The following is a 57671-nucleotide window of genomic DNA, read 5'->3' as shown; positions in this document are numbered from 1 at the left end:
TATACTTTTTGGCGAATGAAAGCCAGTCCTTGTTTCGAATCGATCGCAGCAGAATACTATCAGCCTCAATAAATTGAACAAATGCTTTTAGCTGATTTTTCTCAGATTGACTTAAGGCCAGGACGAATTCCTCCGGACTCGCATAACCAGCAGCTGCATAGTTTGATGCAAGAATCTGGAATTTACCCCAGGATGCTGATTTTAAGGCTGCTTTTTTATTGAGTGTATACGCCTTGACTAACTTTCTATATTGTATTGATGTTTCTCCATATCCACCCGCAACCGCGTTTGATATATCTTCATATTGGTCGTATTTCCCACCCGTATATTTATGAAAATGATGTCTTTCAAATAATATTGCAGGTACATAATCATCATTTTCTTGGAATTTAAAATAGGAGCCATATGAGCCAGTTTCAGTTTTAGCTACAGCCTTAATTGCTGCAACTTCACAATTTAGCTTTTTTGCTGCCTCTTCATAATCAGACTCTTCAATTTTGTCTCCATTATAAAAATTAATAAACTCAATAGAAGTTAACTCTCCATTGATTGGAGTTTTAGGAAAGTCTGCATTTTTTAAGATTTCCAGAAACTCTAGCGGATGAAAATGCCATACTGATGGCTGACTGGCAAATAGCGGCACTTTATCCATCCAGTGCGTAGCGTCCAGAAATCCCCCGTTGACCATCTTAACAATTGGACTTTCTTCGCTGTCCTTGAAGACCGATGACCAGCGTGCATCATCGCGAGTACTGTGCCAATAGCTGGCGTGCTTCACTATCAGACGCCGCGCATATTCCGGAATGTTCATCTGGTTGGTATGCAATGCGCCAAACAGCTGCGCATCCTGTAAATTATCCGTATAACTTCCACTCGAACCCCGATTTTCAGCACTGCGGATCAGGCTGTCATAAAACATTTTCGCTTGTGAGCTCTGCGGCCCTTTTTCCCCATCAAAGTGAGAGTTGATGCTTTTCAAAGCCTCGATTAACCAGCTTTCGTCCAGAGTGCGGATAAAATCGGTTGTGGGCTCCGCTTCAATACAATGAAAGTTTAAGGCCGCTAAATCATGCTGACTAAGTTGCTCCACATCGTCCTGATGCATCCAGCTGTACGGGCGGATTCGAAAATATGTTACCCCGGTTTTATCCGTAAACGGATATGTGGCATCGCGTGCGATGATTCTTCCGGCATCAACACGAGTAATGGCGCTCATCTGTTCAAAGGTGCTGTCTTCACCCTCACCATTTCGCAGGTACAGCGGCCGTTTCAGCTTCAACTTAATGTACTGTTTGCCCGTTTTGATGCCTTTCACGTTGGCCACGAAATCAGGGATATGCTCATCAAGACTCAGTAACTCGATATGAGTTTTGTATTCCGTGGTAATAACTTGCGGGTAATTATCTTCATCTGCCAGATCCTCAGCAGCGAGAAATCCGACCGGTTCGCCTGCCTTCACCGTCACTTTCAGCGGAACAGGCGGCACCACCACATCATCAAACACACCGTGATTCAGGGCATTGTGCATCCAGTCAGGCAGACATATGTAACATTCCCCGTCAGGCTCCAGATATTCCGGGCGCATCGAGACCCAGAAAAGTGTTCCCGAAGGTTTTCCAGCTTCAAAGCGCTGCACCAGTGCAAACGGCTCAGGCTGACGTTCCAGCAGAAACGATTTTTGCTGCAGTACCGCCAGTATTTCACCCTGCTTCAGTGTTCTGGCATAACCCTGTTTATTTGCTAGTACGTCCGGGACAATCTCGCGACTATGATCATGGCGAGAATGGCGACGAATCCGCACACCGTGTCCTTTCTGCGTGACCCGGTATAACGGGCGTTGCGGGTATTCTGAAAGGGGGGCCATATGCATGTACAGCTGGTACAGTGTCAGCCAGGAGGATTCATCCTGCTCATCTGGCTTGTAAACTGACCTGACCAGCACAAAGGTCCCGGACTCGCGCAACGGTCTTTCCTGACGACAGTCAATCTTCATGTAATCTCGGTTAAGCCGCCACGCCACCACCTCGCCGTCCATCATAAACTGGAGCGGCACTGAATTTTCCGGCACATCCTGACTCAGCACCGACGCTGGAGAAGATGACGCTCCAATGTGAAGCCACCATGCCAGTAGCGATTTACGCCAAGTAACCACCAACCGTGGGCGTTTTTTCGAATGTCAATTAACAACTCGTCATAGTTCTTATACTCCCGACCATCGGCTTTCCGTACCGGATAACGTATGTTCATCGTCTTCCCTTAAGTCAAATAACAAAACCATGATAATTACAGGGAATTAAGAGGATAGGGAGTAAGATTTATGCAAATTTTTTAATGAGATATTTACTAACGTAGATTGTTCTACGAAGAGTGCCGCTAAGATCTCGCTGTTAATATTAGTTATTTTTCGCTCTCCCGGTGCCCTCCCATCAGGCACTGATAACCCGCACATCCTGCGCCGCAAAGGCCGCGATCGCCTCGGGATCCAGGCTCGCCTCTACCACCAGCACGTCGATAGCGCTGCTTTTTGCTACCACAAAGCGCGCCACGCCGGGGATTTTATCGGTGGTGAGCGCCACTACGGTCTGGCTACTCTGGGCGATCACCGCTTTCTTGAACTCGCAGTCGGCAAAGTCGAACCCGGTCAGCCCCATCGCGGGATCCATCGCGCAGCCGCCGATAAACGCCTGATCGAAAATAATCCCCTGGATCTGACTCGCCGCCGTGGCCCCCACCGCGCCGCCGGAGCTGCGCTGGAGCTGGCCGCCGGTGATGATCACCTCGCACAGGGGATGGCGCAGCAGTTCCGCGGCGATGGCCGGAGAGTTGGTCACCACGGTGATCGCCAGATCCGGCGACAGGGCCTTCGCCAGGGCGAGGTTGGTGGTGCCGGTATCGATAAAAATGCAGCTCCCCGGTTTGATCAGGGTTGCCGCTTTCTGCGCGATTGTGACTTTTTTTGCGTGATTTTTTTGCTCGCGGCTGTAGAAGTTTCCGGCATCCGCCAGCTGCAGCACCGCCCCACCGTAAACCTTTTTACAGAACCCCTCTTTGCTAAGCTCATGTAAATCCCGGCGAATGGTGTGTTCCGACACCTGCATCCGGGTCGCCAGTTCGGCGCAGACCACCCTGCCATTTTCCTGCAGGATCTGGCGGATCAGATCTTGTCGTTGTTCCGGGAAAGCTGCATAATCGAGCATAAATTCTCTTCTCTGGATTTGAATCGAGCAACAATGCGCATAATGTTGCATAGCGGCGCGCTCTGTCAATCCACCAGGACCGAAACCGGAGCGTCACGATGAAAGACTACAATAATTACCGCCAGCAGGTGCCTCCCACTAACCCCGATGACGGCTTCCTGTTTGCGCCTGTGACGCCAGATTCGCGCCCCGGGGAGAAGGCGCAGCACAAAACCCCGGCCTCTCCCTCCCTGAAACCTTATAAGGATGTGAAATGACCCCTCAGACCACCGGAGCCGTCCAACGGCTTGCCACCCGGATCGTCTTTTTTATTGCCGGCTACGTCACCGCCACCTGGGCAGTGCTGGTCCCCTACGCCAAAGCCAATACCGGCGTTAACGAGGCCACGCTGGGCTCGCTGCTGCTCTGCCTGGGGATGGGCGCGCTGATTGCGATGCCGCTCACCGGGATGCTGACCAGCCGCTACGGCTGTCGTCGGGTGATTGTCACCGCGATGGCGATCGTGCTGCTCACCACCCCGCTGCTGGCGATCATTCCGGATCCGCGCCTGCTGGCCGCCGCCCTGCTGCTGTTCGGCGTCGGCGTGGGGGTGACGGACTGCGCCATGAACATTCAGGCGATCATCGTCGAGCGCGACTCGCCCACCCCGGTGATGTCCGGCTTTCACGGCATGTACAGCGTCGGCGGGATTGCAGGTGCCGGGGCGATGACCCTGCTGCTGACCCTCGGAGCCAGCGCCTTTGTCGCCTGCCTGATCGTTGTTCTGAGCGTGATCCTGATGCTGGCCTTCAGCCTGAAAGGGCTGCTGCCCTGGGCTAACCCGGCCTCCGGCCCGGCCTTTGCCGTGCCGCGCGGCGTGGTGCTGCTGATTGGCACCATCTGCTTCGCGGTGTTTCTCGCCGAAGGGACGGTGCTGGACTGGAGCGCGGTGTTCCTCACCGAGGTGCGCGGCGTGCCGGAGTCGCTGGGCGGACTGGGCTTTACCTGCTTTGCGGTGGCGATGACGATTTTCCGCTTAACCGGCGACAAGCTGATCGCCCGCACCGGGGCCCTGCGCGCGGTGGTGGGTGGCGCGCTCTTCGCCGCCGTCGGCTTTGCGCTGGTGACCTTTATGCCGCTGTGGCAGCTGTCGCTGCTGGGCTACGTGCTAGTGGGTGCCGGCTGCGCCAATATCGTGCCGGTGATGTTCTCTGCTGTTGGTCGTCAGACCCGCATGCCGCAGGCGGTCGCCGTGCCCGCCATCACTACTCTGGGCTACCTCGGCGTACTCGCCGGGCCCGCGATTATCGGCTATGTGGCGCATGCCACCTCCTTAACCCAGGCGTTTATGGTCATTATGCTGCTGATGCTGGTCGTCGCCGCGCTGTCCGTAACCGTCACCGCTAACCAACCTGCCCGCAGCGAGGGATGATATGAACATTGCACATGTCGCACTCTGGACACACAACCTGGATGCCCAGGTCCACTTCTGGGAGACGGTGTTTGACGCACGTCGCAACGAACGCTACCTGAGTAAAAACCGCCCGGGGTTTGCGTCGCACTTTATGACCCTCAGCGACGGGCCCACCATCGAGCTTATGACGGTCCCGGATCTGCCCGAGGCCCCGCCGCACGCGGAGTTTGTCGGCTGGGCGCATATCGCCCTGAACGTCGGTAGCAAAGCGGATGTGGATCGCATGGCGGAGCAGGCGCGGTTAAACAATACGCTTTTAAGCGCCCCCCGGATGACCGGCGACGGCTATTATGAAGCCGTGATTGCGGATCCGGATGGGAACCGTATTGAGCTGGTGGGGGAGTGATCCCCCTCACCTTAACTCTCTCCCCAAAGGCTGAGGCATCCCAGTAATTTTATTGCCTTTAAAGTCATGAAATAATCACATGATAATAAAAGGCTTACAGCGGCTCCCTGGTCCGGCTGAAAATCGCCGAAGCGTTTCCGGAAGGCCGGGGCGAGGCGCAGGGACGCGCCGAGAGGGCATAGCCTGCAGGGATGCAGGCTGGTGCCCGACCCGAAAGCCTGGAGGAATAAGCTGAGGGCACCGCGAAGCGGCGATTTTCTTGCCGGTAGCCCGGGTAGCCAGGGTGGTGGCGATTGAGCCACCTTGGCACGTTCACCGGTTCAGGCGTATCAGAGAAGCAAGGAACGTGAGGTGAACGGAACCACCTCCTGAATCACATGTTTCCCTCACCCTCTCCCCAAAGGGGAGAGGGGATCGTCCGTACAACGATTAAATAATGGCTGCAACCCTCACCTTAACTGACGACAATTTAACCAAACTTGGCCTACGCTTACCCAATGTGAAAAGCGGTTTTGAATACTCATCCCTCGCTTTCATACAGTTATCATATTGTTAAATGATAATGATAATTAATGTGTTAGAGTATTTATGTTCGAAAGCTGCCGCCATAACCGCTTGAACAGTAGGGAGGTAGTTTTCACGCTGGGCGAAATCCTCTCATCTCTGTCAGGCTGAATCATTGGGGCTATTAATGGAACACATTGTTTACGTCGTTGATGATGATCACGCTGTCAGGCGGTCCGTGGTGGGGCTGCTGGAATCCGCGGGGCTGAACGCCCTCGACTTCTCCTCGGCAGAATCTTTTCTGCAACACCGCTTTGAAGATGTGCCCTCCTGCGTGATCCTCGATATGCAGATGCCCACCATCAGCGGGTTTGAGGTGGCGGATACCCTGAAGGCCAGCGGGCGCGAGATCCCGATAATTTACCTCACCGGGCACGGCACTATTCCCATGTCGGTGAAGGCGATGAAGGGCGGCGCGTACGAGTTTCTCACCAAGCCGGTGGCGTCAAACGATCTGATCGACTCCATTGGCGCGGCGCTGAAGCTGGCGGAAGAGAATGCCTCCCATCTGCGCGAGCAGTACTCTCTTAAGCAGCGCCATCTCTCCCTCACCCCGCGCGAGCAGCAGGTGTTGCAGCTGGCGATCAGCGGGATGCTGAACAAGCAGATCGCCGCCGAGCTGGGAGTGAGTGAAATCACGGTCAAAGTCCACCGCCGTCGGGTGATGGACAAAATGCAGGCCCGCTCGCTGGCGGATCTGGTCAGGGCCGCCGAGCGCCTGACCTGAAGCCTGCCCTCAGAGTGGTTCCATGCTCGCAGCCAGCGGCAGGGTAAAGGCAAAGATACAGCCGTGCGGCTCGCGGTTGCGGGCCGTCAGCTTGCCCCGGTGGCGCTCGATAATACTGTAGCTGATGGTCAGCCCCACCCCCATCCCCTGGGCTTTGGTGGAGTAGAACGAGTCAAAGATGCGCTCGCTCAACCCCGGCCCGATGCCGGTGCCGCTGTCGGCAATTTCAAAACTGATCCCCCCGCCCTCCAGGTTCGAGGTGGAGAGTTCCAGCGTGCCGGGCCGCTCTTTCACCTCGGCCATCGCCTCTATCGCATTCATCACCAGGTTCAGCAATACCTGCTGGATCTGCACGCTATCCCCCACGATAAAGCTGTCCGTCGCCGCCAGGGCATAGCTGACGCTGATGCGCCGCTGCTCCAGCTCGCTGCGCGACAGGGTGATGATGTGCCGCACCAGATGGTGCAGATCGATGCGGGCGAAAGCCGGATCCTGCCTGCGGGTCAGCGACTGCAGGCTGCGGATGATCTCCCCTGCCCGCTCGCCCTCGGAGACGATCTCCTCCAGCCCGATGCGGGCCTTATCCAGCCGGGCCGGATCGCGGTTGAGCCAGCGCAGGCTGGCCCCGGCGTTGGCGACAATCGACATCAGCGGCTGGTTGATTTCGTGGGCGATGGACGAGGTAAGCTGCCCGACGGTAGTCGCGCGCGCGACGCGGGCCAGCTCCGCCTGGGCGACGCGCATGGCGTCTTCCGCCGTGCGCTGGGTGGTGATGTCGGTGATGATGCCGTAATACTCGTTTACTTCGCTGCCCACCCCCACCGGATCGCCAATCCCCAGAATGGTGCGGGTGGCGCCGTCGGCGCGGATAATGCGGAACTCGGCACGCATGGTCAGGCCGTCGCGCACGCTCTCGGTCACCAGGGTGCTGATACGCGGATAGTCATCCGGATGGACGAAGGTCAGAAACTCGGCCATCGAGATCATCTTCTGCTGCTCCGGCAGGCCGAGAATGCGGGCATACTCTTCCGACATAAACATCAGATCCTGCTGTAACTCCCAGCGCCAGCTGCCGGTGTGGCTGATCTGCTCGCCCAGCATCAGCGAGGTCTGACTGGCCCGCAGCTCTTTCTCAACCCGACGGCGCTGGAGGTTCTCTTCCAGCAGCTCGGCGTACAGCCGGGCGGTCTCCAGCGAGATGGCGGCGTGGGCCCCCAGCAGGCTCACCACCCGGGAGTGCTCCACGGTAAAGACCTCCGGCATCAGGCGGTTCTCCAGATAGAGCACCCCCACCAGCCGCGCCTGCTTGAACATCGGCACGCACATCACCGCCGCGCCGGAGGTCACCAGATAGGGATCCTGGCTGAAGGGGTGGAACTCCTCCGGTTTGCCGGTGTGGATCTCCTGCCCGGTGCGGATCACCGCCGCCAGCACCGTCAGCGGCATATCGGTGGCCATCGGCACCTCTTTGCGGATATGCACCCGCACCCCGTCGGTGGTGGTGCTGGCGCTGGCTTCGATCTCCGGGATGTTGTTGTCATTCACCCGAATCAAAAAGCCGCGCTGGGCCCCGGCCCGCTCCAGCAGGATGGTCATCAGGGTTTCGATCAGCCGCTCGAGGTTGATCTCCTCCGACAGGGCGCGGGAGGCCTTGATCACGCTCTGCAGATCGCGGATCTCCTCGTTGCGGGCAAAGGCCACCGTGTCCCAGGCGTTGGCTTGGCCAGGGGCCAGCAGGTAGGGGAAATCCCGCTCCAGCTGGCGAATTTTGGACTGCGCCCCGGCCCGTCCCCAGCCCGTCATCGCCCCGCGGAAGTGGGCATCGGCGGCGGTGGTGTAGCCGCAGGCGTGGGCGAAGCGCCCGGCCAACTCGTGAGCCAGGGCATTGAACGGGTTGAAACCGCTGTCGCGGGAGAGACGCACCGCCTTCTCGTACTGCTCAAGGGCGATGCTGTTCATGCCGTCGAGGCGCACGATCTCGGCGTAGATCAGCGCCTCTTTATCGGCAAAAGTGCCCGGGTTGATCCGCGCCCAGAGGGCGATTTTGTCGTAGTGCACATGGATCTGGCGGCGCAGATCGGCGGAAAAGGTCTCCGGGGTCAGCTGCTGGGAGAGCGCCAGGGCGCTGTAAAGATGGTAATCCAGCAGATGAATATGGCCCGGGGCGGACCAGGCGAACCGCCCGGCCTGGGCGAGGTTCTCTGCCGCCTGCGGGAACTCGCCGCAGGCGAAGTGGGCCATCCCGCGATAGAGCCAGAACCAGAACAGCATGGTGGAGGTCTGCTCCGTGGCCTGTCCGCCGGCGGGCAGCAGGGAGTGCGGCAGCACCTCGCTGGCGGTCCAGTGGCCGCTCACCGGGGTGCGCAGGTGCTCCACGTAGTGGCGCTGCATCAGCAGGATCGCCTCCACGTCCTGATAATGGGTTTTACGCACGAAGGCCAGCCCGCGTTCGATGCTGGTCAGCACCCCGTCGAGGTGATCGCCCCGGGTGAGGAAGTTAATCACCTGGTGGCAGGCGGCGAAGCAGGCCACCGTCATGTCGCCGTGGGTGACGGCGGAGGTGAAGCAGGCCCTGGCGCACTCGATGGTGTAGCCCAGCGGCTGGGTCCAGACGCTGAGCTGATCCAGCGGCAGCAGGGTTTTAGCCTCAAAGGCGTCGTAGCCGTGGCGGTTCACCAGCTCCCGGGCCAGGGTGCCGTACTGGAAGCCAAGGCGATACTCGGCGTAGCGGTGACCAATCAACACCCCGAACCACGCCATCGCCGGGGCGGACGCGCCGGTAATACCGTGATCCAGAGTCAGGTGCATCATCCGGCACAGCAGAACAAAATGCAGGCGCGAGCGGGTAAAGCTGGCAAACACGCAGGCGCTGTTGAGCAGGTTCATCACCGCTTCGGTATCGCCGTCGTCCATCAGCGGCAGCCTGGTAAAATGGCCCTGCGGGTTATCGCCGACCCGGTTGCACAGGCTGTGCCAGGCCTCGTCGCACTCGGCGGTTTCCGGGTAGGGGCTGACATGAATGCCAAACACCGCCAGCCAGCTCAGGGCCGCCTCCAGCGCCAGCCGGTTGTCGGACTGCCGCATATAGACTTCCGCCAGCAGGTTGGCTGCCAGCGCTTTTTCCGCCAGCCCGCATGGGGAGTTGAGAATGCGGTCGCACAGTCGGCGGGTGGCGTCGAGATTGCCCAGCGCGAACTGGCACCCGGCCTCCTCGCTGTCCAGGGTGAAGTCGCTGGCGCTCTCCGGTGGCGCACCGGCGTTGCCCAGCGCCCGGGCGGTCTGGATATAGCTCAGGGCCGAGAGATAATCCCCCGAGCGGCGGGCGCGGCGGGCCGCCAGCAGGCTCAGCTCGCGGAACATCTGGCGCTGGGGCGCAGGCTGAATGCAGTCCAGCGCCGCCGTGACGTGATGCACGGCGCGGAACAGGATCTCGTTGCCCGCCGCCTGACGGGCCGACTCCGCCAGCAGGCTGGCGGTGGTGAGGTGCAGGCGGCTGCGCTCGGCGTTATCCAGCAGGGCGAAGGCCGCCTCCTGGACCCGATCGTGGGTAAAGGCGTAGCTGGCGTCGCTGAGGACGATCAGCTGCGCCGTCACCGCCGGATGTAGGGCATAGCGGATCTCCGCGACCGACATCGACACTATCCTGGAGACCATCTCCAGCTCGCCGCTGCCGCCGAGGCAGGCGATGCTGCCCAGCAGCCGACGGGTCTCTTCCGGCATCTCCTCCAGCTGCTGCAACACCAGGGTGACCACGTTTTCGGTGTAGTGTCGGGTGCGGATGGCGTGCAGATCGTAGTGCCATTTGTCCTGATATTTGTTGTGCGTCACCAGCCCGTCATCGACGATGCGGCGGAAAAACTCATGGACAAACAGCGGGTTGCCGCCGGTTTTTTCGTGGATCAGCCCAGCCAGATCGAGGGTGCTGGCCGCGCGGGTGTGGAAAATATCCGCCAGCCAGCGCGACACCGCCTTCACCGACAGCGGCTCCGGGCGCAGCTCGGTGGTATTGCGCGAGGCCTGGTGCAGGCTCGCCAGCTGATGATGCAGGGTGTTATCCGGCAGCGAGCAGGCGTCCCGGTGCGCCACCACCATCAGCAGCGGCACGGTGCTGGCGTGGATCAGCAGGTACTCGAGAATTTGCAGGCTGGCGGGGTCGATCCAGTGGATATCGTCCAGCAGCAGCACCAGCGGGCAGCCCGCGCTGGCGAAGGCTTTTACCAGCGCCAGCACCATGTGGCTGAAGCGCGCCCGGGCGTCGATGGAGAAGGTATCGCTGGAGAAACGCGGCTTGTTATCCAGCAGCAGCCGCAGCTCCGGTACCAGGCTGACGGCCAGAGCTTCATAACCCTCCAGCTCGCGGGAGAGGCGGATCTTCCACTGGGCCACCTCCTCCGCCGACAGCCCAAGCAGATGCAGCGCCAGATTACGAAAGGCCGAGGTCAGCGCCGCGTAGGGCAGCGTGGGAGAAAACTGATCCACCTTGCCCACCGCCAGCAGCACATTACGGTGCTGCAACGCTTTCAACGCCGAGGCAATGAGTGACGATTTGCCGATCCCCGACGGGCCGCCGATCGCCACAAATCCGGCAACGGCATCGCGATTGACCCGCTCAAAGGCCTGGAGCAGATCCGCCGTCTGGGGATGGGCGGTGTAGAGGGTGTCGGTAAGATGAAACGCCGGGGAGCGATCCTGTAAACCCGGAGTAAAGGCGGCGATCTCCCCGTCGTCGCTCAGGGTCGCCTGGCAGCGGCGCAGGTCGGCAATCAGGCCATCCACGGTCTGATAGCGGTTCTCCGGTTTTTTTGCCAGCAGCTTGAGGACGATGGTCGAGAGCATGGCGGGCACGCCGGAGCAGACCGCGCCGGGGGGACGCGGCTCGGAGGCGATATGGTAGTGCGCCCATTTGCCCTGATCCTCGCCGCCCAGCTCAAACGGCAGGCTGCCGGTGAGCAGTTCGTAGAAAACGACTCCCAGGCTGTAGAGATCGCTGCGGCTGTCCACCGCGCGATGGGTGCGGGTGGTGTGCTCCGGCGACATGTAGGCGGGGGTGCCGCCGATGGCCGTCAACCGCGCCTGATGCAGCTCTTCTGAGGTGCCGGACGACAGGCCAAAGCCCCCCAGCCGACAGCTGTTGTCATCGTGAATAAAGATATTGCCGGGCTTGATATCTCCGTGCACCAGATTGCGCAGATGCATCAGGCGCAGCGGCAGACTGATGCGGATCGCCAGATCCAGGAAGCTCTGAATGCACGCCATCGGCGCGCCGACGATCCGGGTTAACAGCACAAAGGAAAAGGGGGCATAAACCAGTGCAAAGCGCCCGTGGTACTGCGTGCTGGCGACCGGGCGGATGGCCCAGTCGTCGCTCAGGTACTCGCGCAGGGCAAACTCGTTGCGCAGCAGGCGCGTTGCGCTGGCCTCTTCTTCATCGCTCACCCCGGTGGCGATGATAAACGACCCGCCGGAGCTGGGCAGGCGGGCATTGAGCCAGCAGAGGCTCCCCTCCTGCCCTAACGGGGTGAAAATGACGTCTTCTTTAAGCACAAAAGCCCGCCCTTCGGATAAATTTCCGGGGGCGGGCCAGCGAGCAGGCAGCGATGTGTTGTTCAACCACGTTTCCTTATTGTTCTTCATTAATGGTTCTCGTGGGGAGTTTGCAGGTATTGTCAGGCAGTGAGCGCGCGCTGAATGTGCGCCAGCAGCACATCGACATTAATCGGCTTGCGCAAAAAAGCAACAGCGCCACGATCAACAGCGTAGCGTTGGATGTTGTCATCCGCATGACCGGAGATAAAAATAAGCGGCGGTGGCGAGGGGGCGATAAGGTGCAGCTTGTCGAACATCTCGAGGCCGGTCATTCCCCGCAGGCGGATATCGACAATCACCAGCGCCGCGTCTGCCAGCGCGGTGGGATGGCTGAGAAACCCCTCCGCCGAATCGAAGGCTTCCGTTACGTACCCCTCCGACTGCAGCAGGTTGCTTAACCCGCTGCGAACAGACCGTTCATCATCAATGATGGCTATGCGCTGCGGCATGCTCTCTTTCCTCAAACGAAACGTGATTAACCCTCGCGTCCGTCACCGGGACGGGGTGGAGGCGCGGTGCCGCTGATTTTGGGGACGCATTCATGGCGAAACCACGCCATCGTCAGCTGACGGCTGAACAGGCGACGGCCAATCGGGATCAGCTGTTCGCCCACCAGCATGCCAAACAGCCCCAGCAGGGCAACTACCGGCGGCGCGGGCGAGTGTACATCAATTGCGGCATAAATAACCCCTGCCAGAATTCCACAGCTCAGCGAAACGACCCAGGCTTTCATGACGAGGCTCCTGTGGAGAGGGTGACGGGTGCCTTTTGCGCGCTGTCGTCAGCATGCAGAAAATGGCGGGTGGCCTGCTCGCCAGCCAGCATCCCCAGCAGGCCAATCAAGGCCAGCGCGGGCGGGGCGGGAGAACGGACTTTCAGCAGCGCGTACAGCAGGCCGATTAACACGCCTGCCGCGAGGGAAATTAACCCAGTACTCATGGTGAACTCCAGAAAGGTCAGCAGCAGGCCGGATGAGGGCCCAGCCTGCCGCTGCAAACTTAGCGAACCGGGGCCGGTACCGGCGCCAGGGTTTCGTGCTCGCTCTTCTGGCGAGATGGGGCTTTGTGCACCATGGTGTAGGCGTAATCCACGCCCATACCGTAGGCACCGGAGTGCTCACGCACGATATCCATCACCGCGTTGTAGGTCTCTTTGTGGGCCCAGTCACGCTGCCACTCCAGCAGCACCTGCTGCCAGGTGACCGGGATCACGCCAGCCTGGATCATGCGCTGCATGGCGAAGTCGTGCGCTTCTTTCGAGGTGCCGCCGGAGGCGTCCGCCACCATGTAGATCTCGTAGTCACCTTCCAGCATGGCGCACAGGGCGAAGGTGTTGTTGCACACTTCGGTCCACAGGCCGGACACTACCACTTTCTTCTTGCCGTTGGCTTTCAGGGCGTCACGCACTTTCTGGTCATCCCAGGAGTTCATGGAGGTACGCTCAAGAATGTCTTTGCCCGGGAAGACGTCCAGCAGTTCCGGGAAGGTGTTGCCGGAGAAGCTCTGGGTTTCCACGGTGGTGATGATGGTCGGGATGTTGAACACGCTGGCCGCTTTCGCCAGGCCCACCACGTTGTTTTTCAGCACCTGACGATCGATAGACTGCACGCCAAACGCCATCTGCGGCTGCTGGTCGATGAAGATCATCTGGCAGTTATCCGGGGTTAACACTTCGAGTTTTGAGTTAGACATAATGGTATCCAGTGAGGTTAACAGGTGAAATCAACTGGCATCCTATGTTCCCCGCAGGTCTGGCGTAATTATCTCTTCGTATAGTTAACCTTAGGTATAGTTATACGTTGGTATAGTTATACTTTGGTATAGCTATCCTATTGTATAACTGGATCTTTCATGTAAGCGGTTCCAATAATCCTGACATTTCCCCTCTCAGTCAGGAGCAGTTATGACTTCCTCTGCCAAAGCAGATTTGATTCTGGTAAATGGCCAGTTTCATACCGTCGATCGTGAAAATCCCCTCGCCGAAGCGGTGGCCGTGCGTGACGGCAAATTCCTTGCAGTGGGCACCGTTGCCGAGGTGATGCAGTACCACGACGACGCCACCAAAGTGGTGGATCTCAAAGGCCATACCGCCATCCCGGGCCTCAACGACTCGCACCTGCACCTGATCCGCGGCGGGCTGAACTACAACCTTGAACTGCGCTGGGAAGGGGTGCCCTCGCTGGCCGACGCCCTGCGGATGCTGAAAGAGCAGGCCCTGCGCACCCCGTCACCCCAGTGGGTGCGCGTGGTGGGCGGCTGGAGCGAGTTCCAGTTTGCCGAGCGCCGGATGCCAACCCTGGACGAGATCAACGAGGCCGCGCCGGAGACCCCGGTGTTTATCCTGCACCTGTATGACCGCGCCCTGCTCAACCGCGCCGCGCTGAAGGTGGTGGGCTACACCAAAGACACGCCGAACCCGCCGGGGGGTGAGATCCAGCGCGACGCCAACGGCAACCCGACCGGGATGCTGATCGCCCGTCCGAACGCCATGATCCTCTACGCCACCCTCGCCAAGGGACCAAAACTGCCGCTGGAGCAGCAGGTCAACTCCACCCGCCAGTTTATGCGCGAGCTGAACCGTCTGGGCTTAACCAGCGCCATCGACGCGGGCGGCGGTTTCCAGAACTACCCGGAAGACTACGAGGTGATCGCCGAGCTGCACGAGAAAAAACAGATGACGATCCGCATCGCCTACAACCTGTTTACCCAGCGTCCGGGCCACGAGCTGGAAGATTTCGAGAAGTGGACCGACATGCTCAAGCCGGGCCAGGGCACCGACTTCTTCCGCCATAACGGCGCGGGCGAGATGCTGGTCTTCTCCGCCGCCGACTTCGAGGATTTCCTCGAGCCGCGCCCGGATCTGGCCCCCGGCATGGAGGACGAGCTGGAGCGCGTGGTGCGCCATCTGGTAGAGCACCGCTGGCCGTTCCGCCTGCATGCCACCTACGACGAGTCCATCAGCCGGATGCTGGACGTCTTCGAGAAGGTCAACCGCGATATTCCGTTCAACGGCCTGCACTGGTTCTTTGACCACGCCGAGACCGTCACCCAGCGCAACATCGACCGCATCAAGGCCCTGGGCGGCGGCATCGCCGTACAGCACCGCATGGCCTTCCAGGGCGAATACTTCGCCGAGCGCTACGGCATGGAGGCGGTGCGCCACACCCCGCCAGTGACCCGTATGCTGGAGACCGGCGTGCCGGTAGGTCTGGGCACCGATGCCACCCGCGTGGCGAGCTACAACCCGTGGACCGCGCTCTACTGGCTGGTCTCTGGCCGTACCGTCGGCGGAATGCAGATGTACGATCACAGCGCCCGTCTGGATCGCGACTCCGCCCTGATGCTCTGGACCCAGGGCAGCGCGTGGTTCTCCAACGAACAGAACCACAAGGGGCAGATCAAGAAAGGCCAGCTCGCGGATCTGGCGGTGCTGAGCAAAGATTTCTTCCGCGTGCCGGAAGAGGAGATCAAGGGCATCGAGTCGGTGCTGACGGTGGTGGACGGCAACATCGTCTACGCCGCGGGCAGCTTCGGCCCGCTGGCTCCGCCTGCCATCCCGGTATTGCCGGAGTGGTCCCCGGTGGTCAAGGTGCCAGGTCATTACCGCAGCGCGCCACCGCAGGCTGCCCGCGTGGGGATGAGCGCCGTGCACCACTGCAGCGGCCCGTGCGGAGTGCACAACCACGCCCACGACTTTGCCCGCACCGCAGAGATGCCGGTAGCCGACGATAACGCCTTCTGGGGAGCGCTGGGCTGCAGCTGCTTCGCGTTCTGATCATGATGAACTCAACCCAACCTAACCTGCCCCGGATTGACCTGGGGCTGTTCTTCCTGCGCATCACCGGCAGCCTGCTGCTGCTGTACGTGCACGGCCTGCCGAAGGTCATGCATTTCAGCGAAGAACTGACGCGGATCGAAGATCCCTTTGGCTTCGGGCCGTACTTCAGCCTGATCCCGGCGATCGTCGCCGAAGTGATCTGCCCGATCCTGATCCTCTTCGGCGTGGCGACCCGGCTGGCCTGCGTGCCCATCATCGCCGTGCTGCTGGTGGCGATGCTGGTGGTGCATCCCGGCTGGTCGATTGCCGAAGGTCAGTTTGGCTGGCTGCTGCTGATCGTCTTCACCACGCTGGCGATCACCGGCCCCGGCGCGTGGCGGATCCGCTCGCGTGTAACGGAGAGATTCGCATGACCCAGATCACCGACGCGCACGTGGAGCACCCGCCTGCCCCGACGATGTCCACCTGGCAGCCGCTGCACCAGCGGGTGTTCCGCATGCTGTGGATCGCCACGGTGGTGTCCAACGTTGGCTCCTGGATGAGCGACGTGGGGGTCAACTGGAGCATGCTGACCCTCAGCGCCGATCCGCTGGATATCGCCCTGGTGCAGGCGGCGAGCAGCCTGCCGATGTTCCTCTTCGCCCTGCCCTCCGGGGTGATGGCGGATATCGTCGACCGGCGTAAGTACCTGCTCTTCTCCCAGCTGTGGATGTTTATTGCCGCCGCGGGGCTGGCGATCCTCTCCTTTACCGGGCAGGTCACGCCGACGGTGCTGCTGGCCGCGGCGTTTCTGCTGAGCGTCGGCAGCGCCATGAGCTCGCCGCCGTTCCAGGCGGTGGTGCCGGATCTGGTGAGCAAGTCGGAGCTGGGCGCGGCGGTGGCGCTCAACTCGCTGGGGATCAACATCAGTCGCGCCATCGGTCCGGCGCTGGGGGGCTTTTTGCTCTCGCTGGCCGGGCCGTGGATGGTGTTTCTGCTCAACGCCCTGTCGGTGCTGGGCGTGGCCTGGGTGCTGTGGCGCTGGAAGCCTGCCGCATCCGTGCAGCGCCTGCCGCCGGAGCATTTCTTCTCGGCGGTACGCGCCGGGGTGCGCTACGTCCATGCCGCGCCGGTGCTGCGTAACGTGTTAATCCGCACCGTGGCGTTCTTCGTCTTCGCCAGCGCGGGCTGGGCATTGCTGCCGCTGGTGGCGCGTCGGGAGTTGGGCCTCGGCCCGGCGGGGTACGGCATTATGCTGGCCTGTATCGGGCTGGGGGCGATTGCCGGGGCGGTGCTGCTGCCGCGTCTGCGCCAGCGCCTGAACGCCGATCGGCTGATGGTGGCGGCAAGCCTGGTCTTCGCTATCACCATGCTGGCGCTGGCCTTTGTGCGCCACTTCTGGCTGCTGAACCTGTTTGAGTTCTTCACCGGCTTTGCGTGGATCGCGGTGCTCTCCACCCTCAACCTTGGCGCGCAGCGCAGCGCCGCGCGTTGGGTGAAGGCCCGGGCGCTGGCGGTCTATCTGACGGTGTTTTTCGGCTCGATGACCGTGGGCAGCGCCCTCTGGGGCCAGATTGCCTCCCACGTGAATACCGCCACCTCACTCTGCGTGGCGACCATCGGGATGCTGCTGGCCAGCGCCACGGTGCTGCGCTGGAAGCTGGAGAAAGATCCCAACCTGAACCTGGATACCAGCGGCCTGATCGCCGACGACGCGCGGGAGAGCATCCCCAACGAGCGCGGTCCGGTGCTGGTCTCCTGCGAGTATGTTATTGATCCTGAAGCAGCAAGCGATTTCCTGCAGGCAGTCCACGAGCTGCGCCGGGTGCGCCGCCGCGCGGGGGCCATCAGCTGGGCGGTGTATGAAGATATCGACCGGCCGGGTCTGTATGTTGAGACCTTCCTGATGGGATCCTGGGTGGAACATCTGCGCTTACAGGAGCGCCACACCATGAATGACCACCTGTTGCAAAGCCGCGTGCTGGCTTTCCATCAGGGCGATGCTCCCCCGGCGACCCGCTATCTGGTGGCGCCGGTTTAAAACCTAAAAACACCTTGAGGAAGAGACTATGGCGACGATTAAAGCGAAAGACGGTACTCAGATTTACTACAAAGACTGGGGCGCGGGTAAGCCGGTGCTGTTCAGCCACGGCTGGCCGCTGGATGCCGACATGTGGGACAGCCAGCTTAACTATCTGGCGGAGCGCGGCTTCCGCGCCATCGCCTTCGACCGCCGCGGCTTTGGCCGCTCGGATCAGCCGTGGAATGGTTATGACTACGACACCTTTGCCTCCGACATCAACGACCTGATCACCGCGCTCGATCTGCGCGACGTGACCCTGGTGGGCTTCTCGATGGGCGGCGGCGACGTGAGTCGTTATATCGGCACCTACGGCACCGACCGCGTGGCCGGTCTGGCGCTGCTGGGGGCGGTTACGCCGATCTTCGGCAAATCCGACTCCTATCCGCAGGGCGTGGATCAGTCTGTTTTCGCCGGTATTCGTGACGGGCTACTGAAAGATCGCGCCCAGTTCATCAGCGATTTCGCCACCCCGTTCTACGGCCTTAACGCCGGACAAAAGGTGTCGGAAGGCGGCCTGACCCAGACCCTGAATATCGCCCTGCTGGCGTCCCTGAAAGGGACCCTCGACTGCGTGACCGCCTTTGCCGAAACCGACTTCCGCCCGGATATGGCGAAAGTCGACGTCCCGACGCTGGTGATCCACGGCAGCAACGACCAGATTGTGCCGTTCGAAACCACCGGTAAAGTGGCGGCGGAGCTGATTAGCAACGCGGAACTGAAGGTGTATGACAACGCACCGCACGGCTTTGCGCTGACCCATCAGGACCAGCTGAACGAAGATCTGCTGACGTTTGTGAAGTCGCTGTAAGGCGTTGACCGGGGAGCCTGGGTTCCCCGATTATCTTTTTTCTTGTCGCGTTCACACTCGTCGTTGCCAACCATACTTTTCCTCCCCTTCTCCCCTTACACTCAAATCACTGAATACATTGCCTGGAAGGTGAAATGAACAGCACTGTCTTTGACGCATTCCGTTGCCTTAATCTGCTGGCGACAGGGAGTCGTGCTTTTGGTATTCGTGAGATTGGCCGTGAGATGGGGCTGGATCCAGCGAAAGTCTCCCGTCTGATGCAAACGCTACTGGCGCTGGAGATGGTGCAGCAGGACGCCAGGCGCAAGTACAGCCTGGGGATGGGCATCCATCGTCTCTCGGCGAACGCGATCCATAATTCGGCGTTTTATACCGCCGTGCTGGAGATGCTGGAGGAGACCGGCAGCCACTCGGTGTCGATTGTGGTGGGAGTGTTAAGCGGCAAAAACGTGGTTTATCTCATTCATACCCGTGGCGGCAAAAGCATCGCCAGAGCTATCGGCAACTACGAATCTTTTCCGGTGCATGACTCGGTGATTGGCATCAAACTGCTGTCGGCCATGAGTGACGAAGAGATCGTGGCTCGCCTCGGCGTACACGATTATCAGCTGCTCAAGCGCGATATCGAAGAGGCCCGCCGCCATCAGGTGTTTGGTAAAACCTTTGACGAAACGGATTACCGGATGGCCTGCATCATTCCGGGCATGCAGGCCGCCATCGCCCTGTCGAATATCCAGGGCGATAAGCTGGACATCGACAAACTACGCCATTTTCTGATCTCTGCCGCGCGCAAAATTAGCGGCGCCGCGCTCCCGCCCCTCTAGCAGCTGCGCGCAGCGCTCCGCCGTGGCGGCGACCGACTGCCCGGGGCGATAGAGCGCGCTGCCGATCCCCACGCTGTCGTAGTAGCGCAGGTAATCGGCGGCGTTATTGAGATCCACGCCCCCCACCGCCGAAAAGCGCACCGGCGCGGAGAGCGGGCCTTTGATCATTTGCGGATAGTTTTCCGGCAGGGCGCTAGCCGGGAAAATCTTCAGCACGTCGGCCCCCGCCTCGCAGGCGCTGAAAATCTCGCTGGGCGACATCACCCCTGCGCACACCCCCAGCCCCTGGCGTTTTGCCGCCTGGATCACCCGCAGATCGAGGTTAGGGGTGAGGATAAATTGCCCCCCGGCGGCGGCGCAGAGCGCCACATGCTCCGGCGTTAACACCGTGCCTGCGCCCACCGTTACCCCATCACCAAAGGCATCATGCAGCCGTTGCAGGCTGGTGACCCACGCCGGTGAGTTGGTGGTGATCTCAACCGTGGTGATGCCATGATCGCGCAGGCAGGCCACCTGCTCCACGCAATCGTCAGGGGTGATGCCACGTAAAATCGCAATAATCCCGGCGCTAGCTATCATGGCGGAATACCTCATTGAGCCCGGCAATCAGGGCGGTTTCCGCCTCGAGGGTGGAGCAAGGCAGCCCGATTTGCTCGCAGGCCTGCTGGTAGAGGGGAAGCAAGGCGCGGCTGCCGATAAAACAGACCCGCGTCTTCCCTGGGTGACCGCGCAGGATCTCGTGCCCAATCAGCAGGCCGGAGAGCCAGCTTGCGGCGCAGGCCGGGTCGAGATCCCCCAGAATGTAGCGCCCCCGACAGCGGAACAGCTCGCTCACCAGTTCGCCCTGCCCGGCCTCGACCGATTGCGCCACGGCAACGCCCTCGCTGAAGGCGCTGGCGGAGGTCGCCTGCGGGGGGAGCCCTTTACCCACCACCGAATGATTCAACACCAGGTGATAGAGCTCGCCGGTCATCAGGGTGCGCAGGCCCGTCACGCGCTGCTGCTGGCGGTCAATGGTCATCCATTTGCTGTGGGTGCCCACGGCGGCAAAGGTGCAGGCGTCCGTCAGGGCGATGGCCCCGGCTAACTGCATCTCTTCCCCACGGCAGACTTCATTGGCCCGCGGATCGCAGATACCCGGCCGCAGGGTCAGCGGGTTGCTCAGGATCCCGGGCAGTTCGCGGCCCTTACCCAACAGGTCGCGGAAGCTAAGCGGCAACGCCATGTAGCCCGCATCGGCAATACCGATATTGCTGCCAATCATGCCGCACAGCAGTACGGGCAAATGCGGGTCCCAGGCGTCTTCCAGCCGCAGCAGCTGCTTACGCAGGATCGCCGGCAATTCAGCACGCTCGCAGGTCGCCACGCCGCAGGTATCCTGCACGGTGCGGATCACCTGGCCGTCACGCACGCCGATCGCCCGGAAATTGCTGGTGCCCCAGTCAACGGCAATGTAATTCATACCCGCGATCCAAACACCGCCAGCGGCAGCGCGTCGGTGAGATCCTGCAATTCGTCGCGGGTGACCGCGTCCAGCCGTTTGGCCGGTTCACGCACCACGTCGGTGGTGAAGATCCCCGCCCGGTGCAGGACGGTTTTGTGGATCGCCACGCCGATGCCCGGCTGCACGCCATAGCGCAGGAAGGGAAGATAGCGGTAAAAGAGCGACTGCGCTTCCCGCGGGTTATGCTGCCAGGCCTGCAGGATCATGTTGATGACGTCCGGGAATTCGCAGGCGGGCATGGTACCGATCACCCCACGGCGTAGCTCTTCATAAAGAAAACCGGCGTTCAGGCCGCCAAACAGCCCGACGCTGTCGCCCAGCGCATGCTTCAGGGCGGTGATTTTCAGCGTGGTGGGCGGTTGCTCCACTTTGATGTACTTGATAGCCGGAAACGACTGGCACAGCGTGACCAGCGTGGCTACCGGGATGTTGACCCCGGTCATCAGCGGCGCGTCCTGAATCATGATGTCGATATCGCAGGCCGCGCAGATCTCCCGGTAAAAATTAACGATCTCCTCCGGGCCAGGTTTGACGACCGACGGTGGATTGACCATCGCCACCTGCGCCCCCCAGCGCTGTATCCGGGCGATATCTTCTATCGCCACCGCAGAGGCGGCTCCCCCGGCGGCGGCCACCAGCGGCAGATCGCCGGTAAGGTTTTTCACGCAGGCAAACAGCGCCTCTTTTTCGCCCAGGGTCAGGGCATAGCCTTCAGAGGCGTTGCCGAACAGCGCCAGGCCATCGATGCCCTGTTGCAGGAGGAATTTCACCAGCCGCTCAATCGAGACGAAATCCACTTCGCCCTCTGCATCAAACGCGGTAGCCAGAATCGGTACGTTGCCTTTTAACATGTTGCCTCCATGACGGCGTCTTCATTGATTTCAATACCCAGCCCCGGCCCCTGCGGCAGCTGATACGCCCCCTGCTGGCAGATGAGCGGCGTGGTGAGAAGTTGGTTGGCAATCTCAAAGACCGGAGGCTGATACTCCAGCATGTAGAGATTGGGGATGGCGGCTGCGACGTGCAGCGAAGCGGCGATACAGGGCGCAAGACCGACGCTGAGATGCGGGGCGACCTTCAGGTTCCAGGTCTCCGCCAGCGAGGCGATGTGCATCAGCTCGCTGATGCCGGTGCGGCCCACGTCCGGCTGCAGAATGTCCGCCGCCCGCTGCTCGATAAAGGGTTTGAACTGGTAGCGGGTGCGCTCGGTTTCGCCCAGCGCAATCGCCACCGGGCTTTTGGCCCGTAGCTCGCGGTGCCCTGCCACATCTTCCGGCAACAGCGGCGCTTCGAGAAAACCGACGCCGTAGTCGCGCAACGCCGTTGCCAGCTCGGCGGCTTCTGCCACGCTGTAGTTCCAGTGGGCATCGAGGAAGAGTTGCGCCTCTTCGCCCAGGGTTTCACGTATGGCCTTCACGTTGGCGATGTCTTCCCGCACGCCGTAGCCCAGCGCCAGCTTGACGGCATTAAAGCCCTTCTCCTGCCAGCGTTTCGCCAGCTGGCAACGCGCAGGCAGGTCGGGCTCAGGCAACCCCGAAACGTAACAAGGAATGGTGTCACGCCAGGCACCGCCCAGCAGCTGCCAGACCGGCTGGCCTAGCAGCTTGCCTTTAAGATCCCACAGGGCGATATCCACGGCGGCAAGGGCATCGATATGGTAGCCGGTGGTATGGCCGCGATCGCGCATGGCATCGTACATGCGGGCGTTCAGCACCCCGCTTGAAAAAGGCGATTGCCCGATCAGCAGCGGTGCGAAGAGCTGGGTGATGAGCTCCGCAATGACCTGCGGCACCACCGGGGCCAGCGCTTCACCCCAGCCAACGCAGCCGTCGTCGGTGGTAATTTTGACCAGGCAGGTCTCCATTTTGCGCGAATAGACGCAGCGGTACTCCGGACGATAGTAGTAATCGCTGTCATGCCCCTCGACGCTCCCCCCGAGATAGGCCTGCTTTGGGGTGATCTTCAGTGGAAAACATTCAACGTGACGTATTTTCATAACAACTCCGGGAACAGTTAATCCAGCACTTTGCCGGCGGTTTCTTTGGCCAGCCACACGGCAATGAATGAGATAAGCGCGGTGATCATCACGTACCACGCAGGGGAAAGCGGATCGCCGGTAAGCGAGATCAGGCTGGCGGAGGCCAGCGGCGTGACGCCGCCGAAGATCGCCACGGTCAGGTTGTAGGCGATGGCGATACTGCCGTAGCGAATGGCGGTCGGGAAGAGTTCAACCATCGCCGCGCCGCAGCCGCCGTTAAACATGGCGACAAAGATGCCCAGCATACTCATGGCCGCGATGGAGGATCCCACCGAGCCCTGGCTCATCACCAGCATGGCCGGGTACGTGAGCAGGATGAAGCCCCCGCAGCCCATCAGCATCAGCGGACGGCGCCCCCAGATATCGGAGAGATAGCCGGTGATGGGCATACAGACCGCGACGCTCAGTAATCCAAGCGTGGTGATGAGATAGGCGTCGGTTTTGCTGTAGTGCAAATGGGTCGAGAGATAGCCCGGCATAAAGGACTGCAGCACCCAGCTGCTGACCGCTTTGACCACCACGAAGCCGGTGCAGAACAACAGGGCGCGTGAAGAGGTGGAGAGGGATTTGCGCAGGGGCGCTTTCTCCAGCTTGCCGGTCTGTTGCAGCTTTTTAAATTCGCTGGAGTCTTCCATATTGCGACGCATATAAAGCCCGCCTAACCCCAGGGGGGCCGCCAGCAGGAACGGAATGCGCCAGCCCCAGTCGTTCATGGCGCTTTCGCCGAGCGTATGGGTGAGAAACAGCACCAGCCCGGAGCCACAGACGAAGGCCATAAAACTGAAGTTTTCACTCCAGCAGGTGAGCGTGGCGCGACGGTTGGGTTTGGCGCTTTCGGCCAGATAGGTAATGACGCCTGAACTTTCACCGCCTGCGGCAAAGCCCTGTACCAGACGGGTGATCACCAACAGCACCGGGGCGAGTATTCCGACCTGATGCCAGGTCGGCAAAATGCCCATCACGAAGGTGGAGCAGGAGGTGATGACGATGACGGTCACCAGCACCTTGCGCCGCCCTAAGCGATCGCCCATCGAGCCAAAAAAGAGCCCGCCCAGCGGACGCATCAGAAAGCCAGAGCCGAAGACCGCGAAGGATTTCAGCAGCCCGATGACCGGATCGCCGCTGGCGAAGAAGTTGGTGGCGATAATCGCCGCCAGGGTGCCGTAAAGCCCGAAATCAAACCACTCGATAAAATGACCGATGCCCGCCGAGAGCATCATTTTGGTTCTGCTTTGGGCAGGCGCTTGCTGCCCGGCAGGGGCGTAATCACCTGCGAATTCTGAGTCGGTATTAGCCATATAACCTCCTGAGGTCAGGAAAGGTGTCAACAAATGTGACGTGATTGTTATGAAGCTGAGTGTAAAGAATCCGCAGAGGCTGACGAGCGCAGGATCGGGATGCGTGAGGGGAATCAAAGAAGCGCGAAGAGAAATGTTTCACATAGTGAAACACTGAGGAAATGGCTGTTGTCGGCGGCTATATACGCCACCTGACCTGAAAGTATGGGCTCAATGCTGGAGGGTTGTTAAGGTGACTTCTTTAGCATGTTTATCGACGTACAAATAGAAACGATCGCTGCATGTTTTTTTGGGGGCACACCACACCTCCATTCCACGCTGTTGTCGTTGCTGCCGGCTGTACCCTGAACCAGCAAGATAGGCTCGAAGCGGTTCAGGGTCAGTCGCGTCTTTGAAAATAATGGCATTTGATGGCGTATATCCGTCGCCGGATTGAAATTCGAAATAGTAATTTTGCGAAATTCTCGGCGCGTTTTTAATTTGTTTGTCAGTGAGTGTGTAATAACGGTAACGGTCGGTCTCTTTGTAAACGGTCATACCGTTGATGTTGGAGGCTATGAGGTAAATAAATAGCCCGCCCAGGATTGAGGCGGTGATGGATATAGCAATCAGGTATCTAACAAACGTGGAGAGCATTATCTCATTCCTATATAGCCAAATGCTGTACCATTTTCTGTAAGGACGTTGACGATACCAGAGGTAAAATCATCCCAGGGATATAACCATTTCATAAACATCGGAAGCTCAGCGATGTAAGGCTCATGCTTAACACAGGGATCGTCAGGATCGGGAAAAATAATGGGTTTAAAGCCTCGATTTTTAAAGGTACCAATAGCTCCATAATAATCCCAACGCCGTAGTGCAGATTCATAGCTTACAGGCTTCACCTGATCCGTATAGAAGCCAGGCCTGATAGCACGATAGAATCCAAACAAATCTGAAACTAAATCTTCTCCACTAAAGCCGCTATCAGTATACCAGGTAAATAATCGATAGCTTTGTAAGTCTTCGAAATTCAATGCGGTACTCATCATCATTGCCAACATCATACGATTGATATCGTGCATATCACGGCCACGTTTGATTTCCCATCTGGCAAACCTTCCAATACCCAGGCGAGAGCAAAATTTTGCTATATGCATATCCTGACGATACATTACAACATAGTAATCTTGCCCGCTTCCCTCACCCTGCATGAACTGTCTTCTGAGTTCTTCGACATCATTGCCACGAGCATGGCCCATATCTATCCATCCCAGCACATCGGTATAAACCAGCCCTCTCAATGAATGTTCAAAGTCGGCACCATCCCTGATATCTTGTCTTGAACTCATGATATATATCCTTACAGAAGTAAAGCTCTGATGGTACGTACTCTATTTTACTGTTGTCTATGCCAGGATTAATTATTCGGAATTTAACCCGAACAATTTTATAAATACGTCATTACGCTTTATTCAGGCGGATTTTATTATTGTCATAAATTTCTTAATTATTTCGGCATTAAGAATCAGTGGAAATATTCTCTATTGCCCATCAGCCTTTACGCCGGGTGGCGCTGCGCTTACCCGGCCTACAGAACCCCTAGGCCCGTGCAAGTGCAGCGCCGCCGGGCAAATTACGTTTCGTCTGAGGAAAAGACCATTCCCGCATAAGGCTTCTGCCGACACGCCGCCAGCCGCGCGGCCAGATCCCCCACGTGCAGCTCCAGCTTGTGCCCGTCCGGGTCGAGAAAGTAGAACGACTCCCCTTCGCTTTTGTTCTCTTTCCAGACGGTGACGCCAGCGTCTTTTAGCGTTTGCGTGAAGGTTTCGAACTGTTCTGCATCGATGGAGAACGCATAGTGGGTGTAGTCGCTGTTTTGCGGCGGGATAAATTGTCGGGTGTCATCATAAGAGAGGCAGAGCCAGAGATCGCCGCAGGTCAGATACGCCCCGGCGTGCCATTCGGCGTGCAGGCGCAGACCAAGAAGATCGCGCCAGAAAGCGATGCTGACCGGCAGGTTACTGACGGCAAGGGTCAGGTGGTTGAGGGCGTTAAGCATAAGGTTCACTCCTGGAGAGAGGTTAACCTCACTTCTTTAGCATGTTTATCAACGTATAAACAGAAGCGCCGGGTGGCGCTGCGCTTACCCGGCCTACAGAACCCGTAGGCCCGTGCAAGCGCAGCGCCGCCGGGCAATGTCGGTTAGTGCTTCACCATCACATGCCGTACCACGGTGTAATCCTCCAGCCCGTACATCGACATATCCTTGCCATAGCCGGACAGCTTCTGCCCGCCGTGCGGCATCTCGCTTACCAGCATAAAGTGGGTGTTGACCCAGGTGCAGCCGTACTGCAGGCGGGCGCTCATGCGGTGCGCGCGACCCACGTCCTGGGTCCAGACCGATGAGGCCAGGCCATACCGGGAGTCGTTAGCCCACTCCAGCACCTGCTCTTCGTCATCGAACTGGCTGACGCTCACCACCGGGCCGAAGACCTCGCGCTGGATAATCTCATCCCCTTGCTGCGCCCCGGCCAGCAGGGTCGGCTGATAATAGTAGCCACTGCCGCCCGCCACATTGCCGCCGGTGACCACGTGGATGTGCGGCAGAGCTTTGGCGCGTTCCACCGCCTCGCTGATGCGGGCCAGATGGGCGGCGGAGCTGACCGGCCCAAGCTCGGTGGTCTCATCCTCTGGCGCGCCCATTTTCAGGCTGGCAACCGCGACGCCCAGTTTTTCCACCAGCGTGTTATAGACCTCTTTCTGAGCGTAGATGCGACAGGCGGCGGTGCAGTCCTGCCCGGCGTTATAGAAGCCGAAGGTGCGCACGCCCTCCACCACCGCGTCGATATCGGCGTCGTTAAAGACGATCACCGGCGCTTTGCCGCCCAGCTCCATATGGGTGCGCTTAATCGACGGCGCGGTATGGGAAATAATGTGCTCCCCGGTGGCAATCGAGCCGGTCAGGGAGACCATTCGCACCTTGTCGTGGCCGGTCAGCGGGTCGCCGACGGTTTTCCCCCGACCAAACAGGACGTTAATCACCCCGGCCGGGAAGATATCTTTTGCCAGTTCGGCCAGCTTCAGGGCAGTCAGCGGGGTGATTTCCGACGGCTTGAGCACCACGCAGTTCCCCGCCGCCAGCGCCGGGCCCAGCTTCCACGCCGCCATCATCAGCGGGTAGTTCCAGGGGGCGATGGAGGCCACTACCCCCACCGGATCGCGGCGGATCATCGAGGTGTGCCCTTCCATATACTCCCCGGCGGCGAGGCCGTTCAGGCAGCGGGTAGCCCCCGCAAAGAAGCGGAACACATCGACAATGGCCGGGATCTCGTCGTTCAGCACGCAGTGCAGCGGTTTGCCGCAGTTCAGCGACTCCAGGCGGGCGAAGGTTTCGGCGTTCTGCTCAATCACATCCGCCAGCTTCAGCAGGCATTCGGCGCGCGCTTTCGGCGTGGTCTGGCCCCACTGGCGGAAGGCGCGATCGGCGGCCTGCACCGCGGCATCCACCTGCTCCGGGCTGGCTTCGGCGATCTCCAGCAGTACCTCGCCGGTGGCCGGGTTATAGACGGGCTGCTTCTCACCTGCCCCCGCAATCAGTTCGCCATTGATCAATACGTTGTCTTGCATAGCCGACTCCATTGTTTTTATGTTCCGGGAAATTACAGAGGTTGTCCTGCGTTGAGGCGTTTTGCATGCTCAATCGCGTCATTTTCCGGCGCGTTGGAGCGCCCGAACGGACGGGCCAGCGCCATGTAGATCAGGCCGGAGATCACCACCACCGCCAGCCCCACCAGCACCGTCCAGCGGTCGATAAAGTCGCTGCTCTCGGCAGGCTGCGCCAGCAGCCAGATACCACACAGGCCGTAGGCCAGCGCCAGAATATTAACCAGCATCCCCCAGCCGCCGACGCTCCACTCCCCGGCCGGTTTCCAGCCCTTCAGCCGCTGGCGCAGCGCCGCCAGAACCACCATCTGGAAGGAGATGTAGATGCCGATAACCGCAAAGGCGGTGATGCGCGCCAGGTTATCCGGCTGGAAGTAAACCCAGACGCAGATCAGCACCGGCAGCAGGCAGCTGACGATCATCGCGTTGTCCGGGACGCTGTTTTTCGACAGCTTCGACATCCAGGCGCTGCCCGGCAGCATCTGGTCGCGGGAGAAGGAGAAGATCAGGCGGCTTAACGCGGCCTGCAATGACAGGATGCACGACAGCATGGCGATCACCGCGATGATGATAAACACCGTGGCACCGGTCTCGCCGAGGGCTTCGTTGAGGATCGCCGGGATCGGATCGGCAATCTGGCCGTTGACGATATTCATCAGGTTCGGGGAGGCCAGCAGGTAGCCGAGGATCGACACCATCGCCGAGAGGGCACCAAACACGATGCTGAGGATCATCGCCAGCGGGATCTTTTTGCTCGGGTTTTTCACCTCTTCCGCCACGTTGCCGCAGGCTTCAAAGCCGAAGAACATAAACAGGCCGATCAGCGCCGCGGCCATAAACGCTGGCTGATAGCTGCCGTCTTTGGCGATCACCCCCATCGAGTCGAAGACCACCGAGAAGGGCTGCGCGCGGTGGAACAGCAGCAGGTAGATCCCCAGCGCAATCACGCTGACGATCTCACACCAGAAGCCAATCCGGGCGACCCGGGCGAGGTTTTTGGTGCCCGACATGTTGATGGCCATCATCATCAGCAGCAGCACCACCGAGGTGATCAGCATGTTGCCAGCCGAGGTCTCAAAGCCGAACAGCGACCCGACGAAGGTGGCGGTGTATTCCGCTACCGAGGTGATGGTCACCACCAGCGCCCAGAGGTAGATCCAGGCGGCGATCCACGCATATTTGCGGCCCCACAGGCGGCGCTCCCAGGGATAGAGACCGCCGGTGATCGGGTACTGCGACGCCACTTCGCCAAACACCAGCGCCACCAGCAGCTGCCCACAGGCCACAATCGGGATCCACCAGATCGCCGGGGGTCCGGCCAGGGTCACCGCCAGCGCAAACAGGGAGTAGACCGCCGTCAGCGGCGAGAGGTAGGTGAACCCGAGCGAGAAGTTAGAGATAAGGCCGATGGAGCGGTGAAATTGCTGTGTATTATCGCTATGAATTGCTTCACTTTTCTTGCCAGAAGTCTGTTCCATACGTTTATTCTCTGTGATGGGTTGAGTCGCAGGTAACACGAATCAAGGTATAGAAGAGCGCCTCAAGGCCGTACAGCAACGACGTCGCGATTTGTTAAGATTTGTATGGATATGTCACGTTTTTGTTAAGGATAACCCCGCTTTTCCGTGAGGAGCATCACGCCAACCTGGTAAGATCGCGTCGCAGACCCGGCTTTTCCCGGTTATTTCCCTGTTTTTCACGCCTTCATCACAAAATTCAAACAATCACCCGGCAACAGGCCCATTTCTTCAAAATGTAGATATTTTTAATTTATGGCTACGAAATGTACTGCCCTGTCTCCTGAATACTTTCTGAGAGGATTGATTCTGATGAATGCACTTACCGCCGTAAAACAGCCCGACGAGGCGTTGTCCCGGACCATCACCGGTTTTAGCATCACGACATCCGTGCAGTCTCCGCGTTTGCTGGAGCTGACGTTCTCCGCAGAAGTGACCCAGCAGTTCCTGCGGGAGGTGGAGCAGTGGCCCATTCAGGCCCTGGAGTACAAATCCTTCCTGCGCTTTCGGGTGGCGAAGATCCTCGATGACCTGTGCGGCAACCAGCTCCAGCCGCTGCTGCTGAACACCCTCCTCAGCCGGGACCAGGGCGCGCTGCTGATCGACGCCGAGGGGGTGGATAACGTCTCCCAGGCCGATGAGATGGTGAAGATCGCCACCGCGGTCGCCCACCTGATCGGTCGCTCCAACTATGACGCCATGAGCGGCCAGTACTACGCCCGCTTTACGGTCAAAAACGTCGATAATTCCGACAGCTACCTGCGCCAGCCCCACCGCGTGCTGGAGCTGCACAACGACGGCACCTTCGTCGATGAAGTCACCGACTACGTGCTGATGATGAAGATCGACGAGCAGAACATGCAGGGCGGCAACTCCCTGCTGCTGCACCTCGACGACTGGGAGTCGCTGGATAAATTCTTCAGCCATCCGCTGGCCCGTCGCCCCCTGCGCTGGACGGCACCGCCGAGCAAAAACGTCGCCGCCGATGTGTTCCACCCGGTGTTTGACGTCGACCAGCAGGGCCGCCCGGTGATGCGCTATATCGACCAGTTCGTTCAGCCGAAAGATTTTGAAGAGGGGGTCTGGCTGAGCGAACTTTCTGACGCGCTGGAGGGCAGCAAAAACATCGTCTCCATTCCGGTACCGGTGGGTAAATTCCTGCTGATCAACAACATGTTCTGGCTGCATGGCCGGGATCGCTTTACCCCGCACCCGGATCTGCGCCGGGAGCTGATGCGCCAGCGCGGGTACATCAGCTACGCCACCACCCACTATCAGGCTCATCAGTAGGGATGGCGCGGATGTATGACTTCGTGATTATCGGCGGCGGTATTATCGGCATGTCCACCGCCATGCAGCTGATGGAACTCTACCCGGACGCCCGCATTGCGCTGCTGGAGAAGGAGGCAGGCCCCGCCTGCCACCAGACCGGGCACAACAGCGGGGTGATCCACGCCGGGGTCTATTACACCCCCGGCAGCCTGAAAGCGCAGTTCTGCCTGGCGGGCAACCGGGCGACCAAAGCCTTCTGCGATCAAAACAACATTCGCTACGACACCTGCGGCAAGATGCTGGTGGCGACTTCGTCGCTGGAGATGGAGCGGATGCGGGCCCTGTGGGAACGCACCGCCGCCAACGGCATCGAGCGCGAGTGGCTCAGCGGCGCCGAGCTGCGCGAGCGCGAGCCCAATATCACCGGGCTGGGCGGGATTTTTGTCCCCTCCAGCGGGATCGTCAGCTATCGCGAGGTGACGGCGGCCATGGCGAGCCGCTTCCAGGCGAAGGGCGGCGAAGTGATTTATCGCGCCGAGGTCAGCGCCCTGAAAGAGCACGCCGACCGGGTGGTGATCCACACCCACGACGGGCGCGAGTTCGACGCCACCACCTTAATTAGCTGCTCCGGGCTGATGGCCGACCGGCTGGTGAAGATGCTCGGCATCGACCCCGGGTTTATTATCTGTCCGTTCCGCGGGGAGTATTTCCGCCTCGCGCCGGAGCACAACCGGATCGTCAACCACCTTATCTACCCCATCCCGGATCCGGCGATGCCGTTTCTCGGGGTGCATCTCACCCGGATGATCGACGGCAGCGTGACGGTGGGGCCGAACGCGGTGCTGGCCTTCAAGCGTGAGGGCTACCGCAAGGGCGATTTCTCCCTCGCCGATATGCTGGAAATTATGGGCTCAACGGGCATCCGCCGGGTATTGCAGAACAACCTGCGCTCGGGCCTGGGCGAGATGAAAAACTCCCTGTGCAAAAGCGGCTATCTGAAGCTGGTGCAGAAGTACTGCCCGGGGCTGACGGCGAAGGATCTGCACCCCTGGCCTGCGGGTGTGAGGGCGCAGGCAGTTTCGCCAGAAGGTAAGCTCATCGACGACTTTTTATTTGTCACCACGCCGCGCACCATCCATACCTGTAATGCCCCCTCACCGGCGGCGACCTCGGCGATCCCCATCGGGGCGCATATTGTGAGCAAGGTTCAGACCCTGCTCGCCAGTCAGCACAACCCCGGGCGTTCGCTGCGGGCTGCCGGTAATGTGGAGACCTTACATGCCGCGTTTACCCGTTAATCATTCTGAGACAGGAAGCCATCATGCAACTCAACGATCCCAGCTTATTCCGCCAGCAGGCTTATATAGAAGGAGAGTGGTGCGACGCCCACAGTGGTGAGACCCTCGCCGTGACCAACCCGGCGAACGGCCAGACCCTCGGCAGCGTGCCGAAAATGGGTGCCGACGAGACCCGGGCGGCGATTGAGGCCGCGAACCGCGCCCTGCCCGCCTGGCGCGCGCTCACCGCCAAAGAGCGCGCCACCATTCTGCGCCGCTGGTTCGATTTGATGATGGCTAACCAGGATGACCTCGCCCAACTGATGACCCTCGAACAGGGCAAACCGCTGGCGGAAGCCAAAGGCGAGATTAGCTATGCCGCCTCCTTTATAGAGTGGTTCGCCGAAGAGGGAAAACGCGTCTACGGCGATACCATTCCGGGCCATCAGGCGGACAAGCGTTTAATCGTGATTAAGCAGCCGATTGGCGTGACCGCCGCCATCACCCCGTGGAACTTCCCGGCGGCGATGATCACCCGCAAGGCAGGCCCGGCCCTGGCGGCAGGCTGCACCATGGTGCTCAAACCCGCCAGCCAGACCCCCTACTCCGCGCTGGCGCTGGCGGAACTGGCGCACCGGGCCGGGATCCCCGCTGGGGTATTCAGCGTGGTCACCGGTTCGGCGTCCGACATCGGCAACGAGCTGACCAGCAACCCGCTGGTGCGCAAGCTCTCCTTTACCGGCTCCACCGAGATTGGCCGCCAGCTGATGGCCCAGTGCGCGAAGGACATCAAAAAGGTGTCGCTGGAGCTGGGGGGCAACGCGCCCTTTATTGTCTTTGACGATGCCGACCTCGATAAGGCCGTGGAAGGGGCGCTGGCCTCGAAGTTCCGCAACGCCGGGCAGACCTGCGTCTGCGCCAACCGCCTGTACGTGCAGGACGGCGTTTACGACCGCTTTGCCGAAAAACTCCAGCTGGCGGTGGAAAAAATGCAGATCGGCGACGGCCTGACCCAGGGCGTTACCATCGGGCCGCTGATCGACGGCAAGGCGGTGGACAAAGTCGAAGAACACATTGCCGACGCGGTGGAGAAAGGCGCACGCATTATTACCGGCGGATCGCTGCATAAACTCGGCGGCAACTTCTTCCAACCGACTATTCTGGTAGATGTACCCGGTGACGCGAAGGTGGCGAAAGAGGAGACCTTCGGCCCGCTGGCCCCGCTGTTCCGCTTTAAAGATGAAGCGGACGTGATCCAGATGGCGAACGACACCGAGTTCGGCCTCGCCGCCTACTTCTATGCCCGCGATCTGAGCCGCGTGTTCCGCGTCGGCGAGGCGCTGGAGTACGGCATCGTCGGGATCAACACCGGGATTATCTCCAACGAAGTCGCCCCGTTCGGCGGCATTAAAGCCTCCGGCCTGGGTCGGGAAGGTTCTAAATACGGCATCGAAGATTACTTAGAAATCAAATATATGTGCATCGGCCTTTAATTCAGGAGCATCCAATGAGCACCAACAAAGAGTTAATGCAGCGTCGTAGCAATGCCGTGCCCCGCGGCGTGGGTCAGATCCACCCGATTTTTGCCGCCCGGGCCGAGAACTGCCGGGTGTGGGACGTCGAAGGCCGGGAGTATCTTGATTTCGCCGGGGGGATTGCGGTGCTGAACACCGGGCATCTGCATCCGGAGGTGGTCAGCGCCGTGGAAGCGCAGCTGAAAAAGCTGTCGCACACCTGCTTCCAGGTGCTGGCCTATGAGCCCTATCTGGAGCTTTGCGAAACCCTGAACCAGAAAGTGCCGGGCGACTTCCCGAAAAAGACCCTGCTGGTGACCACCGGCTCCGAAGCCGTCGAGAACGCGGTGAAAATTGCCCGCGCGGCAACTAAGCGCAACGGCACGATCGCCTTTACCGGGGCCTATCATGGCCGCACCCACTACACCCTGTCGCTGACCGGTAAAGTGAACCCTTACTCAGCGGGCATGGGCTTAATGCCGGGCCACGTCTATCGCGCCCTCTATCCCTGCGCCCTGCACGGCATCAGCGATGACGACGCCATCGCCAGCATCCATCGCATCTTCAAGAACGATGCCGCGCCGGAAGATATCGCCGCCATCGTGATTGAACCTGTCCAGGGTGAAGGCGGGTTCTACGCCACCTCCCCGGCCTTTATGCAGCGCCTGCGCGACCTGTGCGACGAGCACGGCATCATGCTGATCGCCGATGAAGTGCAGAGCGGCGCGGGCCGCACCGGCACCTTCTTCGCCATGGAGCAGATGGGCGTGGCGGCGGATATCACCACCTTCGCCAAATCCATTGCCGGCGGCTTCCCGCTGGCGGGCGTCACCGGACGTGCCGAAGTGATGGACGCCATCGCCCCGGGCGGCCTCGGCGGTACCTACGCCGGGAGCCCCATCGCCTGCGCCGCCGCGCTGGCGGTAATGAAAGTCTTCGAGCAGGAGGATCTGTTGGGCAAAGCCAACAAGCTGGGCAACACCCTGCGCGAAGGCCTGCTGGCTATCGCGGAAAAACACCCTGAGATCGGCGACGTTCGCGGCCTGGGGGCGATGATCGCCATCGAGCTGTTTGAAGAGGGCGACCACCATAAACCGAACGCCGCCCTGACGGCGCAGATTGTGGCCCGGGCGCGGGACAAAGGGCTGATCCTGCTCTCGTGCGGCCCGTACCATAACGTGCTGCGCATCCTGGTGCCGCTGACCGTGGAAGAGGCGCAGCTTCAGCAGGGGCTGGCGATCATCGCCGAGTGTTTTGACGAGGCGAAGCAGGGTTAATTTTTACGCCCGGTGCAGGCCGGGCCGTATTCAAGGAGCACGACCATGACCATCATTTCCCAGGCAACGGCCATCGACGGCTACCGCTGGCTTAAGAACGACATTATCCGCGGGGTGTATCACCCGGATGAGAAGCTGCGGATGAGCCTGCTGACCTCCCGGTATGAGCTGGGCGTCGGCCCGCTGCGCGAAGCGCTGTCGCAGTTGGTTGCCGAGGGGCTGGTCACGGTCATTAACCAGAAAGGCTACCGGGTGGCTCCCATGTCCGAACAGGAGCTGCTCGATATCTTTGATGCCCGCGCCAATATGGAGGCGATGCTGGTGCGCCTTGCCATCGAACGCGGCGGCGAAGAGTGGGAAGCCGACCTCCTCGCCCGGGCGCATCTGCTGAACAAGCTGGAATCCCGCGATGCCAGCGAGACCATGCTGGACGAGTGGGACCAGCGCCATCAGGCGTTTCATACGGCGATGGTGGTTGGGTGTGGGTCGCAGTATCTGATGCAGATGCGGGAGCGGCTGTTCGATCTGGCGGCACGGTATCGGTATGTGTGGCTGCGCAAGACTGTGCTGTCGGTGGCGATGCTGGAGGAGAAGCATGCAGAGCATCAGAAGTTGATGGATGCGGTGCTGGCGCGGGATGGGGATAAGGCGGGGGAACTGATGTATCAGCATTTGTTGACGCCGATTCCGATAATTCGGGGGGCGATGGGGGTGGGTCTGGGGACCTGAAAGTTAAATGCACCTTAAAACAGGCACTATCCATTTAGTGCCTGTTTTAAGGTGCAATGTCTGCATATTTATTATGAAATCTTTAATATCCCCGATTCAGTTAAGCCATATAAATTAATTAAAAACATCATTTTGTATTCGTGATTATTAATATTTTAAAAGCACTCTAATCGCGCTTATTACGTTTTATATTACTCTGGACTTATTTTTATTTACTGGTTAGATTTACAGGTGTTATTTAACGCAATACGGGCATGCGCCAACATGCCCGTATCGCTCACCACAGTCACTATTAAGAGAGAATAGTAGCCATGACTAATATCGATTGTATTGCAGAATCACTGCAACCAGAAGTATTTGACGCTGACGACCGGGTATTTACCGTAAGTTATGCGACGCGGTATGGAGATTACACCCGCATCCCTGCATTTATTATGAAAGGGCTGTGGCTCAATGAAGCCGGGTTCAGCACCGGAACGAAGGTCGACGTAAAAGTCATGAAGGGCTGCATGATCCTGACGTCCCGGCAGGGAGAGCCGGAGATAGAGACGCTGATGCGCGAGGTGAGTCAACTGTCGGAGCAGAAACAACAGCAGGTGATGGACTTTGTTGGGGTGATCTCCGGGAAGCTGCGAAAGGCTTAAGGCAGCGATGGAATGAGAAAGGCGCCAGTGAGGCGCCTTTTGTACTGGTTATTAGAGGCTGGTAGATAAAAAGACCGACTCCCTGAAAACCTACCGGGAGCCCTGATCGTATTATCTTACTAACTCAGCAACCCAGCGAAGTAATTCAATTAACGAATACTGCCCAAAGAGTTCACCCTCATTTGTCACCCATATTGGGAAAAACAGTAACAGGCAAGTTGCGAACAGGCTTGTCAGAATAAAACTCATGAACCAACCGCTACGTAAAATCTTCTTATTCACCGCCCATTTAGCCAGATGCTGACCCATTCGCCAGCGAACCCAGCCCCTGCGCCATAAATACCCCAGGAAAGCGATAACAACGGCAGCGATGGCAATAAACAGGCTACAGTAACGCGCCAGTACCTCCAGGGAAGCGAGTAAATTCTGCTGGTTATCCCAGCGCAGGAACGGCGTAAGATAAACCCGTCCTGTCATGTCGTTGAACCAGATGTTGCTATAGGCGGTATAAAGCGGCATCAACAGATAGATAATGACAGCGCTGAAGATTGCCCACTTTACCACCGACCAGTTCTGGACCGCCTGGGTAATGGCTTTCAGGCTGGTCAGGGCTTCATCAATATAGGTTGTGGTAACTCCTCGATTCATCGCTTCGCGGAGCATGTCCCCGGATTTACCCGCGCGATTTGCATCCAGCATGTCCTGATGGGCTTCCGACTCCATAAAGGTGGCCACCGTTTTACGGCTACACGCCGCAACAAGCGGATTCAGCAGTTTTCCTTTGGTGGAGCGATAGACAAGCTCATTAAGATCGTTTTTAAGCATCAACTCAACAACATGCCCCGCATCGAGTATCTGCGGATGACGACCGTAAACGATCCAGTTAACAGGCTGTTCCGTAAGCTGAGCCTGACGTAACTGGCTCGTAAATCGGGCAAAGGGTACGCTGGCGTTGTAGATAAAATTAACGTTACGCGAACCTTCATCAATACTGGAATCTGCCAGCTCAACGGCGCCATAACTTGCCAGTTCCGGGATGCCCGCTTTGTAGAGGCCATCTTTAATAAACGTCGGCACATCTTCACGATGATAGATCAACTGGTAACGAGGCACGACAACGCAGGCAAGCCGGGTAATGCGGGTTGTTTCGCCTGTTCCGTCGCAGGGGGAACAGCGCTGGTTTCCCGAGCCGATACAGTGGCCGCAGTTCACCTTACCGCCTGTGCAGGTATAGCACATCCGGTAGTGGCTCTCCGTGCGGTACTGATTGGTGTAGTGATCGAAATGGCTTCGCTGTTCCAGTACCTGCCCACTTCCTCCGCAGGTGGTGCAGCTCACGCGACCCGTGCCATAGCACCAGGAGCAGTTGACCTGTCCGCGTCCATTACAGTTAGTGCAGTTTTCAATTAAACAGAGGCGTGTTGGATGGGAATAGATCTCTTGCTCTTTTTCAAGCGCCCCGTAAGGCTGGGAAAGGACCAGCGCGTGAGCTTCACGCAGTGTTTCTGCCCGGGACAAGACCGCGCTGGTTTCAGCCTGGAGCGCCTCGCTGTACTGGAAAGTACCCGTAAATATCCGCGTGCCGCTCCCGGGGCTGACTCTCCCCACCTGAGTATATTCTGTAGCCTTAATACGAAAATCGAGACTTAAGTTAATCTGGTAGTCAAAATCGATTTTTTCGACCAGGTCCAGTGCAAGATTATCTGGCTGTAGCCTCGTAGAGCGTTCCACGAAGTTTTGGATGGTGGTAGAGCACGTATCCAGCCACGCGTCTTTCATCTTTATTCCCTGAATTGAGATTTGTTTCGGCAGAATGATATGGCTTTGCCTGGGTCAGGCAACTACTAATAAACGGAGTTGGGGGCATTAAGCATGACGCATCTTGCATATATAAAACAAAGTGAGTGGAAATCGAACTGAATTAACGCCTCGCGTAAAGCCAATAATTAATTCATTTTTTTAAAGGTTGCTGATGGACTGAAGCCGGAGCCAGCGCTCTTAGCCTCAGCGCATCTTCGATTTAAACCTCCACCCGCTCAAGGATCCTTCCCAGATATTCTCCAAGCTGATGTTTATGCAAATAAGCCTCAATCTCCCGCGCCCAGTTTTCTCCGTCGCCAAGCAGGGCGCGACTATGGGTTGAAGCATAGAGATAGCGGGTATCATAGAGATTAATCAGCGTCTGATTTATCCCCTCAACGTTGTATGCGGGGTTTTTACGTTGCTGTAGCTCCAGCGCACGGACAATACGCTCCTGATGCTGCGGATCGGAGGGAAACTCTCTCTCATGCAGTTCACTGAGCACCAAAAACTGCGGTGGGATCCCCTCTGCAATGGCCGCCTGTAGACGATAATGACCATCAAGGATCACAAAAAACGCCAGCCCGGCAATGTGCCGGACCAACACCGGCGGCAGTACGCCCTCACGGCATTTTTTACGCCACCATTTCAGCCGCCCCGCATCGGTGTTTATCGGGTAACGTCCCAACAGCAAATTACCGCCCCACCACCAGTCCACGTATCTGACTTTTTGTGGATCCGCTAAATCAGGAAAGTCCTCGCCATAGAGCACCCAGTCGCAGCCCATATTTCCGGCGCTGGCGGGCGAATCAAAACGCCATTCTGCGATGGGTACTGAAGGTTGCGCGGAGCGACTAACCGGTGCCATAGGCCTTAATAGCCACCGGCCGGCAGTCAGCAATGGCACTGGCGAATCCATCAGCCGTCGGGCAAAGTAGCGACACCATTCGCCTGTCCATGCCTGCGTGCCCTGCGCTTTAACCGACTCCACATCTGCCGAGGTCATTGACGGTAATAGCGCCTGCTGACCGGGATGATCGGCGTTAAAGACCAGCCAGACGCCGGAATGATCTTTCAACACTGTGGCCCAGAACAGCGTCTCGCCCTGAAACTGCAATGCCATGCGCCCATGGTGGCCGCTGAGCATCTCCATGGCATGACCGGGATGCTGCTCAGCCCGGACCGTCAGCTCCAGCCCCTGCCAGCGATTATTCCGATCCAATAAATCTTTCCACCAGTATTGCGTCATTTTTCCTTCCCTGTGAGCGGCTTGCAGAGCATTAAAATATAGGTGATGGGAATGGCAGAGTAAATTTGGTCACCTGATTAAAGGTGTTGGAGTCCGCCCTTCAACTGCAAAACATCACAAATTCACCAAATACATAGATTCACTGTTTACATCACCATTCATTTATTGTGTGATCCCGTTACAGGTTTCGGTAGTTAGCTACCTCACCCACCGTAACAGGATTTCATTGATGGATTTTTACCAGGCTGACCCTACGCTGGAGAACTACTGGCGCGGGGTGATTCTTTTTGGAAAGAACGTCGCATCTTACAAGTTCGCACTGGCCCATACCCTGTATGAGATTGACAAGACGGGCAGCGACATCATCACTCTAGACGAACTCGCCGTGCCGTTCAGCCGCCATCTTTGCGAACACCTGAAACACGCTCCGAAGCAGATCACCTCGAGCCGCAGCCAGTTTCTGGATACCTGCGCGCAGTTTAATAACGCCGAGGTTTCTCATAACCAACTGATTGAAACCACGGTACGGCGTGGTTTTGCCAACGTGATTGACGCCTTCCACAATGTGAATGGCGGCGAGATCGAGAAACGCTTTTTCATTGATGAGCGAAAGACCCATAACGGCATCCGCCTGACGGATAACTTCTTTCATCTGGGCGAACGTCAGCAGTATCAGAATCTGGCTTTTGAAACCACTGCGCGCTGGAACCTGGTCGAACAGGCCTGGGCGATGGGCGTTTCCCGCAACCTTGTTGGCGTCGAGTTCGACGAAGATAATCAGTTGCTGTTTAGCCATGTCAATGCGCGTCGGGTGAATATCACCAGCTGTCGCAACAGTTTAAACGGCTACCAGAAAGGACGCTGCTTCTACTGCTTCAAACCCATCAGCCTGACCCCGGGCGATCCTGACCTGGCCGACGTTGACCACTTTATTCCCTGGGCTGCACGTGATGAGGTTGCCAATATCAACGGCGTGTGGAATCTGGTGCTGGCCTGCCAGTGCTGTAATCGTGGTGCTGAAGGGAAGTTCGCGCGCCTGCCCGGACGTACACTCCTGCAACGGTTAAATGCCCGTAACGAGTATTTTATTCAGAGCAAACTTCCGCTGCACGAAACCATTGTCCAACAGACCGGAAACCAGCCCGCCGCGCGGAAAAACTTTCTTGAAAATAACTGGAACGCTGCCAAAGTGAGACTGTTCCATACCTGGGAACCGAAAGCCGAAGGCGAGGCCACATTCTAATGACGCTTAAATACTATCAGGACAATGCACAGACCTTCTTCGACGGGACGGTGAATGTCGATATGTCCTCACTGTACGAGGCCTTTACCAAACATCTTGCCCCGGGGGCTCGGGTACTGGATGCGGGATGTGGTTCCGGGCGCGATGCGAAGGCGTTTTTGGAGATGGGATATCAGGTGGAGGCGTTTGATGCGTCCTCTGCGATGGTTGAGCTGGCGCGGGAACATACTGGGTTGCCGGTACAGTTGATGACCTTTGCGGATGTGGACTGGAAGGAAGAGTTTGATGGGATTTGGTGCTGTGCTTCGTTGTTACATGTTCCGGCTGCGGAGTTGCCGGGGGTGATGCGGAGGCTTGCGGATGCGCTTAAGCCGGGTGGGGTTTGGTATGTGTCGTTTAAGTATGGGGATGGGGAGCGGGAGGTGGATGGGAGAAGGTTTACGGATATGGATGAGGTGGGTTTGGAAATTTTGTTGAAAACTGTAGTGTGGATGAAGATTGCGAAAATGTGGACTACTCGGGATCTGCGTCCGGAAAATAAAGAGTTTTGGCTGAATGGCATTTTGAGGAAGAGCTGCACAGAAAGGTAATAAGCGGCAATTAAAGATAATCACCGCATTTCCTGTTAGTTCTCCACCATCAATCGGGCAAGCTTGGCAAAAATCGAACTCTTACTACTTTCACCGCTCCTGAGCATATCCAGGGTGAAGCTATTGAGGTAAGCACCAGTTAACGGGTGGTTAAATACATCTACGGCCTTACCTTGGGCATCCCATATCAGCAGATTTTCTACCAGGGTAGGCCGTGCAATAGTAGGGTTTGTAGGCTGAGCATCGCTTACCAGAACAAACACACCATTCTCATGCGGTTGCAGGTAAATATGGTGATGCTTCATCTTTTGCGTTTTGGTCAGCGAGTCGTGTTTTGAGCGGCCCGGTGATATCAGATAGGGCAGTACGTTTTGCTCCAATTTTGCTGAGCGGGTGATGGTGTACCCGTTAAATTTCTCACCTTTACGCTCTGCCAGCGCTTTTTCTTGTTCCTGATAAGCGTATGAGTCCACGATATTAAATTGCCCCGGACCAATCAGGCGCGGCACGCGGGAGCTGTTATAGGTGGTAAGCAGCACATCTGCTGTGTGGTCGTAGAGATAGAAGCTTTTGTCGAATAATTTCTTTAGTCGTCCCAGAGGTGGATGATCAACAGATAGATACTCGAATTCACCTTCAGCGATCCCGGTATCAACCACCCTAAGTTGGCCGCGCTCTATTTTTAGTTCAACATATCCAAGCAGGGAGAGATAGCTTTTTGTTTTGCGTACTGCATAGGCGGTATAGTGCCCCTCCGCCAATTCTGGCAGTGGTATGTTATGTTGATTGAGTAAGCTCTCTTTGAACCATAGCTCGGTTTTTGTTCGGCGAACCTTACTTTTTAATAAGGTAACTGCTGACTTGAGACGACTGTGAGGTTTCGTAAGATCGATTTCGTATTGCGCAGGATTGCTTACCAATTGTTCATTAATAAAATCAATCGAATCCAACAACTTTCGATCAATGTTCATTCCCTGTAAAACCACAGGCAGCGGTTGTTGATTTAGCCACCCTTGCAAACGATCTAACTTAAGCTGGGTATAAATATCCCAGTTGAATTCAGGTTGTTTTCGGACGTCGGCAAAGGCTGCATAGAAATCATTGTACTCAAGAGATTCATTCTCTTGCTGCCGGATGCTGTTGCTTCGTTCTTCATCTACCGCATTGAGTACAAGAATAGATGTATTGGCAGGCAGCCCAGCAAATCTGGTTTGCTGAGAATGTTTAAGCGATGCCAGCGGCCAGAGTTTATACCCGGGGAACTGGTTGGCTAATGCGTCAAAGAAATAAGCTTCTTGCGTGGCGCTGAATTCGACGCCGTTATTAACCACCAACAGCGTATTAGCCAGCTGTTGATCGAGGTCGGTAGCAAACTGATTGACCTCGTGTGTAGCCTGAAATGGGATAGGTTGATGGTGGATCTCTAGTTCACTGAGCCGCTCGCAGGCAGCATTCATGACCACGTTATAGGTATAGGCCTGGCATTCGCCATAACCGCTGCGTTCACGAAAAAAATCCAGCTTGCTATCACGGGCATCAAGTTTGCGCCGAGCTTTAAGCCGACGATTATCGATGCTAAACCACACGCTGGTATCGTCCAGGGATAGGTGCATCTCATCCGCCGGTTCGACCAGGAATTTTCGTTTGTGCAGGGTAAAAGCGAGTTCATTATACTCTGAGGCATAAATGTCGAGCTCAAAGGCTTCCATCACCCCGGTGCCTTTTTTTTGTGTGACTGGCTGACTCAGGCGAGCGTTAAGGTAAAGCGTTGAGTTGAAGTAAGTCGGCGATACCGAAAAGCGCTCACTGGCTTTTTCCAGCATTACCATTTTCAAATGCAGGCTAAATAATCCCTGAATCAGGCGAGATAGGTCATGATTTTCAGCGGTGAGTTGCTGACAAAGCGTTTCAATACGTTCTGCCAACGTCCTATGAGCCTGACTGTTCGGGTTGGTTGCAGGCGCCAGGAAAAAAAAGACGTGATGGTAATTTGGTAAGCAATGCAGCTCATATTTTACCTCCTGCCCGGCCTCCAGCCCAAGCTTCTGCCGCACGCAAGATTTTACCTCCTGATGAATTCGCGCATAGTAATCAGCGAATTTTTCTTTTCGCTCTTTAGTAAAGCGCTGAACCATAAAGTCTATCGTATAGATATTAGATATAGGGGCCAATAGACGCTGGATGGTCGTCAGCTGATCTTCTTCAAGCTTGATCAAATTGGTTCGGGCAATCGGAGTATCCGTCAGTTCATTCAGATTAGGGATCATGATACTTTTCCTTTAGTCGGCAACTTTTCTACACCCAGCAGGGTTAGTAACATTGGGTTAATTTCCAATGTCATGCTCAGTTTCGAGTTTTCCTGAGCTCGTCCGCTCTCTCGATTATTGGGCTGATAGTACTGGTAGTCGGTTTGCAACAGGTTAAGGTAGTGGATCGTGTGATCCACGTTATCTTGCCACATCAGATTATTGGGGTTCTGGCTGTAGGCGACGTTCAGATAGAGAAATCGAATGCGTTCATAACGGCCTGCCAGCACAGCCTGAAGCTGTTTCTGCCCCTCTGTATCTGCCTTTTGGCTGGTGATATTACGGATCTGGCGAATCTTGTTGTTGCTTTTCTCAAGCGTTTCTTCTGCCCGCGTTAAATCGTCCAACTGCGTCGCCCAGCGTTTAACGTCGATGCAGAGCAGGTCGTTACCCACTTCAATAAAGCGGTCAAAAAACTCATATACTAGCGGTTCAAGGCGTTCAAACACCTGTTGATCAGAAAGTGGGGTAACGCCATAGCTTTTTAGCACTTTATCGAAGAGATATTCACCGACATTGCCTTTGAGCAACGGAACTAGCCTGGGGTTGGGTACCCATTTTTTGAATGCCGTTTCCTGGATATTGTCACATTCACGAATCAACTCGCCGACCAGGTTGCCGGGGGTAAAATCGACATCGTTTCTATACTGCGGAAAGAGGGTGAGCTCTGGCCGATACACTCTTGCGCCGCCAGCGAAATCCGACAGGGCGGAATAATCTCTGTGGACAAGTCCATCCGGGCCGCGTTTGTGGCAAAGTAAAATCGTTTGATTCCCTTGTTGGCGATCGATAAACAAGGCGTGGTGGATAGATTGCATTTGCCGATTGGCGGCATACAAGGAATTAGCCTGAAGTTTTTCCAACCAACGCAGGGGATCGGTAAAGGAGTCAGAATCGCGGAATAAATTACACAATTCGAGATATTCAAGGTTGCCAGCGCGTACCTGATTTATCCAGTCGGTTTTCAGAACTCGCTTATGAACAGCATCGATGCGGAGACCATTTTCTACGATAGCCTGTTCAAACGCATGCCGCTGCTCTGCATCACTAAATGACTGGCTCTGACTCAGCTTTTCGCACTCCTCCATGAGGCGGTGGTTAAGCAAGGACATGCTTTCTGATACTACCTCGTTACCGCTATCTTCACTGAGAGCGGCGAACTGGAATGCAACATTACTGAATACATCTCGGGGTAAAAAGATTTCTGTTTTCAATAGTGTGTCGCGACGCTCGACTCGGCCTACGGCCTGCACGACGACTTTGAATAAGCTCATATCATGTTCGGCCATTAACAGGCGATAGTTTTCGCCGTGGGCGAAATTAACGTTGAAATTGGCCAGCTTGTGGACGGTAATATCGTCATCGGCGTAGTGTTTAAGCACGGTAACGTAGTTAGGTAATGTATTGAGGTTGCCGCTGTTGTCCTTTACTTCGCTGTAAAACGAGGAGTTGATGAGCACTAAGCGCTCAAAATCGACATCCAGACGTGGTGCATTGATATCATTAATATCGCCGTCATGGTATTTAACAAAGTAGTTGAGGCCAGTGCCTGCACTTTTGTAGCTGCTCATAAATACCAGCACGGTATTGCTGTTCTGGAGATAGGTTTCTTGCCTGATATCTTCGACATTGGCCAGCGGGGAATCGAAAAAGACCAAATGGACAGTGTGACGTCCTTTGAATGGGGTAAAGGTCAGGATCTGGTCATGTTTCTTACCGTTATCCATTTTTTCATCGCATCGGGAATGCATGCCGTACTGCTGACGCCAGGCTGATTGATAAGTGCGCCAGGCGCTGATAAAGGCCCGCTTAAATGTCCCTGAAAGTGACAAAATCAGGCTATTTTTACCTTCGTAGGCGGCAAGCAGTAACGCTTCCAGCTCCCGCTGGCACTGACGCCGTTTATAGGTATTTTTCAGGTCGTGTTCCAGCGGTTTCTTCAGCGCGTCGAAAAAGTTGTCATATGTCCTGCGATAGATTTCACAATTTTGGTAGATATCGGTCAATTTTAATTGCTTATCATCGAACACCCTGAAGTCGACGTTGCGGATACTGGCCCTCAACCTGCGTAATGCCTTAAGCGTATCGATATCTGCCTTTTCGCGTTCAACGATCCGGTAGCCAAGGTCGCGGCTATAGCGCGCAAGGAAGCGACGATTGAAGTTACCGTTTTTGGTGTGGCTAAAACTGCTGGTGGCGCTAAGCCCAATTACTTTATTGTGCGTGCCGGTTAATAAACGCAGCAGCATGGCTTCGGGCAACTCTTGTACCAGATCCATTTCAAACGCCAGAATAATTGTGCGCTCGGCTCCCCTGTTCACGTAATTGAGTTCAGCTATCGGCGTCATCGTGAATACGGTTTTGGGTTGCAAGTAAGTGTAGAAATGATCAATCAACAAATTTTTATCGGTGGTGCGATCGAAGATATGTCGCACCACACCGGCTACGTTATTGGCTGCGTCAACAAACTGACCCAAAGGCGTATTCTGGCTGCTGGAGTTGTCTTGGCCGCCATTCTTTACCCAGCGCTTAAAGTGTCGGTTGGTGATATCAGAACAGGCGGAGAGGATGACGGAGACCAACTGGAACAGATCGTGCAGGGTGGGATTGGTGTCGCTGGCATCATTTTCGACTTCGTAATACAGCTCGGTGCGCGTTATGTCGCCTTCGCTGTTGCGCATACGAATGCGTTTCAGCCCTTCTTCATTGACGTACATTTTGGGATTAAAGCTGAATACATTGCGGGTGATTGAGATGATGCGTTCGGCGGCGTCGCCGTTGACTTCAAATGCCCCTAACTGGTCACGAAACATCTCCAGGATCGATCCCAGCGTCGTACCGGATGATAATTCGCACTTTTTCGCCAGTAAGTCTCGCAGGATGGTGATGAATTTGACCATCTCTTGCTCAAAGGTCGTTTGCGCTTCTTTGGGCTTGTTCCGGCTCTCTAGGCTGAGTACCGCATTGTGAATACGTCCCGCGACGGAAATAACGTGCGCCAGATTATTTTCCTGTGTAACCAGTTTCACATGGCACGTTTCTTCAAGGCGGGTGTAAGCTTCATGCAGTTCATCGATTATCACCGTGAAGCGGATATTCTTGCGTCGAAAAGGGCAGTCTGGATTACGTTTGAAATGTTCATCGCGAAGGTAAGCGACCTGCCCGGCGTGGCCTACAGCCGCAACGGTGCTGATCTGAGGATCTTTGGGGCTCAGCTTGCCGCCAAGGAGCAGGTCAAAACCTACGGGCTCAAAATTCACACCTTCGCCTCGTTTACGAGGTGTCAGGCGATAAGTTGATGTATCGAATTTTTTGGTGGTCATTAACAGCACCGATGGGCGGTACTGACACACTTCGAAAGGCAATACCTGCTTGATAAGCTCGAAGTAGACTTCGTATACGCTCATTTTTGAAACAGGTTTTCCCTGCATCGCGTTAAGCTCTCGCTTTCTGCGAGCAAGCAGTCCGCGGCGAATATATTCTTGAATCGACGTTTCACCATTACCCCGTTCGAATAATGACTTGCAGGCCGATACAATGGTGTTGCGAAGACTATGACGGTAGTTCTTTAGCTGGTCTTTGATTATTTCTATATCAAAATCCGTATGCTGACTATTGAATGTTGCTAGTTGTTCTTCACAACGATCAATCTGCGAAACCAGGTGATTAAGTGAACGCATAGCAACACTGATAAGGGAGTTATTATTGGCATTTTTATACCAACGGGTATAGCGCTCGCGGTTTTTCAGGCCAGAGGCCCAGTCTATAAAATCAAGGTCGGCAATATCATTACGAGAGAGAACGCAAATGAACTCGCCACCAGCGGCCAGAATTTTCTCTTTCTGGCTGCTGTCCAGGTCGATTTGTGATTTTTGCGGCGACATGAATAACAGGTTGGTAAAGCCGCCGTCGGGAAACAGATAATTTGGCTGCTGGGTTTTGGCGAAACGCTCCAGATATTCAACATACCCTTGAATCACGCCATAGCTTTTGCCGAACCCCGTGCCGTCGGAACTGAAAATAACCTCAGCGCCATCACGTTCATGTACGTGGTAAAGTTGAGAGACTTGGGCGCGGCAGTCGTTAATCTCTTTAATCAGCGTTATGTCAGGAATTTGCCTGGAGATGAGATCTTGCAAGTTATTATTGATAGTTTTCTCTCCAACACGCTCACATTTACGGTGACTATTGATGGTTATTTGGCCGCTGTCGATCAGAATCTTTTCCACCTGCATGGGGGCAAGATGCAAGGCTGTCGCGATTTCATTGATAGTATTGGACAGAGGTTCATGTGGATTGCTAGTCGTGAAGTGGTTTAGCGCTGCCGCAACGGTATCTGGATGCAATGCTTTTCTGAGAGTAGGAAAGGTAAGGGTGTAATCGTATAGCGCCAAATCATTGTTTATCAGACAGCGAAATAACTGTTTAGTGGGATCGCCTCCAGGACGGCTGGCAAACCCCAGGATTTTTGCCTGTTCGAGGCGATACAGCAATGCTGCGGCATCGCGGTCAGGTGAGTCAAATGCTGTGTAAAGTAGCTGGCTAAATGGCATCGTAACATTCAACCGCTTATGCTTGAGCAATGACGAAAAATGTTGGCGTGTCAAGGTGAGTAATTTACAATCTTCTTCAATAGTCCATCTTTTCATTTTTCCTTCCTCTAAAGCTCTGCCTGCGATTTTTAACTATGTATTTTTTAATCGAAATCAATAATAAATTAAAAACACCGCGAAGTTATCACACTAACTGATAAAATCCATCATTACATAGCCCGAAGATTCTTTAATATTAATTCAACAAATTAATGAGTTAACTTAAACAGTTAAAAAATTTACCTGGCTTCTGAAAATTTAATATTTAATTAATTCATTTACTGGGAAGTAGATCATAAAGGATGGAAAACATCTGCAATACACATATGAAAAATTCATATAAAAATCATGCAGCCCGGGGAAATGACATCTGAATTATGCTTTTAAATGTTAATTAATTTGGCAAGAAGTTAAAAATTCATTGCATTTATGTCTTTTATAAAGATAAAAATAACTTACTGGGGATTATAATAACTAATTATAACAATTATCGAGATATTATATATTCGCATTAATAAATTATTTTAAATAGAATGAAGCTGAAATAGATGAACTGAGAAATTCCTTAATAACAATACATCTCAGACACAAAAAAAGCCGCCCTTAAGCGACTTAATTTTTGCATCTTTTGGTGCCGAAGGCCGGACTCGAACCGGCACGTATTTCTACGGTTGATTTTGAATCAACTGCGTCTACCGATTTCGCCACTTCGGCACTGAAGGGGATGCGGAAACGTTGTGGATTATACCTGTCGCGCGCCGCCATGCAAGCGGCGACGCGCTAAACCGCGCTAAGTGCCCAAAAAAACAGCGCCCCTTCAATCCTGCTCGGTCACCGCCATCCGAATCACCCTTGCCGCCTTCTGCTCCGGCAGCTGTAGCACCTTCCCCCATATCGCCTGCACCAGTTCGCAGGTGAGCTTCTCTTTGCCTACCGCGTTCTCCGGCATCACCAGCAGCTGAATGTCCTGCCCGTAGTCATCAGCCAGCGTGTCCATAATCGGGCGCACATCCTCCACGGCGGCGGCGTGTTCTTCCGGGGTCACGGTGTGGCGATCTTTACCCCAGCCCGCGCGCATCATGTCGGCGTCGGCCTGCAGGCGGCGCTGCATCATCCCTTTATCCAGCACCCGCATCGGGTTGACGCCGCCCTTCACGCCCGGGAATAAGAAGCGGAAACAGGCGTCGTCACTCACCTTCTGAATGGCGGCGGTCTGCTCCATGTTGATGGTCATCCAGGCCACCGCATTGGCGTCGGGGGCATATTGCAGGCGCGACATCTGTAGCTCGAGGATCTGCGGCTGAACCACGTCGATGATCTCCTGCTCAGACTCCCCCGCTTTCTGCATGGTGAGGATCTGCTCGCGGATGCGCGCCACAAACCGGGGGTCCTGCTCTCTCAGCACCTGCCAGGAGGGCATGGCGTTAAGGACGGTATCAAGTCGATGTTCGGGGGTGTTCTGCTGACGCTGCTTGTCGTAATAAACCCAGAAGGCCACTGCGGCGGAGATCACCGCTACCCCTGCTATACGTGTCCACGCTCTTCTCATCGTTACGCATCCTTGATCCTTTAGCTATGCCGGTTTACACCGGCACGCCGCTATGGAAGCGAAACGCATTGTCCGGTGATGAGATCAGTGTGGCTTCTATTTCGCCAAAAAGCTGTATGCGGGGAGAGATATCGTCATCGCTGACCTGTTGGGCAAGGGTGAGATAGTCCTGATAGTGCCGCGCCTCAGAGCGCAGCAGCGACAGATAGAACTTCTGCAACTCCTCGTCGAGGAACGGGGCCAGCGCGGCGAAGCGTTCGCAGGAGCGGGCTTCGATATAGGCTCCGCAGATCAGCTTGTCGATCAGCGTCAGCGGCTCGTGGGTGCGCACGGCGGACAGCATCCCTTTGGCGTAGCGGCTGGCGGTGATTTTGACGTAGGGGATGTTGCGGGCCAGCATCGCCTCGCGCACCTGCCAGAAGTGGTGCAGCTCCTCTTTAATCAGCAGCACCATGCTGTCGATGAGCGCCTGGCCCCAGGGGTCGTCGGTCTTGGGCATCACGCTTTTGCCAATCTGCTTATGCAGGGCGACAAAGTCTGGTTCCGGGCCTTCGCGGAAGGTGAAAGCTTCGTAGGGCTTGAGCCACTCGAGCAGCGCGTCGGCACCGCTCTCGTCGGCAACGTATTTTCGCACTAATAACAGCGCGGTCTGGGCGGCTTTGAGTTCGCACACCATATGGTCGGTGAGCAGCAGCGGCAGGTTGTCCGGGTCGCGGGCTTGATCAATCCACGCTTGCGGGGTCAGGCACTGGAGGAAGTTGAGAACAGGGGCGAGTATCTGCGGGTAATCCATTGTTTTTCCTGAAGCGGCAGCCGAAGCTGCCGCGATAACACTTAGTGACGCACGCCGTCGTCGTCTTCATCAACGAAATCTTCGTCGTCGTCTTCGTCACCCTCTTCGCCGTTCGGGTCTTCGAAGTAGGTGCCCCAGCCGTCGTATTCCACTTCAAAACGTTCGGCCAGGTCCATCAGCTGTTCAACCTGAGCGTCGATCAGCTCGGCCTTCAGCGCGCCTTCGCTCAGGATGTCGCAGCAGATGACGGTGTCGCCCTCTTCCACTTCCAGCTCTTCTGGCTCGGTCACTTCGTAACCCAGACGGAAGGCTTCAACCGCCAGTTTTTCCAGCGCTTCGAAATCATCCGCAGAGAAATGGTGCTCGATGGTGTACAGCGCATCCGGATCGCTGCCGTCTTCCAGCAGTTCTTCAATAATCAGTCGCGTCTCTTCGCGCTGTTCTTCCAGCAGTTCTGGGTTTGCCATGGCTCGTTCCTCTTTAAAGTGCGGCAGATACTTCTATTTTCACACACGGATGTGTTTGCCTCCACCTTTGTAAGAAAGATTTGTGAAACGGGGTTGCAAGTGAATATTGATACAGATAAAGTGAATTTTAATTCAATAAGTGGCCTTTGCCATGTGAGGATAAAATGTCTGAACTGTATAAAAAACACTTCCTGAAATTGCTCGATTTTACCCCTGCACAGCTCACCTCCCTGCTTGCCCTCTCGGCACAGCTGAAATCCGATAAGAAAAAAGGGACTGAAGTACAGAAGCTTACTGGCAAAAACATCGCGCTCATCTTCGAAAAAGACTCAACCCGCACCCGATGCTCTTTCGAAGTTGCCGCATTTGACCAGGGCGCGCGCGTAACCTATCTCGGGCCGAGCGGTAGCCAGATTGGGCATAAAGAGTCAATTAAAGATACCGCTCGCGTGCTGGGCCGGATGTATGACGGCATCCAGTATCGCGGCCATGGTCAGGAAGTGGTCGAAACCCTGGCGGAATTTGCTGGCGTGCCGGTGTGGAACGGGCTGACCAACGAGTTCCACCCGACCCAGCTGCTGGCGGACCTGCTCACCATGCAGGAGCATCTCCCGGGCAAGGCCTTCAACGAGATGGTGCTGGTCTATACCGGCGACGCGCGTAACAACATGGGTAACTCGATGCTGGAAGCAGCGGCGCTCACCGGGCTGGATCTGCGTCTGGTGGCCCCGAAAGCCTGCTGGCCGGAAGCGAGCCTGGTGGCGGAGTGCAGCGTCCTGGCAGAGAAGAACGGCGGCAAGATCACCCTGACGGAAGACGTGGCGGCGGGCGTGAAGGGCGCAGACTTTATCTATACCGACGTGTGGGTGTCGATGGGCGAAGCCAAAGAGAAGTGGGCGGAGCGGATCGCGCTGCTGCGTGGCTATCAGGTGAACAGCCAGATGATGGCGCTCACCGGCAACCCGGACGTGAAGTTCCTCCACTGTCTGCCGGCATTCCACGACGACCAGACCACGCTCGGCAAGCAGATGGCGAAGGAGTTCGATCTGCACGGCGGGATGGAAGTGACGGACGAAGTATTTGAGTCGGCGGCGAGCGTGGTGTTTGACCAGGCGGAGAACCGCATGCACACCATTAAGGCGGTGATGGTGGCGACGCTTGGGGAGTGATCCTTTCTCCCACTTTATTGATTCGGTGCGCTCTTCTTGCCGGGTGGCGCTGCGCTTACCCGGCCTACACAACCCGTAGGCCCGGCGGCGCTCACCCACAGGGTGAGGGAAAACACCGGCTCCATTTCATTGCTTTTTCACCCCGAAAAAGGTACGTTTTCGCCTCAATTCCAGCGTGGACATGCCAGCATTATGCCTATTATTCAGTCTGTTGAACGTGCCTTGCAGATCCTCGACCTGTTCAACGAGCAGGCCACCGAGCTTAAGATCACCGACATCAGTAAACAGATGGGCCTGAGCAAGAGCACCCTCCACTCGCTCCTCAAAACCCTGCAACTGCACGGCTATATCGATCAGAACCCGGAGAACGGTAAATATCGCCTGGGTATGAAGCTGGTCGAACGCGGCCACTTCGTGGTGAGCACCATGGATATTCGCCAGAAGGCGAAGCACTGGCTGACGGAACTGTCGGAGCGCACCGGGCAGACCACCCATCTGGGGATCCTGGACGGGCGCGAAGGGGTCTATATCGAGAAGATTGAAGGCAAGCTGGCGGCCATCGCCTACTCGCGTATTGGCCGTCGTCTGCCGGTGCATGCCACCGCCATCGGCAAGGTGCTGATCGCCTGGCTGAGCGAGGCCGAGCTGAACACCCTGCTGGAGGGTTATCAGTACACCACCTTTACCCCCGCGACTCTGGCCTCACGCGAAGCCTTAATGGCCGCGCTGGCGCAAACTCGCGAGCAGGGTTATGCCCTCGACAGCGAAGAGAACGAGCAGGGGGTGCGCTGCGTGTCGGTCCCGGTGCGTAACCATGAATCCCGGGTTATCGCCGCCCTGAGCCTGTCGACCTTAACCTCCCGTGTTGATGATGCCGAGCTGACGCGTTTTCGTGAGCAGCTGCAGGAGGCCGGGCGCCAGCTCTCACGCGCGCTGGGCTACCCGGCCTGAGCCGTTATACCGGCTCGTAGGTGAAGTAGTCGAAGTCCGCGTGACAGCCGTCACCGCTGATATCCTCGCAGTGCAGCCCGACAAACGCCCCGGTGAAGAAGCCCCGCCCGCCGATGTAATCATCCGACAGTTTCCACGCCTCATACGTTACCGGCACGGTATGCCACGTCTCGCCGTCAAAGGAGTAGCTGTAGCGGTAGACCAACTTATCCACGTCCACCCGCAGCCAGACGCTCTCCGCATGTTCCGGCACCGGGATGGGCTGCTCGTGCAGCGGCCACGACGGCACGTTGTGGTCAAGCTGGATCACCTTGATGGTTCTCCCCTGCCCCTCCTCATAATCAACAAAGCAGTAGCTCCAGTTTTTGCTGTTGTAGTAGCAGGTCAGCCCCGCGCTCTGCTGGAAGTGGACCGGCGAGAACTGCATCCGCGTTTCTGAGCGGAAGGCGAAATGCTGCCAGCGGCGCGCCACGGTGGACTGGGTAAAGGTGGAGTTGAGGGAGTCGTTGCCGTACAGACGTAAAAAGCCTTTACGCGCCCGCAGGGAGCCGAGGCTGTCGTCGAACGGGATGCGCAGGGTCTGCAACTCCGGGTCGAGGCGCTCGCCGTCGAAATCGTCCCGCCAGCTGGCAGGAGCGGCTGCGGGCTGCTCAACCATCTGCGGGCCCGGCACGTTCAGCTGCGCGTGTTTTCCCCCTTCCACGTACGGCCAGCCGTCGCGCCATTCGATGCGCGCGATGCCCGTCTCGCGCCCCAGCGAGCAGTAGCCGCGTCCGCCGGAGGCCAGCAGCGGTATACCCGGCAGACGCTGGGGGCGGCTGGTGAGATAAGCCATGTACCACTCCCCGGTGTGAGTCTGCAGCAGGGAGCCGTGGCCGCTCTTTTGCAGCGGGTTCTCCGGCAGATGCCAGCTGGTCATCATCGTTACCTCCGGGTGCAGCTCGTACGGCCCGTCGATGGTTTTTGCGCGCACCACCACCACCGCATGCTCGTAGCTGGTGCCCCCTTCGGCGACCAGCAGATAGTACCAGCCGTCCTTGCGGTAAAGATGCGCCCCTTCGGTGTAGCACAGCGGCGTGCCGGTGAAGAGGGTTTTACGCGTTGGAGACAGGGTGCCGCTGCGCGGATCAAACTCCTGCATCACGATGGTGTTGTGCGGGTTGCTGTGATGCCGTGGCCCCCACGGGCGATAAAGGTAGTATTTGCGGCCATCGTCGTCGTGAAACAGGGACGGGTCAAACCCGCCGTTGCCCATCGGGATCGGCTCGCTCCACGGCCCCTCGATGGACGGGGCGGTGACGAGGTAGTTACGCCCGTTTTTCCACGGCGAATCGACAATTTTCACATCGGTATAGAGCAGCCAGAACTGGCCGTCGGCGTAGCTCAGGCACGGGGCCCAGATGCCGCCGGAATCCGGATTGCCCTTCATATCCAGCATCGACACGCGGTCCAGCGGGGTGCTCACCAGCCGCCAGTTTTTCAGGTCGCGTGAGTGGTAGATGCGCACGCCGGGGAACCACTCAAAGGTCGAGGTGGCGATGTAGTAGTCCTCGCCCTGACGGCACATCGACGGGTCCGGGTTGAAGCCGGTCAGGATCGGGTTGGTAATGGTGTACATAGTGCCTCCTTCTTAATGAGATGCCGCCGTCGCCGCGTCGGGGATGGCTTCACCCTGCGCCGCACGATGCTTAAGTAACTGCTGGCTGATGGCTTCCACCCGCGCATCCGAGAGCTTGTAGAACGACAGCATGGTAAACATGCCCACGTAGAGCACCACCGGCACCACGCAGAAAAGAATTTTGATGGTGGTGAGCACCTCGACCGGCTGGACGCTGCTGCTGGCGGAGTAGTTCACGTACGCCAGGATCCAGCCCACCACCGCTCCGCCGATCGCCAGGCCGATCTTCAGGCTGAACAGGTAGGTGGAGAACACCAGCCCGTCCAGACGGCGGCCGCTGCGGCTCTCCTCGTAATCCACCACGTCGGAGGCCATCAGCCACTGCAGCGGCGTGGTGGTGTTAAAGACAAACAGGAACAGGATGTTGAGGGCGAAAATCAGGGCCATATGTTCGGCCGGGGTGAAGAAGATCAGCAGGCTGATCAGGGAGTAGATGACGATAATCCACTTGAAGGCCTTCACGCGGTCGAAACGGCCCAGCAGGCGGGAGGAGCAGAGCGAGCCAAACATGGTGGCGATGCTGCCGTACAGCAGGAACTGGGTCGCCATCTCCGGGTGATCCATCACGTATTTCACGAAGTAGAGCGTGGCCCCGCCGCGCACCACGTTGGAACAGGTGGCCATCATCTTGAAGGCGCACATGATCCGCCACTGGCTGTTGCCGAGCAGCAGCCTGAGATCTTTGGACACCGACGAACCCGGCTGCACCTCAAAGGTGTAGCGCTCTTTGGTGGTGAAGAAGCAGACATACAGCAGCACCACGCCGCTCAGCCCCAGCACACACATCGCGCCAAAGTAGCCAAGCTGTTCGTTGCCTCTGCCGATGATCCCCACCAGCGGCAGGGCAATGCCGCTGATCGCGAGCGATCCTGCCGCGGCGAGGAAGAAGCGCCAGGACTGCAGGGCGTGACGCTCTTTCGGATCGGCGGTGATCACTCCCGGCATGGCGCAATAAGGCACGTTCACGAAGGTGTAGACCAGGGTCAGCAGGATGTAGGTGACGCAGGCGTAAATGATTTTGCCGTTGGCGGAGAAATCCGGGGTATAAAACGTCAGCATGCAGACGATGCCAAACGGGATCGCCCCCCACAGCAGGAACGGGCGGAACTGGCCGTGACGGGTGCGGGTGCGGTCCACCAGCAGCCCCATCAGCGGGTCGGTCACGGCGTCGAGCACGCGGGAGACCAAAAACAGCGTGCCCATAATCCCCGCCGACAGGCCGAAGACGTCGGTGTAGAAATAGGCCAACAGGAACATGGTCGCCTGCCAGACGAAGCCGCAGGCGGTATCACCCAGCCCGTAGCCAATTTTGTCTTTCATGGTTAATTGCGTCATCAGAATTACACCCTTATTTCGTGTGCTGAATTACAACATCGTGTTAATGGAGTGTAATAAGTTGTTCAATTTACCAGCAATGGTCATATCTTATTTCTGAATTACGTTATTTTGCTTTTGTGACGTCGCACGATAAATATAACTATTTGTTTTTTATGCACTTAAAAATAATAAACACCAGACGTGAAAAAGCCGTCCACGGAATATTTCCGTAGACGACAAGGGCGAGAAATATAATTAAATACCGAGCGCTTTTTTGCCGGCGTTAATAACCTCAATAATTCTATCGGTATCGTAAATACAGCCTTTCCAGGTTCCGCCACTCACCGACTGTAATGCCGCCCACAGGCGCGTATCGTCGGGTAAAAAATCATGGGCGTGCAGGTCCGGATGCGGCTGACGACGCGCCAGCTCCATCGCCCCCTCTTCCGGCGTGAGCGGTGCCGCCCGCGTGCCGATAAAGTTGACGCTGCCGGTCAGGGTCAGTCTGTCCACCACAATCTCGATGATGTCGTTATCCCGCAGTTTGCCAATCGGCCCACCCGCCAGCGCTTCGGGGGCCACATGACCAAAACAGGCTCCGGTGGAGACGCCCGAGAAGCGGGCATCGGTGATCAGCGAGACGGTTTTCCCCCAGGAGACATGCTTGAGCGCCGAGGTCAGCTGATAGGTCTCTTCCATCCCGGTGCCGGACGGCCCGCCGCCGATCACCACCATGATGTCGCCCTGCTCGATCTCGCCGCTTTTGATCGCCTTGATCGCCCGGGCTTCCGAAACAAACACGCGCGCCCGGCCGGTATGACGATAGACCCCATCTTCCCCCACCACCGACGGATCGATCGCCGTGGCCTTGATCACCGATCCTTCCGGCGCGATGTTGCCCACCGGGAAGCAGACCGTCGAGGTCAGCCCTTTCGCTTTTGCCTTCTCCGGCGGCAGGATCACGTCGTCAGGCTCCACGCCGTCCTGCTCCCGCAGGCACTGGCGGAAGCGCTCGCGCCGCTGAGAGGTCTGCCACCAGTCGAGGTTTTCCCCGACGGTCTGGCCGGTGACGGTCATGGCATCCAGATGCAGCAGGCCGAGGTCGCGCAGATGGAGCATTACCTCCGGCACGCCGCCCGCGAGGAACGCCCGCACCGTTGGGTGATAGTCCGGCCCGTTGGGCAATACGCTCACCAGCCGCGGCACCTTACGGTTGATGCGCGTCCAGTGGTCCACATCAGGGATGGTGCAGCCCGCCGCGTGGGCGATGGCCGGGATATGCAGCAGCAGGTTGGTGGAGCCGCCGAACGCGGCATGGATCACCATCGCGTTCTCGATGGCTTTGTCGGTGAGGATATCCCGGGTGGCGATACCGCGGTTATCCAGCTCGACCACCGCCCGGGCGGACTGGCGGGAGATCTCCAGCCACACGTCCTGCCCGGAGGGGGCCAGCGCCGAGTGCGGCAGTGCCAGGCCCAGGGCTTCGGCCACCACCTGGGAGGTGCCTGCGGTGCCGAGGAACTGGCAGCCGCCGCCCGGCGAGGCGCAGGCGCGGCAGCCAAGCTCGGCGGCCTCCTGCAAGGAGAGTTCATGGTTGGCGTAACGCGCCCCGATGGTCTGCACCTTCCCGGCGTCCTCGCCAAAGGTCGGCGGCAGCGTGGCCCCGCCCGGCACCAGAATGGTCGGCAGGTTGTGCATCGCGGCCAGCGCAATCATGGTGGCGGGCAGCCCCTTGTCGCAGGTGGCGACGCCAATCACCGCCCGGCGCGTGGGCAGGGAGCGGATCAGCCGACGAAATACAATCGCCGCATCGTTGCGGTACGGCAGGGAGTCAAACATGCCGTGGGTGCCCTGGGAGCGCCCGTCGCACGGGTCGCTGACGAAGGCGGCAAAGGGGATCCCGCC

47 protein-coding genes and 1 tRNA gene (2 of these 48 running past the window's edge) are annotated in these 57671 nt (G+C 57.3%); 20 read left to right on the top strand and 28 right to left on the bottom strand.

Annotated features, from left to right (window positions below; translation table 11 throughout):
- Together WFO70_RS12990 and WFO70_RS12985 are read right to left on the bottom strand one after the other, a co-directional pair.
- Nucleotides 1-2053, bottom strand: the 5' portion of a protein-coding gene (locus WFO70_RS12990) for an N-acetylmuramidase family protein (RefSeq protein WP_337016743.1). It extends 62 nt beyond the left edge of the window; the window shows 2053 of its 2115 coding nt (coding positions 1-2053); it begins with the start codon at nucleotides 2051-2053; its stop codon lies beyond the left edge, outside the window.
- A gap of 373 nt (nucleotides 2054-2426) precedes the next feature.
- On the bottom strand, nucleotides 2427-3197 hold the full coding sequence (locus tag WFO70_RS12985) for a DeoR/GlpR family DNA-binding transcription regulator (RefSeq protein ID WP_337016742.1): 771 nt from the start codon (nucleotides 3195-3197) through the stop codon (nucleotides 2427-2429).
- Between the two features lie 98 nt (nucleotides 3198-3295).
- On the opposite strand from WFO70_RS12985, the gene WFO70_RS12980 reads away from it, so the two are divergent.
- From WFO70_RS12980 to WFO70_RS12965, 4 genes are all read left to right on the top strand, one after another.
- On the top strand, nucleotides 3296-3454 hold the full coding sequence (locus WFO70_RS12980; protein WP_337016741.1) for a hypothetical protein: 159 nt from the start codon (nucleotides 3296-3298) through the stop codon (nucleotides 3452-3454).
- Complete coding sequence (locus WFO70_RS12975; RefSeq protein WP_337016740.1) at nucleotides 3451-4608, top strand: MFS transporter; 1158 nt, start codon at nucleotides 3451-3453, stop codon at nucleotides 4606-4608. Before WFO70_RS12980 ends, WFO70_RS12975 begins: the two co-directional genes overlap by 4 nt.
- A 1-nt stretch (nucleotide 4609) precedes the next feature.
- Entirely contained in the window at nucleotides 4610-4996 is a 387-nt protein-coding gene (locus WFO70_RS12970; protein ID WP_337016739.1) for a VOC family protein, read from the top strand.
- Nucleotides 4997-5687: 691 nt separating this feature from the next.
- Nucleotides 5688-6287: a response regulator transcription factor gene (locus tag WFO70_RS12965; RefSeq protein WP_337016738.1), complete on the top strand. Its 600-nt coding sequence runs from the start codon at nucleotides 5688-5690 to the stop codon at nucleotides 6285-6287.
- 9 nt (nucleotides 6288-6296) lie between these two features.
- On the opposite strand, the gene WFO70_RS12960 is transcribed toward WFO70_RS12965, so the two are convergent.
- The 5 genes from WFO70_RS12960 to WFO70_RS12940 are packed head-to-tail and all read right to left on the bottom strand — an operon-like array spanning nucleotide 6297 to nucleotide 13564.
- Nucleotides 6297-11897: a trifunctional serine/threonine-protein kinase/ATP-binding protein/sensor histidine kinase gene (locus WFO70_RS12960; protein WP_337016737.1), complete on the bottom strand. Its 5601-nt coding sequence runs from the start codon at nucleotides 11895-11897 to the stop codon at nucleotides 6297-6299.
- A 56-nt stretch (nucleotides 11898-11953) separates the two neighbouring features.
- A complete protein-coding gene (locus WFO70_RS12955) occupies nucleotides 11954-12322 on the bottom strand; it encodes a response regulator (RefSeq protein ID WP_337016736.1) in 369 nt (122 codons plus the stop codon).
- A 26-nt stretch (nucleotides 12323-12348) separates the two neighbouring features.
- Entirely contained in the window at nucleotides 12349-12606 is a 258-nt protein-coding gene (locus WFO70_RS12950) for a DUF1427 family protein (RefSeq protein ID WP_337016735.1), read from the bottom strand.
- The gene (locus WFO70_RS12945; protein WP_337016734.1) at nucleotides 12603-12812 is read right to left on the bottom strand and encodes a DUF1427 family protein; all 210 of its coding nucleotides are present in this window, start codon (nucleotides 12810-12812) and stop codon (nucleotides 12603-12605) included. Before WFO70_RS12945 ends, WFO70_RS12950 begins: the two co-directional genes overlap by 4 nt.
- Before the next feature lie 59 nt (nucleotides 12813-12871).
- On the bottom strand, nucleotides 12872-13564 hold the full coding sequence (locus WFO70_RS12940) for a hydrolase (RefSeq protein ID WP_337016733.1): 693 nt from the start codon (nucleotides 13562-13564) through the stop codon (nucleotides 12872-12874).
- A 211-nt stretch (nucleotides 13565-13775) separates the two neighbouring features.
- Between WFO70_RS12940 and WFO70_RS12935 the strand changes: the two genes are divergently transcribed.
- The 5 genes from WFO70_RS12935 to WFO70_RS12915 all read left to right on the top strand — a co-directional run bounded on the left by WFO70_RS12935 (nucleotide 13776) and on the right by WFO70_RS12915 (nucleotide 19344).
- Entirely contained in the window at nucleotides 13776-15647 is a 1872-nt protein-coding gene (locus WFO70_RS12935; protein WP_337016732.1) for an amidohydrolase, read from the top strand.
- A gap of 2 nt (nucleotides 15648-15649) precedes the next feature.
- Entirely contained in the window at nucleotides 15650-16063 is a 414-nt protein-coding gene (locus tag WFO70_RS12930) for a DoxX family protein (protein ID WP_442913379.1), read from the top strand.
- Nucleotides 16060-17670, top strand: a complete 1611-nt coding sequence (locus WFO70_RS12925) for an MFS transporter (RefSeq protein ID WP_337016731.1) — start codon at nucleotides 16060-16062, stop codon at nucleotides 17668-17670. Before WFO70_RS12930 ends, WFO70_RS12925 begins: the two co-directional genes overlap by 4 nt.
- A gap of 28 nt (nucleotides 17671-17698) precedes the next feature.
- Nucleotides 17699-18520 (top strand): alpha/beta fold hydrolase, encoded by an 822-nt coding sequence (locus WFO70_RS12920; protein WP_312347767.1) that lies wholly within the window; start codon nucleotides 17699-17701, stop codon nucleotides 18518-18520.
- A gap of 134 nt (nucleotides 18521-18654) precedes the next feature.
- Nucleotides 18655-19344, top strand: a complete 690-nt coding sequence (locus WFO70_RS12915; RefSeq protein ID WP_337016730.1) for a helix-turn-helix domain-containing protein — start codon at nucleotides 18655-18657, stop codon at nucleotides 19342-19344.
- On the opposite strand, the gene WFO70_RS12910 is transcribed toward WFO70_RS12915, so the two are convergent.
- The 10 genes from WFO70_RS12910 to WFO70_RS12865 form a co-directional block, all read right to left on the bottom strand.
- Complete coding sequence (locus tag WFO70_RS12910) at nucleotides 19282-19923, bottom strand: bifunctional 4-hydroxy-2-oxoglutarate aldolase/2-dehydro-3-deoxy-phosphogluconate aldolase (protein WP_337016729.1); 642 nt, start codon at nucleotides 19921-19923, stop codon at nucleotides 19282-19284. The two genes, WFO70_RS12915 and WFO70_RS12910, sit on opposite strands and share 63 nt — an antisense overlap.
- Nucleotides 19913-20806: a 2-dehydro-3-deoxygalactonokinase gene (locus WFO70_RS12905; RefSeq protein ID WP_337016728.1), complete on the bottom strand. Its 894-nt coding sequence runs from the start codon at nucleotides 20804-20806 to the stop codon at nucleotides 19913-19915. The genes WFO70_RS12910 and WFO70_RS12905 overlap by 11 nt, the downstream gene beginning before the upstream one ends.
- Nucleotides 20803-21699: a dihydrodipicolinate synthase family protein gene (locus WFO70_RS12900; protein WP_337016727.1), complete on the bottom strand. Its 897-nt coding sequence runs from the start codon at nucleotides 21697-21699 to the stop codon at nucleotides 20803-20805. Before WFO70_RS12900 ends, WFO70_RS12905 begins: the two co-directional genes overlap by 4 nt.
- Entirely contained in the window at nucleotides 21693-22844 is a 1152-nt protein-coding gene (locus WFO70_RS12895; RefSeq protein WP_337016726.1) for a mandelate racemase/muconate lactonizing enzyme family protein, read from the bottom strand. The genes WFO70_RS12900 and WFO70_RS12895 overlap by 7 nt, the downstream gene beginning before the upstream one ends.
- A gap of 17 nt (nucleotides 22845-22861) precedes the next feature.
- Nucleotides 22862-24103 carry an MFS transporter gene (locus tag WFO70_RS12890; RefSeq protein WP_442913383.1) on the bottom strand — a complete coding sequence of 414 codons (1242 nt, stop codon included), beginning with the start codon at nucleotides 24101-24103 and terminating at the stop codon, nucleotides 22862-22864.
- 291 nt (nucleotides 24104-24394) lie between these two features.
- A complete protein-coding gene (locus WFO70_RS12885; RefSeq protein ID WP_337016725.1) occupies nucleotides 24395-24820 on the bottom strand; it encodes a hypothetical protein in 426 nt (141 codons plus the stop codon).
- The gene (locus WFO70_RS12880; protein ID WP_337016724.1) at nucleotides 24820-25518 is read right to left on the bottom strand and encodes a hypothetical protein; all 699 of its coding nucleotides are present in this window, start codon (nucleotides 25516-25518) and stop codon (nucleotides 24820-24822) included. The genes WFO70_RS12885 and WFO70_RS12880 overlap by 1 nt, the downstream gene beginning before the upstream one ends.
- Before the next feature lie 284 nt (nucleotides 25519-25802).
- Complete coding sequence (locus tag WFO70_RS12875) at nucleotides 25803-26228, bottom strand: FosA8 family fosfomycin resistance glutathione transferase (protein ID WP_337016723.1); 426 nt, start codon at nucleotides 26226-26228, stop codon at nucleotides 25803-25805.
- 143 nt (nucleotides 26229-26371) lie between these two features.
- Entirely contained in the window at nucleotides 26372-27796 is a 1425-nt protein-coding gene (gene patD / locus WFO70_RS12870; RefSeq protein WP_337016722.1) for an aminobutyraldehyde dehydrogenase, read from the bottom strand.
- A 32-nt stretch (nucleotides 27797-27828) separates the two neighbouring features.
- Nucleotides 27829-29310 carry an APC family permease gene (locus WFO70_RS12865; protein WP_337016721.1) on the bottom strand — a complete coding sequence of 494 codons (1482 nt, stop codon included), beginning with the start codon at nucleotides 29308-29310 and terminating at the stop codon, nucleotides 27829-27831.
- 351 nt (nucleotides 29311-29661) lie between these two features.
- Between WFO70_RS12865 and glaH the strand changes: the two genes are divergently transcribed.
- The 6 genes from glaH to symE all read left to right on the top strand — a co-directional run bounded on the left by glaH (nucleotide 29662) and on the right by symE (nucleotide 36062).
- Complete coding sequence (glaH, locus tag WFO70_RS12860) at nucleotides 29662-30639, top strand: glutarate dioxygenase GlaH (RefSeq protein WP_337016720.1); 978 nt, start codon at nucleotides 29662-29664, stop codon at nucleotides 30637-30639.
- 11 nt (nucleotides 30640-30650) lie between these two features.
- Nucleotides 30651-31919, top strand: coding sequence for an L-2-hydroxyglutarate oxidase (gene lhgO, locus WFO70_RS12855; protein WP_337016719.1), 1269 nt, complete (start codon nucleotides 30651-30653; stop codon nucleotides 31917-31919).
- Between the two features lie 23 nt (nucleotides 31920-31942).
- Nucleotides 31943-33391, top strand: a complete 1449-nt coding sequence (gene gabD / locus WFO70_RS12850) for an NADP-dependent succinate-semialdehyde dehydrogenase (protein ID WP_337016718.1) — start codon at nucleotides 31943-31945, stop codon at nucleotides 33389-33391.
- A gap of 14 nt (nucleotides 33392-33405) precedes the next feature.
- The gene (gabT, locus tag WFO70_RS12845; RefSeq protein WP_337016717.1) at nucleotides 33406-34689 is read left to right on the top strand and encodes a 4-aminobutyrate--2-oxoglutarate transaminase; all 1284 of its coding nucleotides are present in this window, start codon (nucleotides 33406-33408) and stop codon (nucleotides 34687-34689) included.
- Nucleotides 34690-34734: 45 nt separating this feature from the next.
- Nucleotides 34735-35418 carry a DNA-binding transcriptional regulator CsiR gene (csiR, locus tag WFO70_RS12840; protein ID WP_337016716.1) on the top strand — a complete coding sequence of 228 codons (684 nt, stop codon included), beginning with the start codon at nucleotides 34735-34737 and terminating at the stop codon, nucleotides 35416-35418.
- Between the two features lie 311 nt (nucleotides 35419-35729).
- Entirely contained in the window at nucleotides 35730-36062 is a 333-nt protein-coding gene (gene symE / locus WFO70_RS12835; protein ID WP_337016715.1) for an endoribonuclease SymE, read from the top strand.
- A 111-nt stretch (nucleotides 36063-36173) separates the two neighbouring features.
- Here the strand turns inward: symE and WFO70_RS12830 are convergent, their stop codons facing one another.
- A complete protein-coding gene (locus WFO70_RS12830; protein WP_337016714.1) occupies nucleotides 36174-37841 on the bottom strand; it encodes a hypothetical protein in 1668 nt (555 codons plus the stop codon).
- A 241-nt stretch (nucleotides 37842-38082) separates the two neighbouring features.
- The gene (locus WFO70_RS12825) at nucleotides 38083-39111 is read right to left on the bottom strand and encodes a hypothetical protein (RefSeq protein ID WP_337016713.1); all 1029 of its coding nucleotides are present in this window, start codon (nucleotides 39109-39111) and stop codon (nucleotides 38083-38085) included.
- A gap of 229 nt (nucleotides 39112-39340) precedes the next feature.
- Between WFO70_RS12825 and WFO70_RS12820 the strand changes: the two genes are divergently transcribed.
- Nucleotides 39341-40354, top strand: a complete 1014-nt coding sequence (locus tag WFO70_RS12820; RefSeq protein WP_337016712.1) for an HNH endonuclease — start codon at nucleotides 39341-39343, stop codon at nucleotides 40352-40354.
- Nucleotides 40354-40944: a class I SAM-dependent methyltransferase gene (locus WFO70_RS12815; protein ID WP_337016711.1), complete on the top strand. Its 591-nt coding sequence runs from the start codon at nucleotides 40354-40356 to the stop codon at nucleotides 40942-40944. Before WFO70_RS12820 ends, WFO70_RS12815 begins: the two co-directional genes overlap by 1 nt.
- Before the next feature lie 35 nt (nucleotides 40945-40979).
- On the opposite strand, the gene WFO70_RS12810 is transcribed toward WFO70_RS12815, so the two are convergent.
- The 6 genes from WFO70_RS12810 to rraB all read right to left on the bottom strand — a co-directional run bounded on the left by WFO70_RS12810 (nucleotide 40980) and on the right by rraB (nucleotide 50651).
- Nucleotides 40980-43211 carry a hypothetical protein gene (locus WFO70_RS12810; protein WP_337016710.1) on the bottom strand — a complete coding sequence of 744 codons (2232 nt, stop codon included), beginning with the start codon at nucleotides 43209-43211 and terminating at the stop codon, nucleotides 40980-40982.
- Nucleotides 43208-47899, bottom strand: a complete 4692-nt coding sequence (locus WFO70_RS12805; protein WP_337016709.1) for a hypothetical protein — start codon at nucleotides 47897-47899, stop codon at nucleotides 43208-43210. Before WFO70_RS12805 ends, WFO70_RS12810 begins: the two co-directional genes overlap by 4 nt.
- Nucleotides 47900-48471: 572 nt before the next feature.
- Nucleotides 48472-48556: transfer RNA gene (locus WFO70_RS12800), tRNA-Leu, on the bottom strand.
- Nucleotides 48557-48659: 103 nt separating this feature from the next.
- Complete coding sequence (locus tag WFO70_RS12795; protein WP_337016708.1) at nucleotides 48660-49391, bottom strand: topoisomerase II; 732 nt, start codon at nucleotides 49389-49391, stop codon at nucleotides 48660-48662.
- A 34-nt stretch (nucleotides 49392-49425) separates the two neighbouring features.
- Nucleotides 49426-50184 carry a tRNA isopentenyl-2-thiomethyl-A-37 hydroxylase MiaE gene (gene miaE / locus WFO70_RS12790; RefSeq protein ID WP_337016707.1) on the bottom strand — a complete coding sequence of 253 codons (759 nt, stop codon included), beginning with the start codon at nucleotides 50182-50184 and terminating at the stop codon, nucleotides 49426-49428.
- Between the two features lie 41 nt (nucleotides 50185-50225).
- Nucleotides 50226-50651, bottom strand: coding sequence for a ribonuclease E inhibitor RraB (rraB, locus tag WFO70_RS12785; protein ID WP_032616269.1), 426 nt, complete (start codon nucleotides 50649-50651; stop codon nucleotides 50226-50228).
- On the opposite strand from rraB, the gene argL reads away from it, so the two are divergent.
- The 3 genes from argL (at nucleotide 50541) to WFO70_RS12775 (ending at nucleotide 52771) form a co-directional block, all read left to right on the top strand.
- Nucleotides 50541-50846: a putative translational regulatory protein ArgL gene (argL, locus tag WFO70_RS22515; RefSeq protein WP_442913093.1), complete on the top strand. Its 306-nt coding sequence runs from the start codon at nucleotides 50541-50543 to the stop codon at nucleotides 50844-50846. The two genes, rraB and argL, sit on opposite strands and share 111 nt — an antisense overlap.
- On the top strand, nucleotides 50816-51820 hold the full coding sequence (argF, locus tag WFO70_RS12780) for an ornithine carbamoyltransferase (RefSeq protein WP_337016706.1): 1005 nt from the start codon (nucleotides 50816-50818) through the stop codon (nucleotides 51818-51820). Before argL ends, argF begins: the two co-directional genes overlap by 31 nt.
- Nucleotides 51821-52012: 192 nt before the next feature.
- Nucleotides 52013-52771, top strand: coding sequence for an IclR family transcriptional regulator (locus WFO70_RS12775; protein ID WP_337016705.1), 759 nt, complete (start codon nucleotides 52013-52015; stop codon nucleotides 52769-52771).
- Nucleotides 52772-52775: 4 nt separating this feature from the next.
- Here the strand turns inward: WFO70_RS12775 and WFO70_RS12770 are convergent, their stop codons facing one another.
- From WFO70_RS12770 to yagF, 3 genes are all read right to left on the bottom strand, one after another.
- Nucleotides 52776-54389, bottom strand: a complete 1614-nt coding sequence (locus WFO70_RS12770; RefSeq protein ID WP_337016704.1) for a glycoside hydrolase family 43 protein — start codon at nucleotides 54387-54389, stop codon at nucleotides 52776-52778.
- A 12-nt stretch (nucleotides 54390-54401) separates the two neighbouring features.
- A complete protein-coding gene (locus tag WFO70_RS12765) occupies nucleotides 54402-55784 on the bottom strand; it encodes an MFS transporter (protein WP_337016703.1) in 1383 nt (460 codons plus the stop codon).
- A gap of 237 nt (nucleotides 55785-56021) precedes the next feature.
- A protein-coding gene (gene yagF / locus WFO70_RS12760) for a xylonate dehydratase YagF (RefSeq protein WP_337016702.1) crosses the window boundary here: on the bottom strand, nucleotides 56022-57671 show its 3' portion. Its footprint extends 318 nt past the window's final position; the window shows 1650 of its 1968 coding nt (coding positions 319-1968); its start codon lies beyond the right edge, outside the window; it ends in the stop codon at nucleotides 56022-56024.

It is taken from the genome of Leclercia sp. AS011 (assembly GCF_037152535.1).
GTDB lineage: Bacteria > Pseudomonadota > Gammaproteobacteria > Enterobacterales > Enterobacteriaceae > Enterobacter.
This window is presented reverse-complemented; position numbering and strand designations above follow the sequence as displayed.

Excerpts from the sequence above, each read along its gene's own strand:
- WFO70_RS12985 (WP_337016742.1), bottom strand. The coding sequence starts at position 3,197 with ATGCTCGATTATGCAGCTTTCCCGGAACAACGACAAGATCTGATCCGC.
- WFO70_RS12980 (WP_337016741.1), top strand. The coding sequence starts at position 3,296 with ATGAAAGACTACAATAATTACCGCCAGCAGGTGCCTCCCACTAACCCC.
- WFO70_RS12975 (WP_337016740.1), top strand. The coding sequence starts at position 3,451 with ATGACCCCTCAGACCACCGGAGCCGTCCAACGGCTTGCCACCCGGATC.
- WFO70_RS12970 (WP_337016739.1), top strand. The coding sequence starts at position 4,610 with ATGAACATTGCACATGTCGCACTCTGGACACACAACCTGGATGCCCAG.
- WFO70_RS12965 (WP_337016738.1), top strand. The coding sequence starts at position 5,688 with ATGGAACACATTGTTTACGTCGTTGATGATGATCACGCTGTCAGGCGG.
- WFO70_RS12955 (WP_337016736.1), bottom strand. The coding sequence starts at position 12,322 with ATGCCGCAGCGCATAGCCATCATTGATGATGAACGGTCTGTTCGCAGC.
- WFO70_RS12950 (WP_337016735.1), bottom strand. The coding sequence starts at position 12,606 with ATGAAAGCCTGGGTCGTTTCGCTGAGCTGTGGAATTCTGGCAGGGGTT.
- WFO70_RS12945 (WP_337016734.1), bottom strand. The coding sequence starts at position 12,812 with ATGAGTACTGGGTTAATTTCCCTCGCGGCAGGCGTGTTAATCGGCCTG.
- WFO70_RS12940 (WP_337016733.1), bottom strand. The coding sequence starts at position 13,564 with ATGTCTAACTCAAAACTCGAAGTGTTAACCCCGGATAACTGCCAGATG.
- WFO70_RS12935 (WP_337016732.1), top strand. The coding sequence starts at position 13,776 with ATGACTTCCTCTGCCAAAGCAGATTTGATTCTGGTAAATGGCCAGTTT.
- WFO70_RS12930 (WP_442913379.1), top strand. The coding sequence starts at position 15,650 with ATGATGAACTCAACCCAACCTAACCTGCCCCGGATTGACCTGGGGCTG.
- WFO70_RS12925 (WP_337016731.1), top strand. The coding sequence starts at position 16,060 with ATGACCCAGATCACCGACGCGCACGTGGAGCACCCGCCTGCCCCGACG.
- WFO70_RS12920 (WP_312347767.1), top strand. The coding sequence starts at position 17,699 with ATGGCGACGATTAAAGCGAAAGACGGTACTCAGATTTACTACAAAGAC.
- WFO70_RS12915 (WP_337016730.1), top strand. The coding sequence starts at position 18,655 with ATGAACAGCACTGTCTTTGACGCATTCCGTTGCCTTAATCTGCTGGCG.
- WFO70_RS12910 (WP_337016729.1), bottom strand. The coding sequence starts at position 19,923 with ATGATAGCTAGCGCCGGGATTATTGCGATTTTACGTGGCATCACCCCT.
- WFO70_RS12905 (WP_337016728.1), bottom strand. The coding sequence starts at position 20,806 with ATGAATTACATTGCCGTTGACTGGGGCACCAGCAATTTCCGGGCGATC.
- WFO70_RS12900 (WP_337016727.1), bottom strand. The coding sequence starts at position 21,699 with ATGTTAAAAGGCAACGTACCGATTCTGGCTACCGCGTTTGATGCAGAG.
- WFO70_RS12895 (WP_337016726.1), bottom strand. The coding sequence starts at position 22,844 with ATGAAAATACGTCACGTTGAATGTTTTCCACTGAAGATCACCCCAAAG.
- WFO70_RS12890 (WP_442913383.1), bottom strand. The coding sequence starts at position 24,103 with ATGCTCTCGGCGGGCATCGGTCATTTTATCGAGTGGTTTGATTTCGGG.
- WFO70_RS12885 (WP_337016725.1), bottom strand. The coding sequence starts at position 24,820 with ATGCTCTCCACGTTTGTTAGATACCTGATTGCTATATCCATCACCGCC.
- WFO70_RS12880 (WP_337016724.1), bottom strand. The coding sequence starts at position 25,518 with ATGAGTTCAAGACAAGATATCAGGGATGGTGCCGACTTTGAACATTCA.
- WFO70_RS12875 (WP_337016723.1), bottom strand. The coding sequence starts at position 26,228 with ATGCTTAACGCCCTCAACCACCTGACCCTTGCCGTCAGTAACCTGCCG.
- patD (WP_337016722.1), bottom strand. The coding sequence starts at position 27,796 with ATGCAAGACAACGTATTGATCAATGGCGAACTGATTGCGGGGGCAGGT.
- WFO70_RS12865 (WP_337016721.1), bottom strand. The coding sequence starts at position 29,310 with ATGGAACAGACTTCTGGCAAGAAAAGTGAAGCAATTCATAGCGATAAT.
- glaH (WP_337016720.1), top strand. The coding sequence starts at position 29,662 with ATGAATGCACTTACCGCCGTAAAACAGCCCGACGAGGCGTTGTCCCGG.
- lhgO (WP_337016719.1), top strand. The coding sequence starts at position 30,651 with ATGTATGACTTCGTGATTATCGGCGGCGGTATTATCGGCATGTCCACC.
- gabD (WP_337016718.1), top strand. The coding sequence starts at position 31,943 with ATGCAACTCAACGATCCCAGCTTATTCCGCCAGCAGGCTTATATAGAA.
- gabT (WP_337016717.1), top strand. The coding sequence starts at position 33,406 with ATGAGCACCAACAAAGAGTTAATGCAGCGTCGTAGCAATGCCGTGCCC.
- csiR (WP_337016716.1), top strand. The coding sequence starts at position 34,735 with ATGACCATCATTTCCCAGGCAACGGCCATCGACGGCTACCGCTGGCTT.
- symE (WP_337016715.1), top strand. The coding sequence starts at position 35,730 with ATGACTAATATCGATTGTATTGCAGAATCACTGCAACCAGAAGTATTT.
- WFO70_RS12830 (WP_337016714.1), bottom strand. The coding sequence starts at position 37,841 with ATGAAAGACGCGTGGCTGGATACGTGCTCTACCACCATCCAAAACTTC.
- WFO70_RS12825 (WP_337016713.1), bottom strand. The coding sequence starts at position 39,111 with ATGACGCAATACTGGTGGAAAGATTTATTGGATCGGAATAATCGCTGG.
- WFO70_RS12820 (WP_337016712.1), top strand. The coding sequence starts at position 39,341 with ATGGATTTTTACCAGGCTGACCCTACGCTGGAGAACTACTGGCGCGGG.
- WFO70_RS12815 (WP_337016711.1), top strand. The coding sequence starts at position 40,354 with ATGACGCTTAAATACTATCAGGACAATGCACAGACCTTCTTCGACGGG.
- WFO70_RS12810 (WP_337016710.1), bottom strand. The coding sequence starts at position 43,211 with ATGATCCCTAATCTGAATGAACTGACGGATACTCCGATTGCCCGAACC.
- WFO70_RS12805 (WP_337016709.1), bottom strand. The coding sequence starts at position 47,899 with ATGAAAAGATGGACTATTGAAGAAGATTGTAAATTACTCACCTTGACA.
- WFO70_RS12795 (WP_337016708.1), bottom strand. The coding sequence starts at position 49,391 with ATGAGAAGAGCGTGGACACGTATAGCAGGGGTAGCGGTGATCTCCGCC.
- miaE (WP_337016707.1), bottom strand. The coding sequence starts at position 50,184 with ATGGATTACCCGCAGATACTCGCCCCTGTTCTCAACTTCCTCCAGTGC.
- argL (WP_442913093.1), top strand. The coding sequence starts at position 50,541 with ATGGTGCTCGATGGTGTACAGCGCATCCGGATCGCTGCCGTCTTCCAG.
- rraB (WP_032616269.1), bottom strand. The coding sequence starts at position 50,651 with ATGGCAAACCCAGAACTGCTGGAAGAACAGCGCGAAGAGACGCGACTG.
- argF (WP_337016706.1), top strand. The coding sequence starts at position 50,816 with ATGTCTGAACTGTATAAAAAACACTTCCTGAAATTGCTCGATTTTACC.
- WFO70_RS12775 (WP_337016705.1), top strand. The coding sequence starts at position 52,013 with ATGCCTATTATTCAGTCTGTTGAACGTGCCTTGCAGATCCTCGACCTG.
- WFO70_RS12770 (WP_337016704.1), bottom strand. The coding sequence starts at position 54,389 with ATGTACACCATTACCAACCCGATCCTGACCGGCTTCAACCCGGACCCG.
- WFO70_RS12765 (WP_337016703.1), bottom strand. The coding sequence starts at position 55,784 with ATGACGCAATTAACCATGAAAGACAAAATTGGCTACGGGCTGGGTGAT.